This window comes from Streptomyces sp. NRRL S-87 (assembly GCF_000719335.1).
In the GTDB taxonomy this organism is placed as follows: Bacteria; Actinomycetota; Actinomycetes; order Streptomycetales; family Streptomycetaceae; genus Streptomyces.
Genome location: NZ_JOGB01000002.1, coordinates 1 through 57,671, shown reverse-complemented (window position 1 = coordinate 57,671; position 57,671 = coordinate 1). Strand labels below are relative to the sequence as shown.

General features: G+C 72.9%; 51 protein-coding genes and 1 tRNA gene (1 of these 52 running past the window's edge). 44 read left to right on the top strand and 8 right to left on the bottom strand.

Annotated elements, in window-relative coordinates; genetic code table 11:
• Positions 1 to 2,001, bottom strand: the 5' portion of a protein-coding gene (locus IF43_RS0101325) for an SCO7613 C-terminal domain-containing membrane protein (RefSeq protein ID WP_199922653.1). It extends 567 nt beyond the left edge of the window; the window shows 2,001 of its 2,568 coding nt (coding positions 1-2,001); its start codon is at positions 1,999 to 2,001; the stop codon falls past the left edge of the window.
• A 139-nt stretch (positions 2,002 to 2,140) separates the two neighbouring features.
• On the opposite strand from IF43_RS0101325, the gene IF43_RS0101320 reads away from it, so the two are divergent.
• Positions 2,141 to 2,617 (top strand): SRPBCC family protein, encoded by a 477-nt coding sequence (locus IF43_RS0101320; RefSeq protein ID WP_030192810.1) that lies wholly within the window; start codon positions 2,141 to 2,143, stop codon positions 2,615 to 2,617.
• Positions 2,618 to 2,656: 39 nt separating this feature from the next.
• A tRNA-Val gene (locus tag IF43_RS0101315) sits at positions 2,657 to 2,728 on the top strand.
• A 124-nt stretch (positions 2,729 to 2,852) separates the two neighbouring features.
• Here the strand turns inward: IF43_RS0101315 and IF43_RS0101310 are convergent.
• Positions 2,853 to 3,578, bottom strand: coding sequence for a 3'-5' exonuclease (locus IF43_RS0101310; protein WP_030192808.1), 726 nt, complete (start codon positions 3,576 to 3,578; stop codon positions 2,853 to 2,855).
• A 241-nt stretch (positions 3,579 to 3,819) separates the two neighbouring features.
• Between IF43_RS0101310 and IF43_RS0101305 the strand changes: the two genes are divergently transcribed.
• The 4 genes from IF43_RS0101305 to IF43_RS0101290 all read left to right on the top strand — a co-directional run bounded on the left by IF43_RS0101305 (position 3,820) and on the right by IF43_RS0101290 (position 8,399).
• A complete protein-coding gene (locus IF43_RS0101305) occupies positions 3,820 to 4,365 on the top strand; it encodes a DUF4365 domain-containing protein (RefSeq protein WP_030192806.1) in 546 nt (181 codons plus the stop codon).
• Entirely contained in the window at positions 4,365 to 5,627 is a 1,263-nt protein-coding gene (locus IF43_RS0101300; protein WP_030192804.1) for a hypothetical protein, read from the top strand. Before IF43_RS0101305 ends, IF43_RS0101300 begins: the two co-directional genes overlap by 1 nt.
• Before the next feature lie 146 nt (positions 5,628 to 5,773).
• The gene (gene thrS / locus IF43_RS0101295) at positions 5,774 to 7,750 is read left to right on the top strand and encodes a threonine--tRNA ligase (RefSeq protein WP_030192802.1); all 1,977 of its coding nucleotides are present in this window, start codon (positions 5,774 to 5,776) and stop codon (positions 7,748 to 7,750) included.
• Between the two features lie 88 nt (positions 7,751 to 7,838).
• On the top strand, positions 7,839 to 8,399 hold the full coding sequence (locus tag IF43_RS0101290) for an HIT domain-containing protein (protein WP_030192800.1): 561 nt from the start codon (positions 7,839 to 7,841) through the stop codon (positions 8,397 to 8,399).
• A gap of 91 nt (positions 8,400 to 8,490) precedes the next feature.
• Here the strand turns inward: IF43_RS0101290 and IF43_RS0101285 are convergent, their stop codons facing one another.
• Both IF43_RS0101285 and IF43_RS0101280 read right to left on the bottom strand, forming a co-directional pair.
• Complete coding sequence (locus tag IF43_RS0101285; RefSeq protein ID WP_030192798.1) at positions 8,491 to 10,149, bottom strand: hypothetical protein; 1,659 nt, start codon at positions 10,147 to 10,149, stop codon at positions 8,491 to 8,493.
• 207 nt (positions 10,150 to 10,356) lie between these two features.
• A complete protein-coding gene (locus IF43_RS0101280) occupies positions 10,357 to 12,555 on the bottom strand; it encodes an elongation factor G-like protein EF-G2 (protein ID WP_030192796.1) in 2,199 nt (732 codons plus the stop codon).
• A gap of 363 nt (positions 12,556 to 12,918) precedes the next feature.
• Between IF43_RS0101280 and pgsA the strand changes: the two genes are divergently transcribed.
• From pgsA to IF43_RS0101190, 18 genes are all read left to right on the top strand, one after another.
• Complete coding sequence (gene pgsA / locus IF43_RS0101275) at positions 12,919 to 13,743, top strand: phosphatidylinositol phosphate synthase (RefSeq protein ID WP_234331912.1); 825 nt, start codon at positions 12,919 to 12,921, stop codon at positions 13,741 to 13,743.
• Positions 13,740 to 14,750 (top strand): phosphatidylinositol mannoside acyltransferase, encoded by a 1,011-nt coding sequence (locus IF43_RS0101270; RefSeq protein WP_030192792.1) that lies wholly within the window; start codon positions 13,740 to 13,742, stop codon positions 14,748 to 14,750. The genes pgsA and IF43_RS0101270 overlap by 4 nt, the downstream gene beginning before the upstream one ends.
• Complete coding sequence (locus IF43_RS0101265; RefSeq protein WP_030192789.1) at positions 14,747 to 15,907, top strand: glycosyltransferase family 4 protein; 1,161 nt, start codon at positions 14,747 to 14,749, stop codon at positions 15,905 to 15,907. The genes IF43_RS0101270 and IF43_RS0101265 overlap by 4 nt, the downstream gene beginning before the upstream one ends.
• A gap of 737 nt (positions 15,908 to 16,644) precedes the next feature.
• Positions 16,645 to 17,190, top strand: a complete 546-nt coding sequence (locus tag IF43_RS0101260) for a hypothetical protein (RefSeq protein ID WP_030192788.1) — start codon at positions 16,645 to 16,647, stop codon at positions 17,188 to 17,190.
• Positions 17,191 to 17,921: 731 nt separating this feature from the next.
• On the top strand, positions 17,922 to 18,833 hold the full coding sequence (gene pdxS, locus IF43_RS0101255; RefSeq protein WP_030192787.1) for a pyridoxal 5'-phosphate synthase lyase subunit PdxS: 912 nt from the start codon (positions 17,922 to 17,924) through the stop codon (positions 18,831 to 18,833).
• A 13-nt stretch (positions 18,834 to 18,846) separates the two neighbouring features.
• Positions 18,847 to 19,440: a pyridoxal 5'-phosphate synthase glutaminase subunit PdxT gene (gene pdxT / locus IF43_RS0101250; RefSeq protein WP_030192786.1), complete on the top strand. Its 594-nt coding sequence runs from the start codon at positions 18,847 to 18,849 to the stop codon at positions 19,438 to 19,440.
• 57 nt (positions 19,441 to 19,497) lie between these two features.
• Entirely contained in the window at positions 19,498 to 20,250 is a 753-nt protein-coding gene (locus tag IF43_RS0101245) for a YebC/PmpR family DNA-binding transcriptional regulator (protein WP_030192785.1), read from the top strand.
• Between the two features lie 176 nt (positions 20,251 to 20,426).
• Entirely contained in the window at positions 20,427 to 21,044 is a 618-nt protein-coding gene (ruvC, locus tag IF43_RS0101240) for a crossover junction endodeoxyribonuclease RuvC (RefSeq protein WP_030192783.1), read from the top strand.
• Complete coding sequence (gene ruvA / locus IF43_RS0101235; protein ID WP_030192781.1) at positions 21,041 to 21,673, top strand: Holliday junction branch migration protein RuvA; 633 nt, start codon at positions 21,041 to 21,043, stop codon at positions 21,671 to 21,673. The genes ruvC and ruvA overlap by 4 nt, the downstream gene beginning before the upstream one ends.
• 48 nt (positions 21,674 to 21,721) lie before the next feature.
• A complete protein-coding gene (ruvB, locus tag IF43_RS0101230; protein WP_030192780.1) occupies positions 21,722 to 22,798 on the top strand; it encodes a Holliday junction branch migration DNA helicase RuvB in 1,077 nt (358 codons plus the stop codon).
• A 242-nt stretch (positions 22,799 to 23,040) separates the two neighbouring features.
• The gene (gene yajC, locus IF43_RS0101225) at positions 23,041 to 23,505 is read left to right on the top strand and encodes a preprotein translocase subunit YajC (protein ID WP_030192778.1); all 465 of its coding nucleotides are present in this window, start codon (positions 23,041 to 23,043) and stop codon (positions 23,503 to 23,505) included.
• 146 nt (positions 23,506 to 23,651) lie between these two features.
• A complete protein-coding gene (gene secD / locus IF43_RS0101220; RefSeq protein WP_030192776.1) occupies positions 23,652 to 25,421 on the top strand; it encodes a protein translocase subunit SecD in 1,770 nt (589 codons plus the stop codon).
• A 1-nt stretch (position 25,422) separates the two neighbouring features.
• Positions 25,423 to 26,484 carry a protein translocase subunit SecF gene (gene secF / locus IF43_RS0101215; RefSeq protein WP_030192775.1) on the top strand — a complete coding sequence of 354 codons (1,062 nt, stop codon included), beginning with the start codon at positions 25,423 to 25,425 and terminating at the stop codon, positions 26,482 to 26,484.
• A complete protein-coding gene (locus IF43_RS0101210; protein ID WP_030192773.1) occupies positions 26,481 to 27,023 on the top strand; it encodes an adenine phosphoribosyltransferase in 543 nt (180 codons plus the stop codon). Before secF ends, IF43_RS0101210 begins: the two co-directional genes overlap by 4 nt.
• A gap of 214 nt (positions 27,024 to 27,237) precedes the next feature.
• The gene (locus tag IF43_RS0101205; protein WP_030192770.1) at positions 27,238 to 29,724 is read left to right on the top strand and encodes a bifunctional (p)ppGpp synthetase/guanosine-3',5'-bis(diphosphate) 3'-pyrophosphohydrolase; all 2,487 of its coding nucleotides are present in this window, start codon (positions 27,238 to 27,240) and stop codon (positions 29,722 to 29,724) included.
• A 29-nt stretch (positions 29,725 to 29,753) separates the two neighbouring features.
• The gene (locus IF43_RS37740; protein WP_051794516.1) at positions 29,754 to 31,199 is read left to right on the top strand and encodes a serine/threonine-protein kinase; all 1,446 of its coding nucleotides are present in this window, start codon (positions 29,754 to 29,756) and stop codon (positions 31,197 to 31,199) included.
• On the top strand, positions 31,192 to 31,596 hold the full coding sequence (locus IF43_RS0101195) for a hypothetical protein (protein ID WP_030192767.1): 405 nt from the start codon (positions 31,192 to 31,194) through the stop codon (positions 31,594 to 31,596). Before IF43_RS37740 ends, IF43_RS0101195 begins: the two co-directional genes overlap by 8 nt.
• Positions 31,580 to 32,716 carry a caspase family protein gene (locus tag IF43_RS0101190; RefSeq protein WP_051794515.1) on the top strand — a complete coding sequence of 379 codons (1,137 nt, stop codon included), beginning with the start codon at positions 31,580 to 31,582 and terminating at the stop codon, positions 32,714 to 32,716. The genes IF43_RS0101195 and IF43_RS0101190 overlap by 17 nt, the downstream gene beginning before the upstream one ends.
• A gap of 98 nt (positions 32,717 to 32,814) precedes the next feature.
• Here the strand turns inward: IF43_RS0101190 and IF43_RS0101185 are convergent, their stop codons facing one another.
• Both IF43_RS0101185 and IF43_RS0101180 read right to left on the bottom strand, forming a co-directional pair.
• A complete protein-coding gene (locus IF43_RS0101185; protein WP_030192762.1) occupies positions 32,815 to 34,044 on the bottom strand; it encodes a DUF349 domain-containing protein in 1,230 nt (409 codons plus the stop codon).
• A 232-nt stretch (positions 34,045 to 34,276) separates the two neighbouring features.
• Complete coding sequence (locus tag IF43_RS0101180; protein ID WP_030192759.1) at positions 34,277 to 35,065, bottom strand: peptidylprolyl isomerase; 789 nt, start codon at positions 35,063 to 35,065, stop codon at positions 34,277 to 34,279.
• 202 nt (positions 35,066 to 35,267) lie between these two features.
• Between IF43_RS0101180 and IF43_RS0101175 the strand changes: the two genes are divergently transcribed.
• The 7 genes from IF43_RS0101175 (at position 35,268) to IF43_RS37735 (ending at position 42,231) form a co-directional block, all read left to right on the top strand.
• Entirely contained in the window at positions 35,268 to 35,990 is a 723-nt protein-coding gene (locus IF43_RS0101175) for an MBL fold metallo-hydrolase (protein ID WP_030192757.1), read from the top strand.
• A gap of 10 nt (positions 35,991 to 36,000) precedes the next feature.
• Positions 36,001 to 37,263 carry a histidine--tRNA ligase gene (gene hisS, locus IF43_RS0101170; protein ID WP_030192755.1) on the top strand — a complete coding sequence of 421 codons (1,263 nt, stop codon included), beginning with the start codon at positions 36,001 to 36,003 and terminating at the stop codon, positions 37,261 to 37,263.
• Positions 37,264 to 37,465: 202 nt separating this feature from the next.
• Positions 37,466 to 38,071 (top strand): vitamin K epoxide reductase family protein, encoded by a 606-nt coding sequence (locus IF43_RS0101165; RefSeq protein WP_037887173.1) that lies wholly within the window; start codon positions 37,466 to 37,468, stop codon positions 38,069 to 38,071.
• A gap of 83 nt (positions 38,072 to 38,154) precedes the next feature.
• Complete coding sequence (locus IF43_RS0101160) at positions 38,155 to 39,504, top strand: replication-associated recombination protein A (RefSeq protein WP_030192751.1); 1,350 nt, start codon at positions 38,155 to 38,157, stop codon at positions 39,502 to 39,504.
• Positions 39,505 to 39,680: 176 nt separating this feature from the next.
• Positions 39,681 to 40,901, top strand: coding sequence for a M12 family metallopeptidase (locus tag IF43_RS0101155; protein WP_199922652.1), 1,221 nt, complete (start codon positions 39,681 to 39,683; stop codon positions 40,899 to 40,901).
• On the top strand, positions 40,898 to 41,893 hold the full coding sequence (locus IF43_RS0101150) for an MvdC/MvdD family ATP grasp protein (protein WP_063753256.1): 996 nt from the start codon (positions 40,898 to 40,900) through the stop codon (positions 41,891 to 41,893). Before IF43_RS0101155 ends, IF43_RS0101150 begins: the two co-directional genes overlap by 4 nt.
• A complete protein-coding gene (locus IF43_RS37735) occupies positions 41,890 to 42,231 on the top strand; it encodes a YbaY family lipoprotein (protein WP_030192745.1) in 342 nt (113 codons plus the stop codon). The genes IF43_RS0101150 and IF43_RS37735 overlap by 4 nt, the downstream gene beginning before the upstream one ends.
• A gap of 20 nt (positions 42,232 to 42,251) precedes the next feature.
• Here the strand turns inward: IF43_RS37735 and IF43_RS35950 are convergent, their stop codons facing one another.
• Positions 42,252 to 43,181 carry a DUF2470 domain-containing protein gene (locus IF43_RS35950; protein ID WP_030192744.1) on the bottom strand — a complete coding sequence of 310 codons (930 nt, stop codon included), beginning with the start codon at positions 43,179 to 43,181 and terminating at the stop codon, positions 42,252 to 42,254.
• A gap of 56 nt (positions 43,182 to 43,237) precedes the next feature.
• On the opposite strand from IF43_RS35950, the gene rpsD reads away from it, so the two are divergent.
• Complete coding sequence (rpsD, locus tag IF43_RS0101135) at positions 43,238 to 43,849, top strand: 30S ribosomal protein S4 (protein WP_030192742.1); 612 nt, start codon at positions 43,238 to 43,240, stop codon at positions 43,847 to 43,849.
• Between the two features lie 30 nt (positions 43,850 to 43,879).
• On the opposite strand, the gene IF43_RS0101130 is transcribed toward rpsD, so the two are convergent.
• A complete protein-coding gene (locus IF43_RS0101130) occupies positions 43,880 to 46,093 on the bottom strand; it encodes an AAA family ATPase (RefSeq protein ID WP_051794511.1) in 2,214 nt (737 codons plus the stop codon).
• Between the two features lie 146 nt (positions 46,094 to 46,239).
• On the opposite strand from IF43_RS0101130, the gene IF43_RS0101125 reads away from it, so the two are divergent.
• From IF43_RS0101125 to IF43_RS0101070, 12 genes are all read left to right on the top strand, one after another.
• Positions 46,240 to 46,668: a DUF948 domain-containing protein gene (locus IF43_RS0101125; RefSeq protein ID WP_030192738.1), complete on the top strand. Its 429-nt coding sequence runs from the start codon at positions 46,240 to 46,242 to the stop codon at positions 46,666 to 46,668.
• 8 nt (positions 46,669 to 46,676) lie between these two features.
• Positions 46,677 to 47,024, top strand: a complete 348-nt coding sequence (locus IF43_RS0101120; RefSeq protein WP_030192736.1) for a DUF6167 family protein — start codon at positions 46,677 to 46,679, stop codon at positions 47,022 to 47,024.
• The gene (gene alaS, locus IF43_RS0101115) at positions 47,024 to 49,693 is read left to right on the top strand and encodes an alanine--tRNA ligase (protein WP_030192734.1); all 2,670 of its coding nucleotides are present in this window, start codon (positions 47,024 to 47,026) and stop codon (positions 49,691 to 49,693) included. Before IF43_RS0101120 ends, alaS begins: the two co-directional genes overlap by 1 nt.
• A gap of 2 nt (positions 49,694 to 49,695) precedes the next feature.
• Positions 49,696 to 50,166 carry a Holliday junction resolvase RuvX gene (ruvX, locus tag IF43_RS0101110; RefSeq protein WP_030192733.1) on the top strand — a complete coding sequence of 157 codons (471 nt, stop codon included), beginning with the start codon at positions 49,696 to 49,698 and terminating at the stop codon, positions 50,164 to 50,166.
• A 124-nt stretch (positions 50,167 to 50,290) separates the two neighbouring features.
• Positions 50,291 to 52,078, top strand: coding sequence for an endolytic transglycosylase MltG (gene mltG / locus IF43_RS0101105; protein ID WP_030192732.1), 1,788 nt, complete (start codon positions 50,291 to 50,293; stop codon positions 52,076 to 52,078).
• Between the two features lie 4 nt (positions 52,079 to 52,082).
• On the top strand, positions 52,083 to 52,910 hold the full coding sequence (locus tag IF43_RS0101100; RefSeq protein ID WP_030192731.1) for a shikimate dehydrogenase: 828 nt from the start codon (positions 52,083 to 52,085) through the stop codon (positions 52,908 to 52,910).
• Between the two features lie 34 nt (positions 52,911 to 52,944).
• Positions 52,945 to 53,187: a hypothetical protein gene (locus IF43_RS0101095; protein WP_030192730.1), complete on the top strand. Its 243-nt coding sequence runs from the start codon at positions 52,945 to 52,947 to the stop codon at positions 53,185 to 53,187.
• Between the two features lie 114 nt (positions 53,188 to 53,301).
• A complete protein-coding gene (aroC, locus tag IF43_RS0101090; protein ID WP_030192729.1) occupies positions 53,302 to 54,486 on the top strand; it encodes a chorismate synthase in 1,185 nt (394 codons plus the stop codon).
• Positions 54,483 to 55,001: a shikimate kinase gene (locus IF43_RS0101085; RefSeq protein ID WP_030192726.1), complete on the top strand. Its 519-nt coding sequence runs from the start codon at positions 54,483 to 54,485 to the stop codon at positions 54,999 to 55,001. Before aroC ends, IF43_RS0101085 begins: the two co-directional genes overlap by 4 nt.
• A complete protein-coding gene (aroB, locus tag IF43_RS0101080; RefSeq protein ID WP_030192723.1) occupies positions 54,998 to 56,086 on the top strand; it encodes a 3-dehydroquinate synthase in 1,089 nt (362 codons plus the stop codon). The genes IF43_RS0101085 and aroB overlap by 4 nt, the downstream gene beginning before the upstream one ends.
• Positions 56,083 to 56,523 carry a type II 3-dehydroquinate dehydratase gene (aroQ, locus tag IF43_RS0101075; protein ID WP_030192722.1) on the top strand — a complete coding sequence of 147 codons (441 nt, stop codon included), beginning with the start codon at positions 56,083 to 56,085 and terminating at the stop codon, positions 56,521 to 56,523. Before aroB ends, aroQ begins: the two co-directional genes overlap by 4 nt.
• Before the next feature lie 199 nt (positions 56,524 to 56,722).
• A complete protein-coding gene (locus IF43_RS0101070) occupies positions 56,723 to 57,439 on the top strand; it encodes an AAA family ATPase (RefSeq protein WP_051794509.1) in 717 nt (238 codons plus the stop codon).
• Positions 57,440 to 57,671 lie beyond the last annotated feature (232 nt).

Here is a 57,671-nt window from a genome sequence, read left to right as displayed (position 1 = left end):
GGCCAGCGCCGGCAGGTCGGTCAGCACCAGGCACACGGCCAGCGCCGCCGCCCCCGCGCCCGCCGCCTCGAAGGGCACCCGCGCCGGACGCGGCGCGCGCGCCACCGGCCGGGCCGCGACCAGTGCGACCACCGCGGAGACCGCCAGCACGAGCAGCGAACGGTACAGCGGCGCCGGCTCCAGCGCCCGGGCCGCGGCCAGCGCCAGCGCCACCGCCCATCCGACGGCCAGGCCCGCGGAGGTCCGCACCGCCCACTGCCGGCCCCGGGCGTCGAACGCCGCCGCGGTGAACAGCACCGCCAGGGCGCCCAGCACCGCGAACGTCCCCGGCCGCCCCACCAGCGCCAGCAGCGACACGCTCAGCGCGCCCGCCAGGGCGCACCCCGCCGCCGCCAGCGCCGCCCGGGCCTCGGGGGCCCGCAGCGCGAGCCCCGTGGCCGCCACGGTCAGGAGCACGTGCCAGGCGAGCACCGCCGGGTGGGGCAGCGCCGCCACGAGCGGGAGGAGGAACAGCCCGGCCCAGCCCAGGGCCACGGCCGCGGCGGCCGCCTCCGACCGACCCGACACCCGGAACAGGCGTGCCGCCAGCCCCGCCACCGCGAGCAGCACCACCGCGGCCGCGGTCGGCGCGGTCCAGTCCGCACCCGTCGCCGAGGGCGCCCGGCCCTCCCAGACCCCGCCCAGCACCTCGGCGGGCGACAGCAGCGCGACGAGCAGCGCGGGCAGCGCGGACACCCCGGCCAGCGCCGCCACTCCCGCACCGGCCCCGGCCAGGCCCCGGCGCACCGGGGTCGGCAGGACCGACACCGGCGCGGTCGACCGCACGAGCCCGCCGAGCCCCAGGAGCGGTACGGCGCACAGCAGGTAGGCCACCGCCGCCCAGCCCTCCGGCAGCGCGGCCCGCACCACGCCGCCCAGGGCCGCCACGGCCGCCAGCCCGGCGACCACAGCGAGCGCGGCCGCCCCCTGCACCCGCCCGGCGCCGGCACCGTTCCCCGCCGGGACGCCCAGGACGCCCGGGACGCCCAGCGCCCCCGCCGCCGCGTCGGACGTACCGGCCTTCGCCGCCGCGTCGGCCGCACCCGCTCCGGTCGGGCGCGGGGTCGCGCGGAACGCCGCGCCCAGGGCCAGCGCGGCGCCCGCCAGAAGAAGGGCGCCCGGGGCGACCGCGGAGGCCGGGGCGGCGGCCGAGGCCGAGAAGACCAGGCCGGCGAAGAGCGCCCAGCCGCCCACCGCGACACCGCAGGCCCCCGCCAGGACGCGCGCCGGCCGGCCGGGGGCCCGGAGCGTGGCGACCGCGTCCAGGACCGCCGTGCCGAGCAGCGCCCAGGCCACCCCCAGGGGCGGAGCCCCTGCGGCGACCGCCGCCAGCGGCAGCGGGAGCTGCGCCGTGAGCACCGCCGCCGGCAGCGGCAGCCGGAGCCCGCGCAGGGCCGAGCCGTAGCCGGCCCACAGGGCCGCGAGCACCCCGGCCGACCCCGCCGCGTACGCCGTGCCGTCCGTGTCGGGCAGGGCCACCGCGTAGAGCGCGTACGCGTCCAGCACCGTCAGCGCCATCCCCAGCGCGGCCACCGACTCGGCCGTCGAACGCAGCCCGCGGCGCAGCAGCACCACCGGCGCGGCCAGCGCGGCCGCCGTCACGGCGCCGAGCACGGCGGCCCGGCCACCGATCCCCATGGAGCCCCAGCTGACCACCGTGAACGCGAAGGCGGCCACCGCGAGCAGCACCGCGCCCAGCGCCAGCAGTACGTTCTGCGCACTCGGCCCGGACACCTCACGGTCCGCGCCGGGCGCGCCCACCGCAGCCGCCATCCCGGCGGGACCGGCGGCGGCCGGTCGCGGCGACCACGTCGGGAAGGGCGGCTGCGGGGCCACGGCCTGGTGCAGCACACTGACCAGCCAGGCCCGGCGGGCCAGCAACTGCGCACGGCGCGCGTCGAGTCGGACCAGCTCCTGATCGATCAGGACCAGCTCCTCGGCGGGCGGCGGAATTCTCTCCATGCCCGGAGTGTGGCGCCGGTCACGCACCGAGGACATGGGTGCGGATACTCAGATCGACCCGGATCCGCGGTGAGTAGTCCGCGGCCGCGCACCCGTCCCGCCGCGCATGGCCGGTGCCGTTCGCGCGCACACTCAACCCATGGACTGGAGCCACTACCGCTTCCGCAGCGTGTGGGACCTCCCCGCGCCCCCCGAGCGCGTCTTCGCCGTCCTCGCCGAGGCCGAGCGGTACCCTCGGTGGTGGCCCCAGATCCGCAGCGTCGCCCCCCGCGACCCGGACGACCCCGACGGGCGCGCCGGCACCGCCCGCTTCCGCTCCGTCCTCCCGTACGAGCTCGTCGTGACGGCCGCCGAGCGCCGCAGCGACCCGGCCGCCGGGGTACTGGAGATCGAGATGCGGGGCGACCTCGACGGCTGGGCCCGCTGGACGCTGAGTGCCTCGTCGCCCGGCCGCACCCGCGCCCTGTACGAGCAGGAGGTCGTGGTCCGCAAGCCCCTGATGCGGCGCCTCGCGGTCCCCGGGCGGCCGGTCTTCCTCCTGAACCACGCCCTGATGATGCGGGCCGGACGGCGCGGTCTGGTCCGGCTCCTGAGAGCCGAGTCGGGGGCGGTTTGAACCCACCCCCTCCGCACCTGTATTGTTCAGTGCGTTCCCGGGCGATTAGCTCAGCGGGAGAGCACTTCGTTCACACCGAAGGGGTCACTGGTTCGATCCCAGTATCGCCCACCGGGAGAGGCCGGTCCGTCGATGACGGACCGGCCTCAACTCGTTTCCGGAGCCGCCGCACCCGCCCCGAAGCCTCCGGCCGCTGCCGTGACCGGCCCGTCCCCGAGGGTCCTCCGCGCGTCCGTCACGCCGCCGCCGGCACCTCCGGGCGCAGCGGCCAGTGCGGATCCACCGCCTCCTCCGACCCGTTGCGCGCGAACCACGCCTGCAGCCCCCGTGCCTGCGCCGCGTGCCACACCGCCTGCAGCGCGTGCAGCTCCGCCGGGCTCAACCGCTCCAGGCGGCCCGCGAAGCGCCGGCCCACCGCCCGTACGACCTCCAGCGAGGCCACCGCGTCCGCGGCCGCGTCGTGCGCGCCCTCCAGCGCTATCCCGTAGTGCGCACACAGGTCGGTCAGCGTCCGGCGCCCCTTGCGGTAGCGGTCCAGGTGCTTGTCCAGCACCCGCGGGTCCAGCACGGTCAGCGGCCGGTTGTCCAGGTACCGCGCCAGCGACGACGCCCGGTGCCGGCGCAACTCCCGGTCCAGCAGCGTCAGGTCGAACGGCGCGTTCATCACCACCAGCGGCCGGCCCGCCGCCGACTGCTCGCCGAGCGCCCGGGCTATCTCCTCCACCACCGGCGCGGGCCACCGGCCGTTGTGCTGCAGGTGCTCGTCCGTCAGACCGTGCACCTCCGTGGCCTCCCGCGGTACCGGGATCCCCGGATTCACCAACCAGCGGGTGGCGCGCACCCGCCCGCCGGCGCACTCCTGCACGACCAGGGCGGCGGACACGATCCGGTCCTCCTCGACATCCACCCCGGTCGTCTCGGTGTCGAAAGCGGCCAGCGGCCCCTCAAACCAGCGCGTCATGTCCGAACTCCTCGTCCCCGATGGGCAGATGGCGCGCGCCGCGATCCGGCCACCCCTGCCCCCGAGACCGTGATACCCGGAGCCGTCCGCCACTACGCCGTTTGCGTCCCGGCTGACGCGGAGACAACACCACTGGGGGACCGTACAACTGAGCGGTCGTCATGGGATCCGGCAGCGGACCGGGAATCCGTCACCGGATCGATCGGCAATCGGCAGCCACACCCGGAAGGCCTGGGGAGCCATGGCGCTCGTACAGCCCGAGCGGACCGAGCCGCTGCGGGGCAATCTCGCCACCACCGCCTGCATGGAGACGCTCCAGGTGGGATACCTGCACGCCGTCGCCGCGGCCGCCGGCTGCTCGCTGTCCCAGCCGTTCCCGGACAACGGCGTGGACTGGCACGTCAGCCACGGCTCGCCGGGTCACACCGTCGACGACGAGGTGACCATCAAGGTGCAGCTCAAGGCCACGTATCAGGTGGCGCCCCGCCCGCCGGGGCCCAGCTTCGCCTTCACCCTCGACAACGACCACCTGGTCAAGCTCGCCCGCACCCCCGTGGCCGTGCACAAGATCCTCGTCGTGATGCTCGTCCCGCGCCGCCAGGAGGACTGGCTCAGAGCCGGCCACGACGCCCTGGACCTGCGCCACTGCTGCTACTGGACCAACCTGGCCGGACACGCCGTGACCGGCCGCACCCGGACCACCGTCCGCATCCCCACCTCGCGGATCTTCGACGACCGCGCGCTGTGCGAGATCATGACCCGGGTCGGGGTCGGAGGGAGACCTTGATGGAACGGTACGCGTACGGACCCCGCCTCCCGCACCGCGCCGAGCTGCCGCCCGACCCGGGGCAGCCCGTCCGGCCCGCACCCGGCGAGGTCGACCCCGCCGTCCTCGGCGCCCTGCTGCACCGGCACGGCTGGCAGCGGCGCGGCGGCGCACCCGGCCGGTACGCCCGCTGGACCCCGCCGCCCGGCGCCGGGCACGCCGCCGGCCACGCCGGCACCAGCCTGCTGGTCCCCGAGACGGCCGGCTTCCCCGACAGCGAGGACCTGCTCGGCGAGGCGCTCACCGCCCTCTCCCGCAGCCCGCTCGCCTCGGCCCGCGAGGTGCTCTACGGCCTGACCGTGCCCAGCGACGAGGTCCGCTGGTGGCGCGAGGTCCCCGAGGGGCCCGCCCCCGACGCCCTCCACGCCGACTCGTCCTGGGCCGCGCAGGAACGGCTGCGCTCCGCCGCCCACCAGCTGCTGCTCGCCGGCGCCCTGGCCGACCGGGCCCGGGCCGGCTACCACGGTGCCCGGCACCGCGCCCAGGCCGAGCGGGCGCTGGCCGGTGTCCTGGTCGGCCCCGCCCCCGGCGGGCGCCGGCTCACCGCCTTCGTCCCCGTCGACGGCGGCCGCGGCGCGGTCATCCGCCTCCACCACGCCCTGCACGCCACCCGCGAGGCCATCGACTACCGGCGGGCGACCGGAGGCATGGAGGCCTTCGACTCCGCCGTCGCCGCCGGGGTCAGCCGGGAACTGGCCGACGCGCTGATCGCCCTGGTCACGGGCGCCGAGGGGGCCCGCATCGGGCTCGCCTGGGCGCCCGCGGCGGGCACCCCGGCCGGCTGCGCCGCCCGCCCCGAGCCCGTCGAGTTCTCACCCGGCGACCTGCCCCTGCTGCGCGAGGCCGCCGAGCGCTACACCCGCGACGAGCCGGCCGTACCGGTGCGGATCGCCGGGGCGGTCGTGCGGATGCGCCGGTCCGCCGCGCGCGGCGGCGGCACCGTACGGCTGAAGGTGCTGGCCGGGGCCGAGGTGCCGTACGTGCGGACCGTCCTCGACGAGGAGGCGTACCAGGTCGCCGGGCACGCGCACCTGGTCGGCCTGCCCATCCGGCTCAGCGGGCGGCTCCAGCGGCGCGGCGGCTTCCGGCGGCTCAGCGACGCCGCGGACGTGGCACCCGTACCGCTGGACGAGGTGGAGCGGGACCGGCTCATGAAGTCGCTGCAGGAGAGCGAGACGGGCTTCGACTTCCTCGGGGAGGTCTGCGGCGGCAGCGCGGACTGACCGGCCGGGCGGAGGGAGGCGGAGGGAGAGGTTCCGCCGCGTCCGCCGGATGAGGCGTAACCGTTTCGCGGGCCACCCCATCCGCTCGGTACGATTCAGGCGCGCGCAGTGACCGCTGGCGCATTCCCCTGAGTCAGGAGAGACCGGTGTCAGACGTCCGTGTGATCATCCAACGCGATTCCGAGCGGGAAGAGCGCGTGGTGACGACGGGCACTACGGCGGCGGACCTCTTCTCCGGCGAGCGCACCGTGATCGCCGCGCGCGTGGCGGGCGAGCTGAAGGACCTCGAGTACGTGGTCCGGGACGGCGAGACCGTCGAGCCGGTGGAGATCTCCTCCGAGGACGGCCTGAACATCCTGCGCCACTCGACCGCGCACGTCATGGCGCAGGCCGTGCAGGAGATCTTCCCCGAGGCGAAGCTGGGCATCGGCCCGCCGGTGCGGGACGGCTTCTACTACGACTTCGACGTCGCCAAGCCCTTCACCCCCGATGACCTCAAGGCCATCGAGAAGAAGATGCAGGAGATCCAGAAGCGGGGCCAGAAGTTCTCCCGCCGCGTGGTCACCGACGAGGCGGCCCGCGAGGAGCTCGCCGACGAGCCGTACAAGCTCGAGCTCATCGGCATCAAGGGCTCCGCGAGCTCCGACGACGGCGCGAACGTCGAGGTGGGCGGCGGCGAGCTGACCATCTACGACAACCTCGACGCGAAGACCGGCGAGCTGTGCTGGAAGGACCTCTGCCGCGGTCCCCACCTGCCCAGCACGCGTGCCATCCCGGCCTTCAAGCTGATGCGCAACGCCGCCGCCTACTGGCGCGGCAGCGAGAAGAACCCGATGCTCCAGCGCATCTACGGCACCGCGTGGCCGTCGAAGGACGAGCTCAAGGCCCACCTCGACTTCCTCGCCGAGGCCGAGAAGCGCGACCACCGCAAGCTCGGCACCGAGCTCGACCTCTTCTCCATCCCGGACGAGATCGGCTCCGGCCTGGCCGTCTTCCACCCCCGCGGCGGCATCATCCGCCGTGCCATGGAGGACTACTCGCGCAAGAAGCACGAGGAGCACGACTACGAGTTCGTGTACTCCCCGCACGCCACCAAGGGCGCCCTCTTCGAGAAGAGCGGCCACCTGGACTGGTACGCGGAGGGCATGTACCCCCCCATGCAGCTCGACGGTGGTACGGACTACTACCTCAAGCCCATGAACTGCCCGATGCACAACCTGATCTTCGACGCGCGCGGGCGCTCCTACCGTGAGCTGCCGCTGCGCCTGTTCGAGTTCGGCACCGTGTACCGGTACGAGAAGTCCGGCGTCGTCCACGGCCTGACCCGGGCCCGGGGCTTCACGCAGGACGACGCGCACATCTACTGCACCCGTGAGCAGATGGCCGAGGAGCTCGACCGCACCCTCACGTTCGTGCTGGACCTGCTGCGCGACTACGGCCTGACCGACTTCTACCTGGAGCTGTCCACCAAGGACCCGGAGAAGTACGTCGGCTCCGACGAGGCGTGGGAGGAGGCCACCGCGGTCCTCCAGCAGGTCGCCGAGAAGCAGGGCCTCCCGCTGACCCCCGACCCGGGCGGCGCGGCCTTCTACGGCCCGAAGATCTCCGTGCAGGCGCGCGACGCCATCGGCCGTACCTGGCAGATGTCGACCGTGCAGCTCGACTTCAACCTGCCGGAGCGCTTCGACCTCGAGTACACGGCGGCGGACGGCTCGCGCCAGCGGCCGGTCATGATCCACCGTGCGCTGTTCGGCTCGATCGAGCGGTTCTTCGCGGTGCTGCTGGAGCACTACGCGGGTGCCATGCCGCCGTGGCTCGCGCCGGTCCAGGCGGTGGGCATCCCGATCGGCGACGGGCACGTCGAGTACCTGCAGGAGTTCGCCGCCGAGGCGAAGAAGAAGGGCCTGCGGGTCGAGGTGGACGCCTCCTCCGACCGCATGCAGAAGAAGATCCGCAACCACCAGAAGCTCAAGGTCCCGTTCATGATCATCGTCGGTGACGAGGACATGGCCGCCGGCACCGTCTCCTTCCGCTACCGCGACGGTTCGCAGGAGAACGGCGTCCCGAAGGCCGACGCCCTGGCCAAGCTGGTCCAGGTCGTCGAGGACCGCGTGCAGGTCTGAGCCGCCGGGGCGAAGGCCCGAGACAGCGTGTGGAGGCCTCCGGAAACGACTTTCCGGGGGCCTTCCTCGTGGCCCGGCCCCAGGTCATATGCTGCATGGCATGACGAGTGAGCCGGTGCAGCAGAACGGCGTGGGGACGCAGGACGCGTTCCAGCGCCTGTGGACCCCCCATCGGATGGCGTACATCCAGGGCGAGAACAAGCCCACCGGCCCGGCGGCCGGCGACGGCTGCCCGTTCTGCGGGATCCCGGAGATGTCCGACGAGGACGGGCTCGTCGTGGCGCGCGGCAAGCACGTGTACGCGGTGCTCAACCTCTACCCGTACAACGGCGGGCACCTGATGGTCGTCCCCTACCGGCACGTCGCCGACTACACCGAGCTCGACGGCCCGGAGACGGCCGAACTGGCCGACCTCACCAAGCGGGCCATGGTGGCACTGCGCAAGGCCTCGGGCGCGCACGGCTTCAACATCGGCATGAACCAGGGCAGCGCGGCCGGCGCCGGCATCGCGGCCCACCTGCACCAGCACGTCGTGCCGCGCTGGGGCGGGGACACGAACTTCATGCCGGTGGTCGGCCACACCAAGGTGCTGCCGCAGCTGCTGGCCGACACGCGGTCGATGCTGGCCGACGCCTGGCCCACCGACTGAGCCCCGCCGGACACCACGGCACGAGGCCCGTACGGACGACCGTACGGGCCTCGTGGCATGTGCGGACGGACCGCGGGCCGCGGGCCTGCGGCTAGGCGTCGTACAGGTCCGCCTTGCGCGGCGACACGTCCTGCACCAGGCCGCTGACGACCATCGAGCGGTTGCTGAAGCGCTCGGTGTCCACGCCGTTCTCCTCCAGCACCTTCATCGCGGCGGAGTGCACCACCCGCAGCACCGGGGTCGCGGCGCGCATCGCGTCGTCGGCCATGAAGCGGTGGCGCCAGGGCTGGTCGGCCCACACGTGCCGGATGCCGAACGGCTCCGGCAGGACGATCTTGCCGCCGAGGAAGGTGAGGATCGGCGGGTACCAGCTGATCAGTGCCCGGACGCCGAGGCGGACGACCTCGTTGGTGTCGACGAGGGGGAGCGTCACCTCGTACGTCTCCCACGGCTTGAAGGTCTTGGCCAGCTCCTTGGTCTTGGGGGCCGACTTGGAGGTGAACAGGCCGTTGACCGGACCGAGGGCATGGCCGGTGACCTCCACCCGGAGGGTCTGGTAGAGCACGGTGACCGTGCACAGCATCGTCAGGACGAGCTGGCCGTCCCAGAGGGTGAACTGGACGCCCAGGTAGTGCCGGTTGCCGCTGCCGAACTGCTGCTCGTTGCAGATCTTCGTGATCTCCTGGGAGGAGATCTGGAAGCTGTCGGGGCCGTCGCCGGAGGGGCGGGCCACCTCCTTCGCGCCCTCGCCGACCGGGCTGACGATCCAGTGCTTGACCGAGGGGGTCGGGAAGCCGCCGGTGTGGAGCGGACCCAGGTGGAGCTGGGTGAGCTGCTTCTGGATGGCGCGGATGACGTCGAAGCTGCGGAACGGGTGGATGTCCACGCCCGGGGTGGCGGAGGAGAGGTCCTCCGCCATCTGCCAGCTGCCCCAGCGGGTCCCCATGCCGAGTATGCCCTTGGGGCCGGCGTAGAAGACGGTGTTGCTGCGGTCCTCGGCGGTGAGCTTGGCGAGCTGCTTGCGCAGCTCCTCGGCGGCGCTCTCGCCCGGGTCCTGGGGGACCGCGTGCGGGATCTTGGCGCCGATGCCGTCGCCCGAGAGCAGGCCGTCCCAGCGGGCGCGCAGGTCGTGGGCGGTGGTCTCGCAGATGCGCTTGGCCAGCGTCCAGCCGACCACCGGCGCGATGATCATGCCCCGGAGGTAGTAGCCCCAGAAGCCGGTGAAGGGCAGCCGGAACATCAGGACGGCGGCGAGTATGCCGATGCCGACGAGCACGGCGGTGCCGATCCAGGTGGCCTTCCTGTCGTCCTGGCGGCCCGCGAGGGTCCTGCGCAGCTGGAACAGGGCGATCCACAGGAGCATGCCCGGCAGGAAGACCACCCCGCACAGGAACATGACCAGGCGGAGCTTCTGGTCGCGCTCCTTGCGGATGCGGGAGGCGGCCAGGCAGTGCTCGACCACGCTCTGCGGCTCGGCTCCGAAGGACTGGATGAGCGGCTTGCGCTTGCCGCCGAGCATGCGCGCCTCGACAGCCGTGCAGAAGGCCTCCCCGAGGTTGGGTTCGAAGAGCGAGAGCTTGCCCTTCTTCACCTCGGTCTTGTGCCAGTCGTTGTCCGCCTTGGTGATGTCGCCGACGGGACTGTCCCGGTACGCCGCCGAGGCCAGGGCGTTCGTCGCCGCGGTCTGGCCGCCGGCGCCCTGGAGCGGGACCTGTGCTCCGGGCCTGAAGTCGAAACTCTCGTCCGCCACCGCTGCCCCCACCCTCACGTGCCTGCGACCGCTCCCTTGCGGCCTGTTCCCCGTAGCCCCACCGTGCACACTTCGTGACGAAGCCTATCCGGCGCGCGCATCACCCCGTCGGATGACGGGGAAATGCCGCCCACCGCACGCGAGTTGGGTGGGCGGCGCGGGGCGGGTGAGCCCCTTTTCCGACGTGGTTTCGGCCAACTACCTGCGCTAATCGGCCTTTTCCTGTTCGGCCCGGAGCCGCTCCGCCACCTGCGGCGGCATCGGCTCGTGCCGGGCGTACGAGCGGCTGAACCGGCCGGTGCCGTGCGAGACGGAGCGCAGGTCCACGGCGTACCGGTCGATCTCGATCTCCGGGATCTCGGCACGCACGAGGGTGCGCCCGGGGCCGGCCTGCTCGGTGCCCACGACCCGGCCGCGCCGGCTGGACAGGTCGCTCATCACCGGGCCGACGTACTCGTCGGGGATCATCACCGAGAGTTCGGCGACGGGCTCCAGCAGGTGGATGCGGGTGTCGGCGGCCGCCTCGCGCAGGGCCAGGGCGCCGGCCGTCTGGAAGGCCGCGTCGGAGGAGTCGACCGAGTGGGCCTTGCCGTCGACGAGCGTGATGCGCACGTCGACCAGCGGGTATCCGGCGGTGACCCCCTTGGCGGCCTGGGCCCGCACCCCCTTCTCCACGGAGGGGATGAACTGGCGCGGCACGGCCCCGCCGACGACCTTGTCGACGAACTCGATGCCGCTGCCGGGCGGCAGGGGCTCGACCTCGATCTCGCAGATGGCGTACTGGCCATGTCCGCCGGACTGCTTGACGTGCCGGCCCCTGCCGGTGGCCCGGGCCCCGAAGGTCTCCCGGAGCGAGACCCGGTGGGGGATGGCGTCGACCTGGACGCCGTACCGGTTGCGCAGGCGTTCGAGGGCCACGTCCTGGTGGGCCTCGCCCAGGCACCAGAGGACCACCTGGTGGGTGTCCGGGTTCTGCTCCAGCCGCATGGTCGGGTCCTCGGCCACGAGGCGGGACAGACCCTGGGAGAGCTTGTCCTCGTCGGCCTTGCTGTGGGCGCGGATGGCGAGCGGCAGCAGGGGCTCGGGCATGTCCCACGGCCGCATCAGCAGGGGCTGGTCCTTGGCGGACAGGGTGTCGCCGGTCTCGGCGCGGCCGAGCTTGGCGACGCAGGCGAGGTCGCCCGCGATGGCCCGCGCCAGCACCCGCTGGTTCTTGCCGAAGGGGGACGACAGGGCGCCGACGCGTTCGTCGACGTCGTGGTCCTCGTGGCCCCGGTCCTCCAGGCCGTGCCCCGAGACGTGCACCGTGTCGTCGGGGCGCAGGGTGCCGGAGAAGACGCGGACGAGGGAGACGCGGCCGACGTAGGGGTCGGAAGACGTCTTGACGACCTCCGCGACCAGGGGGCCGGCCGGGTCGCAGGTGACGGCGGGGCGGTCCGCGCCGTCAGGGGTGGTCACGTCGACGGCGGGGCGCTCCTCGGGGGTGGGGAAGCCGCCCGTGACCAGTTCGAGGAGTTCGACGGTGCCCAGGCCCTGGCGGGCGCCGTCGGCGGCGGGGGCGGCCATGAGGACGGGGTGGAAGGTGCCGCGGGCGACGGCGCGCTCGAGGTCGTCGATCAGCGTCTTGATGTCGATGTCCTCGCCGCCGAGGTAGCGGTCCATGAGGCCCTCGTCCTCGCTTTCGGCGATGATCCCCTCGATGAGCCGGTTGCGGGCGTCGGCGATGAGGTCGAGCTCGGCGGGTTCGGGGTCGCGCTCGCGGCGCTCGCCGGAGGTGTAGTCGTAGACGCGCCGGGAGAGCAGCCCCAGCAGGCCGTGGACGGGGGCGTGGCCGTCGGCGCCGGGCGGGCCGTACAGCGGGAGGTAGAGCGGGATGACGGCGTCCGGGTCGTCCCCGCCGAAGGTCGCGCCGCAGAGCTCGGCCATCTGGGTGTAGTCGGCGCGGGATGCCTCCAAATGGGTGACGACGATGGCCCGGGGCATGCCGACGGCGGCGCACTCGTCCCAGACCATGCGGGTGGCGCCGTCGACGCCGTCGGAGGCCGAGACGACGAAGAGGGCCGCGTCCGCCGCCCGCAGACCGGCCCTGAGTTCTCCGACGAAGTCGGCGTATCCCGGGGTGTCCAGGATGTTGATCTTCACCCCGCCCCATTCGACGGGGACGAGCGAGAGCTGGACGGACCGCTGCTGGCGGTGCTCGATGTCGTCGTAGTCCGAGACGGTGCCGCCGTCCTCGACCCGGCCGGCCCGGTTGACGGCCCCGGCGGTGAGCGCGAGGGCCTCGACCAGGGTGGTCTTGCCCGCTCCGCTGTGGCCGACCAGCACCACGTTCCTGATGTCGGCGGGCCGGTCGGCCGTCAGTGCCCTGCCGGCGGCTCCGGGCTGTGCGTTCGCCTTGTCGCCCATGGCTGCGGTGCCTCCCTGTTCGTTCCTTGCACGGCGAGGAGGGTGAGGGTGGGATGCGGACAGGGGGGAGTCGGAGGGGGAACCGGCGGCTCCGGCGATGCCCGCGGTTATTCGAGCTTTGCACTCGCGTCACTGTGCGTCCATACGTCGTACCCGCCGCCGGGCGGGCGGGTGGCCGGGAGGCGTCTTTGTGGGTGACCCGGGGGTACGGGCGGAGGGGCCGGGACCGACGTGCGGACCCCGCGGGCCGGGGTGGTCGGGCGGGATGGGGGACCAATGGGCGGCGCGGCGGTTGCCGCTGGCTACGATGGGCCAGCCGGTGGCCGTGGTGGCCGCGCGGCGAAGCGACCCTCCGGGAAGGCCATGCTGAACAAGTACGCGCGTGCATTCTTCACGCGTGTCCTCACTCCGATCGCCGCGTTTCTGCTCCGCAAGGGGGTGAGCCCCGACGCGGTGACGCTGGTCGGGACCGCGGGTGTGGTCGCGGGCGCGCTGTGGTTCTTCCCCCGGGGAGAGCTCTTCTGGGGCGTGATCACGATCACGCTCTTCGTCTTCTCGGACCTGGTCGACGGGAACATGGCCCGGCAGGCGGGCATCTCCAGCCGCTGGGGCGCCTTCCTGGACTCGACCCTGGACCGGGTCGCGGACGCCGCCATCTTCGGCGGCCTCGCCCTCTGGTACGCCGGCAAGGGCGACGACAACGTGCTGTGCGCGGTGACGATCTTCTGCCTGGCCAGCGGCCAGGTGGTCTCGTACACGAAGGCCCGCGGCGAGTCGATAGGGCTGCCGGTGGCCGTGAACGGCCTGGTGGAGCGGGCCGAGCGGCTGGTCGTCTCGCTCACCGCGGCCGGCCTGTCCGGCCTGCAGACCTTCGGCGCCCCCAGCTGGCTCGGCGTGGTGCTCCCGGTGGCCCTGTGGGCGGTGGCCGTCGGGTCGCTGGTGACGCTGATCCAGCGGGTGGTGACCGTACGGCGGGAGGCCGCGGAGGCGGACGCGGAGGCGGGCGCGGAGACGGGCGCTGAGGCGAATGCGCATGCGGATGCCGGGCTCGACGGGACCGACGCGGAGGCCCCGGCCACCGGTGCGGCGGGCGCGGCTGGTGCGCCTGGTGCGGCAGGTGGGTCTGGCGGCGGTGTCGTTGCCCCCGGCGACGGCTCGGGTACGACCGCCGAGGGGGGCGCCGCGTGAGCGTGCGGGACCGCCTGACCGACGGGCTGTACGGCGCCGGCTGGAGCACCGTCAAGAAGCTTCCGGAGCCCGTCGCCGTGGCGCTGGGCCGCCGGATCGCCGACACCGCCTGGCGGCGGCGAGGCAAGAGCGTGCAGCGGCTGGAGTCGAACCTGGCGCGCGTCGTGCCCGGGGCCGGGCCGGAGCGGCTGCGGGAGCTGTCCCGCGCTGGCATGCGCTCGTACATGCGCTACTGGATGGAGTCCTTCCGGCTGCCCGCCTGGGACGCCGAGCGGATCCGCACGTGCGTGGAGATCGACGGCGAGCAGGAGCTGCGCGACGCCATCGCCTCCGGACGGGGCGTCGTCATCGCGCTTCCCCACCTGGCGAACTGGGACCTGGCCGGGGCGTGGGTGACCACGCACCTGGGCGTCGGCTTCACGACGGTGGCCGAGCGGCTCAAGCCCGAGACGCTCTTCGACCGGTTCGTGGCCTACCGCGAGGGCCTCGGCATGGAGGTGCTGCCGCACAGCGGCGGCGCCGCGTTCGGCACCCTCGCCCGGCGGCTGCGCGCCGGCGGCCTGATCTGCCTCGTAGCCGACCGGGACCTGTCGTCCTCGGGCGTCGAGGTCGACTTCTTCGGGGCGACGGCGCGCATGCCGGCCGGCCCGGCGCTGCTGGCCCAGCAGACCGGCGCGCTGCTGCTGCCGGTGACGCTCTGGTACGGGACCGGCTCGGCGATGCGCGGGCGGGTGCACCCGCCCGTGGCGGTGCCGGAGACGGGCACCCGGGTCGAGAAGACGGCGGCGATGACGCAGGCGGTCGCGGACGTCTTCGCCGCGGGCATCGGGGAGCACCCGCAGGACTGGCACATGCTGCAGCGGCTGTGGCTGGACGACCTGGAGCCGCGTGCGGGGGGCGGGGCCGAAGGGGGCCCGGGGTCCGGGGCCGGGTCCCGGTCCGGGGCCGGGTCCGGGGAGGGGACGGCGGCGTCGCCGGCTCCGGCGACCGGGGGGAACACGGCGTGAGGATCGGCATCGTCTGCCCCTACTCCTGGGACGTCCCCGGCGGGGTCCAGTTCCACATCCGCGACCTCGCCGAACACCTGATCCGGCTGGGCCACGAGGTCTCCGTCCTGGCGCCGGCCGACGACGAGACGCCCCTGCCGCCGTACGTCGTGTCCGCCGGCCGGGCCGTGCCGGTGCCGTACAACGGCTCGGTCGCGCGGCTGAACTTCGGCTTCCTGTCGGCGGCGCGGGTGCGGCGGTGGCTGCACGACGGCACCTTCGACGTGATCCACATCCACGAACCGACCTCGCCGTCGCTCGGCCTGCTGGCCTGCTGGGCCGCGCAGGGTCCGATCGTGGCCACCTTCCACACGTCGAACCCCCGGTCGCGCGCGATGATCGCGGCGTACCCGATCCTGCAGCCGGCGCTGGAGAAGATCAGCGCGCGCATCGCGGTGAGCGAGTACGCACGCCGCACGCTGGTGGAGCACCTCGGCGGCGACGCGGTGGTCATCCCCAACGGCGTGGACGTGGACTTCTTCGAGAAGGCCGAGCCGAACCCGGAGTGGTCCGGGCAGACGCTGGGCTTCATCGGGCGCATCGACGAACCGCGCAAGGGCCTGCCGGTGCTGATGGCGGCCTTCCCCAAGATCGTCGAGGCCTGTCCGGACGTACGGCTCCTGGTCGCCGGCCGCGGTGACGAGGAGGAGGCGGTCGCCTCCCTCCCGGCCGAGCTCCGTTCGCGGGTGACGTTCCTCGGCATGGTCACGGACGAGGACAAGGCGCGGCTGCTGCGCAGCGTGGACGTGTACGTCGCCCCCAACACCGGGGGCGAGAGCTTCGGCATCATCCTGGTCGAGGCGCTGTCGGCGGGCGCGCCGGTGCTGGCCTCGGACCTCGACGCGTTCGCGCAGGTCCTCGACCAGGGGGCGGCCGGCGACCTCTTCACGAACGAGGACCCCGACGCCCTGGCCGCGGGCGCCGTCCGGCTGCTCGGCGACCCGGCCCGGCGGGCCGCGCTGAGCGAGCGGGGCTCGGCGCACGTGCGCCGCTTCGACTGGTCGACGGTCGGCGCGGACATCCTGGCCGTCTACGAGACCGTCACGGACGGCGCGGCCTCGGTCGCCACGGACGAGCGCGTCCCGCTGCGGACGCGGTGGGGGCTCACCCGGGACTGAGCGGGCTCGGGAGCGGGCGGGTCTGCGCGGGGTGGCTGGGTTCGGGCTGTCTGGCGTGGGGTGGCTTGGGTGCGGTTCGGGCTGGTCTGGCGCGGGGTGGCTTGGGTGCGGTTCGGGCTGGTCTGGCGCTGGGGGCTCGGGTGCCGTTCGGGCTGGTCCGGCGCTGGGTGGCTCGGGTCCACGGGGGCCGGTGCGGGGTGGCTTGGGTTCGGGGCGGCCCGGGGTGGCTTGGCTGTGGGTCGGCGTGGGCTCGTTGTCGGGCTGGTTCGGGGTCGGCTCGGTTGTTTCGGCACGGGGGTGTTGGCTCGGCTGCCGCGGTGGGCGCGATATCCAGCCCCGCCGGCGTTTGAGGCGGACCCGGCGCGGAGCGCCGTGGTCGTCCAGCCCGCCCTGCGCGGCGTTGACCGGCAACGACCCAGCCCGCCCGGCGCTTGAGGGCAGAAACGGTGAAGGGGCGGGGAGGGGACCAGCCCCGCAGGGCAACGGCCGGCGGCCGGGTGACGGCGCCGGCCCCGGCAGGCCTCCCCGCCAACGGCGGGTGGCGGACCGCGCCGCGGCGGCGCTCGGCGCGGCGGCGAGGCTGGCGTCCGCAGGGCGGTGGCGAGGAGGCCGCTCGCGGGACCCCCGGCCCGCGGAACGTCGGCGAGGCCCCCGGCCCCCGGGGTCGTGCCGCGGCGTCCGTCAGGACCCGAGGCGGCCGACCGGGCTTCGGTAGGGGAACGGTAGAGTCGCGCGGCGTGATCGAAACCCTCGTCTGGATCGCCGTGGCCCTGCTCGCCATCGGCGTGTACCTCAGCTGGACCGCCGGCCGGCTCGACCGGCTGCACACGCGGATCGACGCCGCCCGGGCCGCCCTCGACGCGCAGCTCGTCCGGCGGTCGGCCGTCGCGCTGGAGGTGGCCACCTCGGGAGTGCTCGATCCGGCCGCCTCCATCGTCCTGTACGAGGCCGCGCACGCGGCCCGGCAGACCGAGGAGGACCACCGAGAGGTGGCGGAGAGCGAGCTGAGCCAGGCGCTGCGGGCGGTGTTCGAGGACCCGGACCAGGTCGAGGCCGTCAAGGAGGCGCCGGGCGGCGAGGAGGCGGCGGGCGAACTGGCCGCCGCCGTCCGCCGGGTGCCGATGGCCCGCCGCTTCCACAACGACGCCGTACGCGCGGCCCGCGCCCTGCGCCGGCACCGCAAGGTGCGCTGGTTCCGGCTCGCGGGCCACGCGCCGTTCCCGCTGGCCTTCGAGATGGACGACGAGCCGCCTGCGGCCCTGGCGGACCGGCCCGGGTCCTGAGGTTGCGCTGACCCCGGGTCTCCGGGAGTCGGCGGCCGGCCCCGGGTGGGGGTGGGGTGCGCTTCGGGTGAGTGGCCGGGGTGGAGGTGGCTTCGGGTGGGTGGCCGGGGTGGAGGTGGGTGCTCCTCGTAAGGGCAAGGGCCCGGGTGGGGCTGGGGCCCGCTTCGGGTGGGCCGGCGGAGGGGTGGGCCCGCTTCGGAAGGCCCCGTGTCGGCGTCGGCTCGCTCCCGTTAGTTGGCCGGGGGCGGGCGGCCCGCTTCGGGTGGCCGCCCCGCGGTGCTCGGGTCCCCTCGCCGCTTGAGCGGCCCTCGGGGGTGGGGTGGGGCACTGCCCGTCTGCTTCCCCGTGCACCACAGGGCGGCTTGCAGGGCTTTGGGCGGGGGCTGCCCTCGGGGGCGGGTCGGTGCGCGGGCCAGGTCGCCGCGGGGGAGCCAGGTGCCTACGCGGCTACGAGCGTCCCTCTCGTGCCCGGCCGGCCCGGGTGGCGGGCGGCTGGTCCGGACGGGTGGTCCGGGCCGGGGTGTACGGCGGGGCCTCGGCGGCGGGGCGGCGGTCGGGAGCGGCCGGTACGGTCCCGTGCCGGCGGGGGTGGCAGAGGAGTGGCGGGTCGCGCACTGGCCACTGTGGCGCCCCGTGGGAGCCACCTGCTCCACATTGGCCCTTGCAGTGGACTGGACAGGCCTTGTTTCCTTGGCCGAGCAGTACCCGTCTCCTTCGAGTGAGGTCAATCCGTGAGCACGCTGAACACCACCCCGCAGACCCCCGAGACCGGCACCGCCCGCGTCAAGCGCGGCATGGCCGAGCAGCTCAAGGGCGGCGTGATCATGGACGTGGTCAACGCCGAGCAGGCCAAGATCGCCGAGGACGCCGGCGCCGTGGCCGTCATGGCCCTGGAGCGGGTCCCCGCGGACATCCGCAAGGACGGCGGCGTGGCCCGCATGTCCGACCCGAACATGATCGAGGAGATCATCGACGCGGTGTCGATCCCGGTCATGGCCAAGTCCCGCATCGGCCACTTCGTCGAGGCCCAGGTGCTGCAGTCCCTCGGCGTCGACTACATCGACGAGTCCGAGGTCCTCACCCCGGCCGACGAGGTCAACCACTCCGACAAGTGGGCCTTCACCACCCCCTTCGTCTGCGGTGCCACCAACCTGGGCGAGGCCCTGCGCCGCATCGCCGAGGGCGCGGCCATGATCCGCTCGAAGGGCGAGGCCGGTACCGGCAACGTCGTCGAGGCCGTCCGCCACCTGCGCCAGATCAAGAACGAGATTGCCAAGCTGCGCGGCTTCGACAACAACGAGCTGTACGCCGCGGCCAAGGAGCTGCGCGCCCCGTACGAGCTCGTCAAGGAGGTCGCCGAGCTCGGCAAGCTCCCCGTCGTGCTGTTCTCCGCCGGCGGCGTGGCCACCCCGGCCGACGCCGCGCTGATGCGTCAGCTCGGCGCCGAGGGCGTCTTCGTCGGCTCCGGCATCTTCAAGTCGGGCGACCCGGCCAAGCGCGCCGCCGCCATCGTGAAGGCCACCACCTTCTACGACGACCCGAAGATCATCGCGGACGCCTCCCGCAACCTGGGCGAGGCCATGGTCGGCATCAACTGCGACACCCTGCCCGAGGCCGAGCGCTACGCCAACCGCGGCTGGTAAGGCACTACAGAAGATGAACAACCCCCCCGTCATTGGCGTCCTGGCCCTCCAGGGCGACGTACGGGAGCACCTGATCGCCCTGGCCTCGGCTGACGCCGTGGCCAGGCCGGTCCGGCGCCCCGAGGAGCTCGCCGAGGTCGACGCCCTCGTCATCCCCGGCGGCGAGTCCACGACGATGTCGAAGCTCGCCGTCCTGTTCGGCATGCTGGAGCCGCTGCGCGAGCGCGTGCGCGCCGGCATGCCCGTGTACGGCACCTGCGCCGGCATGATCATGCTCGCTGACAAGATCCTCGACGGCCGCGAGGACCAGGAGACCCTGGGCGGCGTCGACATGATCGTGCGCCGCAACGCCTTCGGCCGCCAGAACGAGTCGTTCGAGGCGAAGGTCGAGTTCGCGGGCATCGAGGGCGGCCCCGTCGAGGGCGTCTTCATCCGCGCCCCGTGGGTCGAGTCCGTGGGTGCTTCCGCGGAGGTCCTCGCCACGTACGACGGCCACACCGTCGCCGTCCGCCAGGGCAACGTGCTGGCGACCTCGTTCCATCCCGAACTGACCGGAGACGAGCGCGTGCACGCGTACTTCGTGGACATGGTGCGCGCAAGCGCCTGACCGCGTCCCGGTAGGATCGAGGCGAAACACTGTTGGTGACGCGAAGGAGACAGGCAGATGTCCGGCCACTCTAAATGGGCTACGACGAAGCACAAGAAGGCCGTGATCGACGCCAAGCGCGGCAAGCTCTTCGCGAAGCTGATCAAGAACATCGAGGTCGCGGCCCGGACCGGCGGTGCCGACCCGGACGGCAACCCGACCCTCTTCGACGCCATCCAGAAGGCGAAGAAGAGCTCGGTCCCGAACAAGAACATCGACTCCGCGGTCAAGCGCGGCGGCGGCCTCGAGGCCGGCGGCGTGGACTACGCGACGATCATGTACGAGGGCTACGGTCCGAACGGTGTCGCGGTGCTCATCGAGTGCCTCACCGACAACCGCAACCGCGCCGCCTCGGACGTGCGCGTCGCCATGACCCGCAACGGCGGCTCGATGGCCGACCCGGGCTCCGTCTCGTACCTGTTCAACCGCAAGGGCGTCGTCGTGCTGCCCAAGGGCGAGCTGTCCGAGGACGACGTCCTCGGCGCGGTCCTCGACGCGGGCGCCGAGGAGGTCAACGACCTCGGCGAGAACTTCGAGGTCATCAGCGAGGCCACCGACCTGGTCGCGGTCCGCACCGCGCTCCAGGAGGCCGGCATCGACTACGACTCGGCCGAGTCCAGCTTCGTCCCGACCATGCAGGTCGAGCTGGACGAGGAGGGCGCGCGGAAGATGTTCAAGCTGATCGACGCCCTCGAGGACAGCGACGACGTGCAGAACGTCTTCGCCAACTTCGACGTCAGCGACGAGGTCATGGCGCAGGTCGACGCGTAAGCGCGACCGACCGGTGCGTGTCGGCGGGCCGACGGGGGACACCCCCGTCGGCCCGCCGCGTTCGTTGCGGCCCGGCGGACGGCCGGGACACGACGCCCGGGCCCGCCCGGTTGTCGGGCGCTGTCAGTGGGGGCCGCTAGCCTGCTGGAACAGCTGAGCGAGGGAGGGACGGCGGCGTGCGCGTTCTCGGGGTGGACCCGGGTCTGACCCGGTGCGGCGTGGGGGTGGTCGAGGGCACCGCCGGCCGCCCGCTGACCATGCTCGGCGTGGGCGTCGTACGGACCCCCGCGGACGCCGAGGCGCCCGAGCGGCTCGTGGGCATCGAGGCCGGCATCGAGGCGTGGCTGGACGAGTTCCGGCCCGAACTCGTGGCCGTGGAGCGGGTGTTCAGTCAGCACAACGTGCGCACGGTGATGGGCACCGCGCAGGCGAGCGCCGTCGCCATGCTGTGCGCCGCCCGGCGCGGGATACCGGTCGCGCTGCACACGCCCAGCGAGGTCAAGGCCGCCGTCACCGGCAGCGGCCGCGCCGACAAGGCGCAGGTCGGGGCCATGGTCACGCGGCTCCTGCGGCTGGACGCGCCGCCGAAACCGGCCGACGCGGCCGACGCACTGGCGCTCGCCATCTGCCACATCTGGCGGGCACCCGCACAGAACCGCCTCCAGCAGGCGGTGGCCCAGAACCGCCTGCAGCAGGCGGCCGCCCGGCACGCCGCCGGGCGACAGCCGGACCAGCACGCCCCGGGCGCCCAGCGCGCGCAGGGCCCGTACGCCCCGAAAGGCCGCACCCGATGATCGCCTTCGTGAGCGGCCCGGTGGCCGCACTCGCCCCCACGACCGCCGTGATCGAGGTCGGAGGGGTGGGCATGGCCGTGCAGTGCACCCCGAACACCATCGCCGGCCTGCGGGTCGGGCAGGAGGCCAAGCTCGCCACCTCCCTGGTGGTGCGCGAGGACTCCCTCACCCTCTACGGCTTCGCGGACGACGACGAACGGCAGGTCTTCGAGCTGCTGCAGACCGCGAGCGGGGTCGGGCCCCGGCTGGCGCAGGCGATGCTGGGCGTGCACAGCCCGGACGCGCTGCGCCTCGCCTTCTCGACGGGGGACGAGAAGGCGCTGACCGCGGTGCCGGGCATCGGCAAGCGGGGGGCGCAGAAGCTCCTGCTCGAGCTCAAGGACAAGCTGGGGGCGCCGCTCGGCGCGTCCGGCCTGGTCGGCGCCCAGCGGGCGGCGGCCACCGGGCCCGCGCCGTGGACGGAGCAGCTCACCGCCGCCCTCGTCGGGCTGGGGTACGCCTCCCGCGAGGCGGAGGAGGCCGTATCGGCGGTGACGCCGCAGGCGGAGGCCGCGCTGGCCGAGACCGGATCCGCGCCGGTCCCGCAGCTCCTGCGCGCCGCGCTCCAGACCCTGAACCGGTCCCGGTAGCGGCTCCGCACCGCACCACCCACCCGCACGACACAGAAGGCAGACACCGTGAACTGGGACGAGGAAGCCGCCGAGGACGCCGCGGCGCGCCTGGTCGGCGCCGACGCCGACCGCGACGACAGTGCCGTCGAGGCGGCCCTGCGGCCGAAGGACCTCGACGAGTTCGTCGGCCAGGAGAAGGTCCGCCAGCAGCTCGACCTCGTCCTCAAGGCGGCCCGGCAGCGCGGCGCCACGGCGGACCACGTGCTGCTCTCCGGCGCGCCCGGACTCGGCAAGACCACCCTCTCGATGATCATCGCGGCCGAGATGGGCGCCCCCATCCGCATCACCTCGGGCCCGGCGATCCAGCACGCCGGCGACCTGGCGGCGATCCTGTCCTCGCTCCAGGAGGGCGAGGTGCTCTTCCTCGACGAGATCCACCGCATGTCCCGGCCCGCCGAGGAGATGCTCTACATGGCGATGGAGGACTTCCGGGTCGACGTGATCGTCGGCAAGGGGCCCGGCGCCACCGCCATCCCGCTGGAGCTCCCCCCGTTCACCCTGGTCGGCGCCACCACCCGGGCCGGCCTGCTGCCGCCGCCGCTGCGCGACCGGTTCGGCTTCACCGGCCACATGGAGTTCTACGCGCCCGAAGAGCTCCAGCGCGTCATCCACCGCTCCGCCCGCCTCCTCGACGTCGAGATCGAGGGCGAGGGCGCCGCCGAGATCGCCGGCCGGTCCCGCGGCACGCCCCGCATCGCCAATCGCCTGCTGCGCCGCGTCCGGGACTACGCGCAGGTCAGGGCCGACGGCGTCATCACCCGCGAGGTGGCCGCCGCCGCGCTCGCCGTGTACGAGGTGGACGGCCGCGGGCTGGACCGGCTGGACCGCGCCGTCCTCGAGGCCCTGCTCAAGCTGTTCGGCGGCGGACCGGTGGGCCTGTCGACGCTCGCGGTGGCCGTCGGCGAGGAGCGGGAGACCGTCGAGGAGGTGGCCGAGCCGTTCCTCGTCCGGGAGGGCCTGCTGGCCCGTACGCCCCGGGGCCGGGTCGCCACGCCCGCCGCGTGGGCCCACCTGGGCCTCGTACCGCCGCGCCAGGGCGGGGGGACCGGATCAAGCGGACAACAGGACCTGTTCGGTGCGTGACCAGGAGTGTTCGGGCGTCACGATGCGTGATCGGCCGTGATCTTGGCGTGGTCCCGCAGTCGTGTTCGAGTCGTGACGGCCAGGATGTCGCCTGGTCAGGAACCGGGGTGGGATGCTGGGCGTTGTTCGTACGGTGCGGACTCGCCTAGACTCCGCCGATGCCGACCCGTCTCGAGGGTCGGCGTGCCCACCCCCAAAAAGGCCGCTCTTCCAGCGCGGTCGTGCGAAGGAATCTCCGTCCCATGAGCAACAGTCTCGTGACCTTCCTCCCGTTCATCGTGCTCATCGGGGCCATGTTCCTGATGACCCGCTCTGCGAAGAAGAAGCAGGCGCAGGCCGTGCAGATGCGCGACCGGATGGCGCCCGGCGCGGGCGTCCGCACGATCGGCGGCATGTACGCCACCGTCAAGGAGGTCAACGACGACACCGTCCTCCTCGAGGTGGCCCCCGGCGTCCACGCGGTCTTCGCGAAGAACGCCATCGGCGCCGTCCTGGAGGACGAGGAGTACAACCGCATCGTCCACGGCACCGGCGATGATCTGACGATCGACACGCCGGTCGTCCCGGACGACGCCTCCTCGCTGACGGAGGGCGCCGACAAGGCGGAGGACTCCAAGATCGACCTCGGCAAGGCCGAGGGCGTCGACGAGGACGCGGCCCCGGGCACCAAGGACGGAAAGAACGACGGCGAGGCCGACGCGAAGTAAGTCCGTGGCAGGGGACCGCGCGGCGCCCACCGGCGCGGCGCGGTCCCCGCACATGGCTCACTGACGCGGGGGACAGGCCCCGAACCACTTCGTGGCCGCCGTGCGCACACCCGGCGCCGGCGGTTGGACAGGGAGATACGACAAAGGTGGCAGCACCGAAGAAGGGCCGACGGCCCGCGGGGGCGCAGGGCAGGCCGGGCCGTGCCCTGGCGGTGATCCTCATCGCGATGGTGGCGCTCACCGCGGGGATGTTCATCTCCAAGCAGACCACGCCGCGCCTGGGCATCGACCTCGCGGGCGGTACGACGATCACGCTCAAGGCCAAGAGCGAGCCCGGCAAGCCGGACGCGGTCAACGAGACCAACATGAACACCGCGGTCGGCATCATCGAGCGCCGCGTCAACGGTCTCGGCGTCTCCGAGGCCGAGGTCCAGACGCAGGGCCGCGATCACATCATCGTGAACATCCCCAAGGGGACCAACGAGAAGCAGGCGCGCGAGCAGGTCGGTACGACCGCGCAGCTCTACTTCCGCCCCGTGCTCGCGTACGCGCCGGGCACCCCCACCATGCCGGAGCCGACCCCGTCGGCGAGCTCCTCCGGCAAGCCGAAGGCCGAGAGCGGCACCAAGGGCGGCGCCACGCCGACGCCCAAGGCCAGCGCTTCCTCGCAGGGCCGCGCGCTTCCCGAGGCCCTGACGGCCACGGGCGCGCCGACGCCCGGCGCCAGCGGCAAGGCGGACGACAAGAAGGCCGGCGACAAGAAGGCCGACGGCAAGAAGACCGCGCCGACCCCGACGCCTTCCGGCGCCGCCTCCGGTGACCTGCAGAAGCAGTTCGCCGCGCTCGACTGCGCCAAGCCCGACCAGCGCGCCACGGCCGGCAAGGGCGCCAAGCCCACCGACACCACCATCGCGTGCGGCCAGAACGGCAAGGTCTGGGAGAAGTACCTGCTCGGCCCGGTCGAGGTCGACGGCAAGGACATCTCCGACGCCAAGGGCGTCCTCGACCCGCAGCGCGCCATGTGGCTCGTCCAGCTGAAGTTCACGGACAAGGGCGGCGACAAGTTCGCCGCCACCACCGGCAAGCTGGCCTCCCAGCAGTCGCCGCAGAACCAGTTCGCCATCGTCCTCGACGGCGACGTGGTCTCCGCGCCGTCCGTGAGCAGCGCGATCACCGGCGGCAGCGCCGAGATCACCGGCGGCTTCACCCAGCAGACCGCCCAGGACCTGGGCAACATGCTCTCCTACGGCGCGCTGCCGCTGTCCTTCCAGGAGGACAGCGTCACCACCGTCACCGCCGCCCTCGGTGGCGAGCAGCTGAAGGCCGGCCTCATCGCCGGTGCCATCGGCCTCGCGCTCGTGATCATCTACCTGGTGGCCTACTACCGCGGCCTGGCGTCCGTCGCCATCGTCAGCCTCATGGTCTCCGCGATCCTCACGTACACGATCATGGCGCTGCTCGGCAAGGCCATCGGCTTCGCGCTGAACCTGCCGGCCGTCTGCGGTGCGATCGTCGCGATCGGTATCACCGCCGACTCCTTCATCGTGTACTTCGAGCGCATCCGCGACGAGATCCGCGAGGGCCGCACCCTGCGTCCGGCCGTCGAGCGGGCCTGGCCGCGCGCCCGGCGCACGATCCTGGTCTCCGACTTCGTGTCGTTCCTGGCCGCCGCGGTGCTCTTCATCGTCACCGTCGGCAAGGTCCAGGGCTTCGCGTTCACGCTCGGCCTGACCACGCTCCTCGACATCGTCGTGGTGTTCCTCTTCACCAAGCCGATCATGACGCTGCTGGCGCGCACCAAGTTCTTCGCCGACGGCCACCCCTGGTCGGGTCTGGACCCCAAGCGGCTCGGCGCCAAGCCGCCGCTGCGGTCGTCCCGTCGTGTCTCTGCCCCTGTCGATGCGAAGGAGGTCTGAGATGTCGAAGCTCGGAACCCTCGGCGCCCGCCTCTACCGCGGCGAGGTCGGCTACGACTTCGTCGGCAAGCGCTTCATCTGGTACGGCGTCTCCGTCCTGATCACCATCACGGCGATCGTGGCGCTGGCCGTCCAGGGCCTCAACATGGGCATCGAGTTCAAGGGCGGTGCCGTCTTCACCACCCCGAAGGTCGACGTCTCCGTCGCCAAGGCCCAGGAGGAGGCCGAGAGCGCCTCCGGCCACGACGCGATCGTCCAGGAGCTCGGCACCGGCGGCCTGCGCATCCAGATCTCCGGTCTGGACACCGACCAGGCCAACAGCGTCAAGGCGAAGCTGGCCGCCGACCTGAGCGTCAAGGAAGCGGACATCAACGCCGACCTGGTCGGCCCCAGCTGGGGTGAGCAGATCGCCAACAAGGCCTGGACGGGCCTCGGGGTCTTCATGATCCTCGTGGTGATCTACCTGGCCATCGCGTTCGAGTGGCGCATGGCCGTCGCGGCCCTGATCGCGCTCATCCACGACCTCACCATCACCGTCGGCGTGTACGCGCTGGTCGGCTTCGAGGTCACCCCGGGCACGGTCATCGGTCTGCTGACGATCCTCGGTTACTCCCTCTACGACACCGTCGTCGTCTTCGACGGTCTGAAGGAAGCCTCCAAGGACATCACCAAGCAGACCCGCTACACCTACAGCGAGATCGCCAACCGCAGCCTCAACGGCACGCTGGTCCGCTCCATCAACACCACCGTCGTGGCGCTGCTCCCGGTCGCCGGCCTGCTGTTCATCGGCGGCGGCGTCCTGGGCGCGGGCATGCTCAACGACATCTCGCTGTCGCTGTTCGTCGGCCTCGCGGCCGGTGCGTACTCCTCGATCTTCATCGCGACCCCGCTGGTCGCCGAGCTCAAGGAGCGCGACCCGGCGATGAAGGCCCTGCGCAAGCGGGTCCTCGCCAAGCGTGCGAGCGCGGCCGCCAAGGGCGAGTCGGACGGCACCGACCTGTCGGGCGCCGAGGTCGTGGGCCAGTCCGGTCCGGCCGGTCGGGCGACGGGCCGCCGCCGGTGACCGGCGACGTGCGCGAGCTGCTGCTCAGCCGGATCAAGGACGTACCGGACTACCCGAAGCCGGGCGTGATGTTCAAGGACATCACCCCGCTGCTGGCGGACCCGGAGGCCTTCCACGCGCTCACCGAGGCGCTCGTGGAGCTCTGCGTCCGGCACGGCGCGACGAAGATCGTCGGCCTGGAGGCCCGCGGGTTCATCCTGGCCGCACCGGTCGCGGTGCAGTCCCGCATCGGCTTCGTGCCGGTCCGCAAGGCCGGCAAGCTGCCCGGCGCGACCCTGCGCCAGGCGTACGAGCTCGAGTACGGCACCGCGGAGATCGAGGTGCACGCCGAGGACCTCGGGCCGGGCGACCGGGTCATGGTCATCGACGACGTCCTGGCCACCGGCGGCACGGCCGAGGCCTCGCTGGAGCTCATCCGGCGGGCCGGGGCCGAGGTCGCGGGCGTGGCGGTCCTGATGGAGCTCAGCTTCCTGCCCGGGCGCGCCCGGCTGGAGCAGGCGCTGGCGGGTGCCCCGCTGGACGCCCTGATCACCGTCTGACCGGTTTCGAGCGAACGCTCTCGAACGGCGGGCACCGGGAATTCCGGTGCCCGCCGTTTCCGCTGTACGCAGCAGGTGGGCGCGACGGGCGCCGGCGAGCGGGCCGGAGTGCGGCCGTCCGCTGGGTGGGCGAGGCGAACGGCGCGGCCGAACGCTCGCTACCATGGGTTTTCCGGACCTGACCGGAGGACCCGGAACCGCACGAGGAGCGCTCTTGCCAGACGAGGTCCAGCCACTCTCCGCCGCGCAGCCCGACCAGCAGGCCGACCCGGCCACGGCGCCTCCCGCCGCGCCCGGCAAGCCCGCGGCGGGCCCGAAGCCGGCCCAGCCGGCCACGCCGCCCGTGCCGCCGCTGGCCCCGCCGGCGCCCGCGCCCCGGCCGCTGCCGGCGAAGCCGGCCGGCTCCTCCAACCGCGTCCGGGCCCGCCTCGCCCGGCTGGGCGTCCAGCGCTCCAACCCGTACAACCCGGTCCTCGAGCCGCTGCTGCGCATCGTCCGCAGCAACGACCCGAAGATCGAGACGGCCACGCTGCGCCAGATCGAGAAGGCCTACCAGGTCGCCGAGCGCTGGCACCGCGGCCAGAAGCGCAAGAGCGGCGACCCGTACATCACGCACCCGCTCGCCGTCACCACGATCCTCGCCGAGCTCGGCATGGACCCGGCCACCCTGATGGCGGGGCTGCTGCACGACACCGTCGAGGACACCGAGTACGGCCTCGACCAGCTGCGCCGCGACTTCGGCGACGCCGTCGCCCTGCTCGTCGACGGCGTCACCAAGCTGGACAAGGTCAAGTTCGGCGAGGCCGCGCAGGCCGAGACCGTCCGCAAGATGGTCGTGGCCATGGCCAAGGACCCGCGCGTCCTGGTCATCAAGCTCGCCGACCGCCTGCACAACATGCGCACGATGCGCTACCTCAAGCGGGAGAAGCAGGAGAAGAAGGCCCGCGAGACCCTCGAGATCTACGCGCCCCTGGCCCACCGCCTGGGCATGAACACGATCAAGTGGGAGCTGGAGGACCTCGCCTTCGCGATCCTCTACCCCAAGATGTACGACGAGATCGTCCGCCTCGTCGCCGAGCGCGCCCCGAAGCGGGACGAGTACCTCGCCGTCGTCACCGACGAGGTGCAGGCCGACCTGCGGGCCGCCCGAATCAAGGCCACCGTCACCGGCCGCCCCAAGCACTACTACAGCGTCTACCAGAAGATGATCGTGCGGGGCCGGGACTTCGCCGAGATCTACGACCTGGTGGGCATCCGCGTCCTCGTCGACACGGTCCGCGACTGCTACGCGGCCCTGGGCACCGTCCACGCCCGCTGGAACCCGGTTCCGGGGCGGTTCAAGGACTACATCGCGATGCCCAAGTTCAACATGTACCAGTCGCTGCACACCACGGTCATCGGCCCCAACGGCAAGCCCGTCGAGCTGCAGATCCGCACCTTCGACATGCACCGCCGGGCCGAGTACGGCATCGCCGCGCACTGGAAGTACAAGCAGCAGACCGTCGCCGGCGCCTCGAAGATCCGCACCGACGTCCCGCAGGCCGCCAAGGGCAGCGCCGGCCAGGACACCGTCAACGACATGGCCTGGCTGCGCCAGCTGCTCGACTGGCAGAAGGAGACCGAGGACCCGGGCGAGTTCCTCGACTCGCTGCGCTTCGACCTCTCGCGCAACGAGGTCTTCGTCTTCACGCCCAAGGGCGACGTCATAGCACTGCCGGCCGGGGCCACCCCGGTGGACTTCGCCTTCGCGGTCCACACCGAGGTCGGCTACCGGACCATAGGGGCCCGGGTCAACGGCCGCCTCGTACCGCTGGAGTCCACCCTCGACAACGGCGACACCGTCGAGGTCTTCACGTCCAAGGCCGAGGGCGCGGGCCCGTCCCGCGACTGGCTGACGTTCGTGAAGTCCCCGCGGGCCCGCAACAAGATCCGCGCCTGGTTCTCCAAGGAGCGCCGGGACGAGGCCATCGAGCAGGGCAAGGACGCCATCGCGCGGGCCATGCGCAAGCAGAACCTGCCGATCCAGCGGATCCTCACCGGCGACTCGCTGGTCACCCTCGCGCACGAGATGCGCTACCCCGACATCTCGTCGCTGTACGCGGCCATCGGCGAGGGGCACGTCTCCGCCCAGGCCGTGGTCTCCAAGCTCGTGCAGGCCATGGGTGGCGAGGAGGCGGCCAACGAGGACATCGAGGAGAGCGTCCCGCCGACGCGCGGCCGCAGCAAGCGGCGCGCGAACGCCGACCCCGGCGTCGTCGTCAAGGGCGTCGAGGACGTGTGGGTCAAGCTCGCCCGCTGCTGCACCCCGGTGCCGGGCGACCCGATCATCGGCTTCGTCACGCGCGGCAGTGGCGTATCGGTTCACCGCGCGGACTGCGTCAACGTGGACTCGCTCTCGCAGCAGCCCGAGCGGATCCTCGAGGTCGAGTGGGCTCCCACCCAGTCCTCCGTCTTCCTGGTCGCCATCCAGGTCGAGGCGCTGGACCGGTCCCGCCTGCTGTCCGACGTCACCCGCGTCCTGTCCGACCAGCACGTCAACATCCTGTCGGCGGCCGTGCAGACCTCCCGCGACCGGGTGGCCACCTCGCGGTTCACCTTCGAGATGGGCGACCCCAAGCACCTCGGACACGTCCTCAAGGCCGTCCGCGGCGTGGAGGGCGTGTACGACGTCTACCGGGTGACCTCCGCCCGTCGGCCGTAAGCCGTAGGCTGCTCCCCGAGGGGGGCGGAATGGCCGAAGGTGCGTTAGTCGAGGGCCGCTACCAGCTGCTGCGACTGCTGGGACGCGGCAGCGTCGGTGCGGTGTACGAGGCGGAGGACACCAAGCTCGGGCGGCGCGTGGCGGTCAAGATGCTGACCGCCGCCGCGGCCCGGGGCCCCGCCTCGGAGTGGCTGCGCCGCTTCCACCGCGAGGTCGAGGCGCTCACCCGCATCCGGCACCGCGGCGTGGTCACCCTGTACGACTCCGGGGAGTACGAGGGCACCCCGTACCTGGTCATGCAGCTCCTCGACGGGATGAACCTGGCCCAGCTCGTGAAGGCCGTCGGCCGCGTCGCGGCCCCCACCGCCGCCTGGGTCGGCCTGTGCATGGCCGAGGCCCTGCGGGCCGTGCACGAAGCGGGCGTCCTGCACCGGGACGTCAAGCCGTCCAACGTCGGACTCACCCGGGACGGGGGCGTGGTCCTGCTGGACCTCGGGCTCGCCTCCCTCGTGGGCGGGGACCGGGTGACCGCCACGGGCATCGCCGTCGGCACTCCCCAGTTCATGGCGCCGGAGGTCATCGAGGGCACGGAACCGGCGCCGGCCGGCGACCTGTACGCGCTCGGCGTGTGCATGTACCTGATGGCCACCGGCGAACTCCCCTTCGACGCCGCGCCGGACGTCCTCGGCGTGCTCGTCGAGGCCATGGGCAGCGGAATCCCCCCGCTCGCCGGCCGGAACACCGGCTACCCGGAGCGCCTCAACCTGGCGATCGACGCCCTCTGCGCCCGCCGGCCCGAGCAGCGGCCCACCACGGCGGGCGCGGCCGTCTCCCAGCTCGGGCTGCTCGCCGACGGCGGTCGCGAGGACCTGGCCGGGCTGGTCGCCGACCGGCTCAGGGAGGCGGCGATCCGCGGACTCGCCACCCCGACCGCGGACGGGGACTACGAGCTGGACCCGCCCGGCGAACCCGCCTTCGTGCCGCCCCCGCCGCCCCCGGCCGTCCCGCGGCCCGCCGCGGGCCCCGAGGACGTGACCCAGTTCCGGCCCTTCGCCCCCGGCCCGCCGCCGGTCCCCGGCCCCCCGCCCGCCGAGGAGCTGCCGGAGTACGGGTGGTACGTGGGCGGGGCCGGACCCGACGCGGCACCCGCGGCGAGCCCGCTGCACCGCGTCAACCTCAGCGTCGGCTTCCGCCGCACCGTCATGAGCGGGATGGACACGCGGAAGGCGGCCTCCCGGCTGCGCGAAGCGGTCAACCTCGTGCTCACCAACCAGCTGACCGAGGCCTCGCAGATGCTGGCGGTGCTCGTCTACTCCTGCACCTCCGCCCTGGGGCCCACCCACACCACCACCCTCACCGCGATGTACTGGCAGGGCATCTGCCTGGCCCGGCTGGGCGCCGCCGGCGAGGCCGTCGAGCTGCTCGCCCGGGTGAACTCGGCGGTGGACCAGCGAAAGGACCCGAGCGGTGCCTGACATCAGCGTGGGCGTTGCGGAGACCGGCGACGACGAGGCGGCCCTGCGGGCGCTGTCGTCCTGGCTCCGCGAGGACGAAGCCCTCGGCGGCGCGGTCCGCGGCCGGACGGCCGCCCGTGCTCGCAGGGAACCGGGGGCCATGGGCGGCGGCACCCTCGACGTGCTCGAGTTCGCCGTCTCCAGTGGGCTCGGCCTGGGAGGTCTCGTCCTCTCCGTGCTCCAATGGCGCGCGGCGCTCCGCCGCCCCGCCGCCACCGTGCTGCGCCGCGGAGCGGTGGAGGTGCGGCTGGAGGGCCGGCTGGCCGCCGACCAGGAGACGGTACGGAACATCCTCGAGCAGCTGCGGGACGGGCAGGGGAACGCCGACGCGGGCGAGGGCGATGCCGGCCCTCGCTGACCCCGGCAGCTCCCGCGCCGTACTCCTCGGCACCGCCGCCTACCACCACCTCGACCAGCTGCCCGCCGTCGAGGCGAACCTCCTCGACCTCGCCGGCGAACTCCGCGACGCGACCGTGTGGGGGCTCCCCGGCGAACACTGCACCGTCGTCCTCGACCCGCAGAGCGCCGTCGACCTGCTCGACCCGGTGCACCAGGCCGCCGACGAGGCCACCGACACCCTGGTGGTCTACTACGCGGGCCACGGCATGCGCGATCCCGACTCGGCGGACCTCTACCTCGCCCTCGGCACCTCCCGTGACGGCGTCGGGTACTCGGCCGTCGCCTACAGCCACCTGCGCACCGCCCTGCGGGCCTCCCGGGCCCGCCGCAAGGTGGTCGTCCTCGACTGCTGCTTCAGCGGCCGGGCCGCCCGCACCCTCGCCGGGGACACCCGCTCCATCGCCGGCGAGGCCGCCGTCGACGGGGTCTACGTGATCACGTCCGCACCCCGCGACCGGGTCGCCCTGGCGCCCGACGGCGAGCGGTACACCGCCTTCACCGCCGAGCTCCTGTACATCCTCCGCCACGGCATCCCGGAGGCCGCCGAACTCCTCGACCTCGACGCGCTCTACCGCGAGCTCACGGCCCGGCTGGGCGCGAAGAACCGGCCGCTGCCGCAGCGGTCCCAGGAGAACGCGATGGGAGCGCTGCACCTGGTCCGCAACAAGGCCAGGGCGGGGCACCGGGCCCCCGCGGGTCCCGTCCTCGACGCCGACGTGCGCACGGCCGCCGTGGCCACCGGGCTGAACATCGCGCGCATGCTGCGCCGCCAGGGCAACACGCGGGACGCGCTGCCCGTCCTCCGGCTCGCCCTCCAGGAGCAGCCGGAGGGGCACACGGTGCGCTTCGCCGTCCAGCTGGAGCTCTCGGAGCTGCTCACCGAGACCGGCCACCTCGCCGAGGCCATCGCCGTACTGGAGTCGGCCTACCAGCAGCTCCACAAGCCCTACGGGCCGGAGGCGGTGCTCCTGTGCCGGCGGCTGGCCGACCTGCTCCAGGAGTCCGGCAACCACATCCAGGCCTGCGAAGTGCTGTGGCGGGCCATCGACATCGGCGCGGGGGACCACCGGGTCCGGTGACCGCCCGGAAACACCGGGGGCCCGACGGTGCCGTACGCACCGTCGGGCCCCCGTACCACCGCCGCTGCCGGTCGGGACGACCGGACGGGGACGGATGATCAGCCGCCGAACTCCTCCAGGCCCTTCAGGGCCTGGTCGAGGAGGGCCTGGCGGCCCTCCAGCTCACGCTCGAGCTTGTCGGCCTTGGCCGTGTTGCCCGCGGCACGCGCCGCCTCGGCCTGCTCGCGCAGCTTGTCCACGGCGGCCTGCAGCTGGCCGGTCAGACCCGCGGCGCGGGCCCGCGCCTCCGGGTTCGTCCGGCGCCACTCGGCCTCCTCGGACTCCTGCAGGGCCCGCTCGACGGCGTGCATCCGGCCCTCGACCTTGGGACGCGCGTCCCGCGGCACGTGGCCGATGGCCTCCCAGCGCTCGTTGATGCCCCGGAACGCGGCGCGGGCCGCCTTCAGGTCCGTCACCGGGACGAGCTTCTCGGCCTCGGCCGCCAGCTCCTCCTTCAGCTTGAGGTTCTCGGCCTGCTCGGCGTCGCGCTCGGCGAACACCTCGGAGCGGGCCGCGAAGAAGACGTCCTGGGCGCCGCGGAAGCGGTTCCACAGGTCGTCCTCCGACTCGCGCTGGGCGCGGCCGGCCGCCTTCCAGTCCGCCATCAGCTCGCGGTAGCGCGCCGCCGTCGGACCCCAGTCGGTCGAACCGGACAGCGACTCGGCCTCGGCGACCAGCCGCTCCTTGATCTGGCGGGCGTCCTCGCGCTGCGCGTCGAGGGACGCGAAGTGCGCCTTGCGCCGCTTGGAGAACGCCGAGCGGGCGTGCGAGAAGCGGTGCCACAGTTCGTCGTCCGACTTGCGGTCGAGACGCGGCAGGCCCTTCCAGGTGTCCACCAGCGCGCGCAGCCGCTCGCCGGCCGCCCGCCACTGGTCGCTCTGCGCCAGCTGCTCGGCCTCGGCGACCAGCTCCTCCTTGGCGTGGCGGGCCTCGTCCGTCTGCTTGGCCTTCTGCGCCTTGCGCTCCTCGCGGCGCGACTCCACCGACGCGGCCAGCTTGTCGAGCCGGCTGCGCAGCGCGTCGAGGTCGCCCACCGCGTGGTGCTCCTCGACCTGCTGGCGCAGGTGCTCGATGGCCGTCGTCGCGTCCTTGGCGGACAGATCGGTGGTCCGCACCCGTCGCTCGAGGAGGCCGATCTCGACCACCAGGCCCTCGTACTTGCGCTCGAAGTAGGCCAGGGCCTCCTCAGGGGTGCCCGCCTGCCACGAGCCGACGACCTGCTCGCCATCGGCAGTACGCACGTACACGGTGCCCGTCTCGTCGACGCGGCCCCACGGGTCGCTGCTCACAGCGCCTCCTCCACCTGATGCCCGCGGGGGGTCACCCGCCCGGCATCGTCCACAGTTTCCTGGGGCGGGCACCGCCCGCCCTGCACAACGCCAACATAGGCGACCGCCGGGTCGCCTGTCCGCATCCAGCGCGACGGAATATCGGCCGCCGGTCCGGACCGGGCGCCGCGGGGCCCGGCGGGCCCCGGGCGATCCCGGTCCGGCCCCCGTCCGGCCGGTTCTCCGCCGCCCGTCAGTTCTGGGTGACGGCGGCCTTCTGGACGGTCACGGCCTTCTTCGGGGCGCCGTCGGTGGCGCCGCCGGCCACACCCTCCGCGGCCACGTCCTGGACGGCCTTCAGGCCGGCCGCGTCGAGGGTGCCGAAGGGCGTGTAGGTCGGGGGCAGCTTGGAGTCCTTGTAGACCAGGAAGAACTGGCTGCCGCCCGAGTGCGGCTGGCCGGTGTTGGCCATCGCCACGGTGCCGGCCGGGTACGTGACGGTGCCGTCGGCGCCCGCCTTGCCCAGACCGTTCAGGTTCTCGTCCGGGATGGTCCAGCCCGGGCCGCCGCTGCCGGTGCCCTGGGGGTCGCCGCACTGGAGGACGTAGATGCCGCTGGTGGTCAGGCGGTGGCACTTCGTCTTGTCGAAGTAGCCCTTGTCCGCCAGCGCCTTGAACGAGTTCACCGTGTGCGGGGTCTTCGCCGCATCCATGGTGATCTTCATCTCGCCCTGGTCGGTCTTCAGGTCGAAGGTGTACTTCGCCTTCTGGTCGATCGCCATCGCGGGCTCGCTCTTGGCGGACGGTTCCGCCGACGGCGTGGGAGCGGTGCTCGCCTGCGCCTCGGGGGTCGTGTCGTCCTTCTTCGAGGCGAAGGCGCCGCTCGCCACCGTGGCCGCCACGGCCGCGATCACCACGGCCACCGCGGTGCCGATGACCGCGGCCCTGCGGCGCGCCTTGCGCTGGTCCGCGAGCCTGCGCTGCTGCTGGCGCTCGAACTTCTCCCTGGCGAGCTGGCGTCGCCGCTGATCGCTGGTGACCACCGGTCGTCTCCTTCTGAACGTCTTGAGGCACCGCTGTGAACGGCTGTGTGCACGTCTGAGGTACCGCTGTCCGGGCTGGGTAAGGCCGTACCGTATATGGGTTCGCTGTGGGATGAGCAGCGCCGGTAGGCTCTGTCTGCCGCATTCACCTGCTGGATCGCCCGCAGCGGCCGCCAGCGACGATGACGACCGAAGGACGAACGTGCTCATTGCCGGGTTCCCCGCCGGGGCCTGGGGGACCAACTGTTACGTGGTCGCCCCCGCCGCCGGCGAGGAGTGCGTGATCATCGACCCGGGCCACCAGGCCGCCCAGGGAGTCGAGGAGACGCTCAGGAAGCATCGGCTCAAGCCCGTCGCGGTCGTCCTCACCCACGGCCACATCGACCATGTGGCGTCGGTGGTCCCGGTCTGCGGAGCCCACGACGTACCCGCGTGGATCCACCCCGAGGACCGGTACATGATGAGCGACCCCGAGAAGGCGCTCGGCCGCTCCATCGGCATGCCGCTGATGGGCGAGATCACGGTGGGGGAGCCCGACGACGTCCGGGAGCTGACCGACGGCAGTGGGCTCACCCTGGCCGGCATGCAGTTCTCCGTCGCGCACGCGCCCGGCCATACCAAGGGGTCGGTGACCTTCCAGATGCCCGAGGCGGCCGACATCCCCCCGGTCTTCTTCTCGGGCGATCTGCTCTTCGCCGGCTCCATCGGACGCACCGACCTGCCCGGCGGCTCCCACGCCGAGATGCTCGAGTCGCTGGCCCGCGTGTGCCTGCCGCTCGACGACTCGACCGTGGTGCTGTCCGGCCACGGTCCCCAGACCACCATCGGGCGCGAGCGCGCGACCAACCCGTACCTGCGGGAGGTCGCGGCGCTGCGCCAAGGACGCGCCGCGGACCCGACGGCCGCTCCGCGACGAGGAATGTGACGAGACTTTCGTGAGCACCTTCAAGGCCCCCAAGGGCACCTACGACCTCATCCCGCCGTACTCCGCCAAGTACCTGGCCGTGCGCGAGGCCATCTCCGGCCCGCTGCGCAAGGCCGGCTACGGGTACGTCGAGACGCCCGGCTTCGAGGACGTCGAGCTCTTCGCGCGCGGTGTCGGCGAGTCGACCGACATCGTCACCAAGGAGATGTACACCCTCACCACCAAGGGCGGCGCCAACCTCGCGCTGCGCCCCGAGGGCACCGCCTCCGTGCTGCGCGCCGCGCTCGAGGCCAACATGCACAAGGCCGGCGGCCTCCCGGTCAAGCTCTGGTACTCCGGCTCGTACTACCGCTACGAGCGCCCGCAGAAGGGCCGCTACCGCCACTTCTCGCAGGTCGGCGCCGAGGCGATCGGTGCCGAGGACCCGGCGCTGGACGCCGAGCTGATCATCCTCGCCGACCAGGCCTACCGCTCCCTGGGCCTGTCGAACTTCCGCATCCTGCTGAACTCGCTGGGCGACAAGGAGTGCCGGCCCGTCTACCGCGAGGCGCTCCAGGCCTTCCTGCGCGGCCTGGACCTCGACGAGGAGACCGTCCGCCGCGCCGAGATCAACCCGCTGCGCGTCCTGGACGACAAGCGTGCCGAGGTGCAGAAGCAGCTCGGCGGCGCGCCGCTGCTGCGCGACTACCTGTGCGACGCCTGCAAGGCGTACCACGAGGAGGTCCGCGCGCTGGTCACGGCTGCCGGGGTGGCGTTCGAGGACGACGCGAAGCTGGTGCGCGGCCTGGACTACTACACCCGCACGACCTTCGAGTTCGTGCACGACGGCCTGGGGTCGCAGTCCGCGGTGGGCGGCGGCGGCCGCTACGACGGCCTGTCCGAGATGATCGGCGGCCCCGCGCTGCCGTCGGTGGGCTGGGCGCTGGGCGTGGACCGCACGGTCCTCGCGCTGGAGGCCGAAGGCGTCGCCCTCGACATCCCGGCGACCACCGAGGTGTTCGCGGTCGCCCTGGGCGACGAGGCCCGCCGGCTGCTGTTCGGCGCGGTCACCGCGCTGCGCAAGGCGGGCGTCGCGGCGGACTTCTCGTACGGCGGCAAGGGCCTCAAGGGCGCCATGAAGGACGCCAACCGGTCCGGGGCGCGCCTGACGCTCGTCGCCGGCGAGCGCGACCTCGCCGAGGGCGTCGTGCAGCTCAAGGACATGGAGTCCGGCGAGCAGACCGCCGTCCCGGTCGACGCAATCGTCGCCGCGGTGCGGGCGAAGCTGGCCTGATCCGGCTCCCACGTGACGAACGCCGACGCGGCCGACCGCGTCGGCGTTCGTCGTCCGCAGGCGGCCGGAGGCCCCACCGTGCGCAACCCCCGCCGTCCGCACGCCGCGGTGTCCACCGAACGGTGTACACGGGCGCGTACGGCACAATGACCGTGCCCAGACGGGCGGGACGACCGATACGAACGGGATGACGGGCTACGCCATGACGACTTCAGGGGTGGACTCCAGGCGGACCGTGGGCGGCAGCCGCGCGCTCGCCTGGCTGCTGGTGATCACCGGCGCGGCGGGCCTGCTCGCCTCCTGGGTGATCACGATCGACAAGTTCAAGCTCCTCGAGGACCCGAACTTCACCCCGGGCTGCAGCCTGAACCCGGTCGTCGCCTGCGGCAGCATCATGAAGAGCGACCAGGCGTCGGCCTTCGGCTTCCCGAACCCGATGCTCGGCCTCGTCTCGTACGGCATCGTGATCTGCGTCGGCATGAGCCTGCTGGCCGGGGCCCGCTTCGCCCCCTGGTACTGGCTCACCTTCAACGCCGGCACGCTGTTCGGCGTCGGGTTCTGCACCTGGCTGCAGTACCAGTCGCTGTACAGCATCAACGCGCTGTGCCTGTGGTGCTGCCTGGCCTGGGTGGCCACCATCTTCATGTTCTGGTACGTCACCGCGCACAACGTCCGCCAGGGACTGCTGCCCGCGCCCGGCTGGCTGAAGGGCTTCCTCGAGGAGTTCACGTGGGTCCTGCCGGTGCTGCACGTCGGCGTGATCGGCATGCTGGTCCTCACGCGCTGGTGGGACTTCTGGACCTCCTGAGCGACGGATCCGCACGACGGCCCGGCCCGGGCGGCAGCTGCCGCCCGGGCCGTTCTGTCGTACCCCTGGCTTAGGCTTTCGGCGTGGAACCCGATCTGTTCACCGCAGCCGCGGAGGAGCGCCAGGCCAAGGACCCGGCGAGCGCCCCGCTGGCCGTCCGCATGCGCCCGCGCACCCTCGACGAGGTCGTGGGCCAGCAGCACCTGCTCAAGCCCGGCTCGCCGCTGCGACGCCTGGTCGGCGACGGCAACGGCGGCCCGGCCGGCGCGTCCTCGGTGATCCTGTGGGGCCCGCCCGGGACCGGGAAGACCACGCTGGCGTACGTGGTGAGCCAGGCGACCCAGAAGCGGTTCGTGGAGCTGTCCGCGATCACCGCCGGGGTCAAGGAGGTCCGCGCCGTCATCGAGGGCGCGCGCCGCGCCGCGGGCGGGTACGGCAAGGAGACCGTGCTCTTCCTCGACGAGATCCACCGCTTCAGCAAGGCCCAGCAGGACTCCCTGCTGCCCGCGGTCGAGAACCGCTGGGTCACCCTGATCGCCGCGACCACGGAGAACCCGTACTTCTCGGTGATCTCCCCGCTGCTGTCCCGCTCGCTGCTGCTGACGCTGGAGCCCCTGACCGACGACGACCTCAGCGGCCTGCTGCGCCGGGCCCTGGCGGAGGAGCGCGGCCTGGGCGGGGCGGTCACGCTGCCGGCCGACGCGGAGGCGCACCTGCTGCGCATCGCCGGCGGCGACGCCCGGCGCGCGCTGACCGCGCTGGAGGCGGGGGCCGGCTCGGCCATCGCCCAGGGCGAGGACGAGATCACCCTCCGGACGCTGGAGGAGGCCGTCGACCGGGCCGCGGTGAAGTACGACAAGGACGGCGACCAGCACTACGACGTGGCCAGCGCGCTGATCAAGTCCATCCGGGGCTCGGACGTGGACGCGGCCCTGCACTACCTGGCGCGGATGATCGAGGCGGGGGAGGACCCCCGGTTCATCGCCCGCCGCCTGATGATCTCGGCGAGCGAGGACATCGGACTGGCCGACCCGACCGCGCTGCCGACCGCGGTCGCCGCCGCCCAGGCGGTCGCCATGATCGGCTTCCCCGAGGCCGCGCTGACCCTGTCGCACGCCACCATCGCCCTCGCGCTGGCCCCGAAGTCGAACGCGGCCACCACCGCGATCGGTGCCGCCCTCGCCGACGTCCGGGCCGGTCTCGCGGGCCCGGTGCCGCCGCACCTGCGCGACGGGCACTACAAGGGCGCCGCCAAGCTGGGGCACGCCCAGGGGTACGTGTACCCGCACGACGTGCCGGGCGCGATCGCGGCCCAGCAGTACGCCCCGGACGCCATCGCCGGTCGCCGCTACTACGAGCCCACCCGCTACGGCGCCGAGGCGCGGTACGCCGACGTCGTCGAGCGCGTCCGCGACCGCCTGCGGGGTGAATAGCCCGGCCCTGGGGGCCGGGCGGCGAATGCCCGGGTGGGGCGGCTGCGGTACCTCCATGCGGTGAAAGGCGGTTCGGGCCGAATGGTCCTACCGGAGAGGTAGGGGAGAGGTAGAGCGGGGCCGCGACGTGGAACAGATGGCAGCGGCCCACCCCCTCCCCCTCCTCGAGGTGAACCATGAGCCCGACCCCTGCCGACTCCAACCGCCGCATGAAGAAGGCCGCCGCAGGCCAGAGCGGGAAGGCGACGGAGAAGACCGCCGCCCGCACGCGCCCCGCTGCCGGGAAGAACGGGGTGACCGGCTCAGGCGAACACCGGTCCGGCCCCATCGCCGGCGTCGCGCTGGTGTCCGGCGAGACCTTCACGGCCAAGGGCCTCCCGTACGCCGACGTGGGCGGGATGGCCGTGTTCGAAGGCGACATCGTGCTCGGCCGTGTGAAGGACCTGCAGGACGCGGCCTCGTCGGACGCCGGCCCCGTGGTCCAATCGGTCGGGATCCCCGGCCAGCAGTTCCGCTGGCCGAACGCCACCGTCCCCTTCGAGATCGACCCCGCCCTCCCCGACCCGTCGCGCGTCACGGACGCGATCGCGCACTGGGAGGCACACACCCGGATCCGGTTCGTCCCGCGCTCCTCCTCCCACCTGGACTTCGTGGCCTTCGTCCCGGGTGACGGCTGCTCGTCGAACGTCGGGCGCCGCGGCGGCCGCCAGCTCATCACCCTGGGCCCCAACTGCTCGGCCGGCAACGCCATCCACGAGATCGGCCACACGGTGGGGCTCTGGCACGAGCAGAGCCGTGAGGACCGGGACCAGTTCGTCAAGATCGTGTTCTCGAACGTCGACCCGTCCATGCAGCACAACTTCCTGCAGCACATCGCCGACGGCGACGACCTGGGGTCGTACGACTACGGCTCGATCATGCACTACCCGCCCAGGGCGTTCGCCGTCGACGGCACCAAGCCGACCATCGTCGCGCTGCATCCCCTGCCCCCCGGCGTGGTCATGGGCCAGCGCACCGCTCTGTCCCAGGGCGACATCGACGGCGTCCACGCGATGTACCCGGCCCCGGCCACCTTCAAGGAACCCCTCAAGGACCCGATCTTCGACATGAAGGGCGCGGGCAAGGACCCGATCAAGGACCCGATCACCGACAAGAACCCCCTCCTGGACGGGTTGACGCCCGCGGTCGGCACGAACGGCACACCGTTCGTCCTGGCCACCCCGCACCAGGCGCCCACCGTGCCCGCTGCCCAGGGCGACGGGCTGGCGGAGCAGGTGCGCCGGCTCACCGAGCTCGTCGGGGTGCTCCAGCAGGGCCTCACGACCGCCGTGACCAACCACAACAGTCTCGTGTCCCAACTGGGATCGCTGCTCGCCGCCGGCAGCGGGCCGCGATGATCCTCGTCGTCTCCTACGACGAGGACCACGCCCTCGCGGTCATCCGCCGGCTGGAGTCGGCCGGCCGCGAGGTGGTCCGCGTCGACCTGGCCGACTTCCCCGCCCGCGGCGCGATCACCCTCGACTACGCCGCGGGCGGGGAGCCCGCCCACACCCTGACACCGCCCACCGGGCGCATCCGGCTCGACCGCTGCCGGGTCGCCTGGTGGCGGCGGGTGCGTCCGTTCACCGTCGACCGCGCGCTGGGCACGGCACGGGACCAGAACTTCGCCGCCGTCGAGACGGGCCAGGCCCTGCACGGCCTGTTCCACGCGCTCGACTGCACGTGGGTCAACCCCCCGGCACTGGACGGGGCCGCCCACCACAAGCCGTACCAGTGGGAGGTCGCCCGCCGCGTCGGGCTGACGCTGCCGCGCACCCTCGTCACGAACGAGCCGGAGCGGGCGCGCCGGTTCATCGACGAGGTGGGCGTCGGACGGACCGTCTTCAAGGCCTTCGCCGCAGCGGCCGACGACGCCTGGCGGGAGACCCGGCTCGTCCGCAGGGAGTACCTCGGGCAGCTGGACTCCGTCCGCTACGCCCCGGTGATCTTCCAGGAGTTCGTGCCGGGCGCGGACCTGCGGGTGACCGTGGTCGGCGACCGCGTCTTCGCCGCCGAGATCGACGCCTCCGCCACGCGCTACCCGGTCGACATGCGGATGGTCGTCGGCGAGGCGGTCGTACGGCCGGTGACCCTTCCCCAAGACCTCACCCGTAGGCTGCTGCACCTCGTCCGCAGCCTCGGTCTGGTGTACGGGGCCGTCGACCTGCGCAGGCGCCCCGACGGGGAGTACGTGTTCTTCGAGGTGAATCCCGCCGGACAGTGGCTGTTCGTGGAAGAGCGGACGGGACTGCAGATCACTGCCGAGGTGGCCGCGCTGCTGTCCCGGATCGATGACCGGGACCCGGCCGGACGGTCGCGGCGGCCGGTGGCGGGCAGGGCGGCGGCGTGAGCGACACCGTGCAGGGCTTCGTGGCCCTCCCCCCGGACGCGCCGGCACAGGTGGCGGCCCGCCTCCTGGTCGAGGTCCGGGACGTCTCCCTGGCCGACGCGGCCTCCATCGTGGTGGGCGCCCAGGTCCAGACCGACGTCCCGCTGTCGCCGGGCGGCCGCATCCCCTTCCGGGTGCTGCTGCCCGACCTCGATCCCGCCGCCTCCTACGGACTGCGCGTCCACGTCGACATGGCGGGCGCAGGCACCGTGGAGGCCGACGACATGATCAACACCCGGTCCGTCCCCGTCGTCCCGGGGGCCGGGCAGGAACTGCTCGCGCCGGTGACCAGGGTGTGAGCGGTCGCCCGGGGCCCGGCTCAGTGCCCGGCGGCCTCGAACAGCGACCGCATCGCGCGCCGCAGCCCGCACACGTCCCGCACCGGCTCGACGAAGTCGAACCGCGCGTCGAACGGCCGCTCCCCGGCGAACCGGACCCGCAGCCCGAAGCGGTCCAGCGCCAGCGGTACGACCCGCTGCCCCGCGGCCGCCGCCTCCCGCGCGCCGAGCAGCGCGCACAGCTCCCGCACCTGCTCGCCGTGGCACGCGGCAAGGTGCTGGAGCAGCTCCGCCTCGTGCGCGGCCAGCGGATCCGGCTCCGCCGCGGCGAGCTCGTCGGGGTGCACCGACTCGGCCCCCCACAGGTCGTCGACCCCGATCTCGCCGACCTCCAGGCGCAGCATCTGCCAGGCCGGACGCCCGTACCGGCCCGGCAGCGGCTCCTCCGTCAGCGCCTCCCCGAGGCCCAGCAGCTCGCCGACGGGATGCCGCTCGGCGAGCAGCAGGGCGGCCGGCACGCGGTCGTCCCCGCGCACCGGGGTGAGCCACCCGGCGAGCCACGCGCGGCCCCGGATACGATGGGGCACGGACACCGGCGCCACATCCGTGATCTCGATCACGGCGGTGAGGTCGTCGTCCTGGGCGTGAGCGGCTGCCCTGGCTGCCGCGGATTCCCCCGACACAAGGAGAATCACGTCCCCGTCCGGGGTGACGGTCCGCGCGACCGGCACCCCTGTCCCGAGTTCTTCCAGCTCGTGGCCGCCCTGCGCGTCACGAGCACCGGGCAGAGTGAGGGATACTGAGGCGTTGGACTCAACGAGGGTTCGTACGCGCTCGGCTCCGGTGAGCTGTCGAGCGCCTTCCCTGGGACGCGGCTGACTCTGTCTACCGTCGTCGCAAGCGGACGTGGATGTGTTCTCGTCCGAACTGCGATGCGCACTGGGCAGGGGGATCCCATGTGGTCGAGACATTACGTCCTCCTCGAATAAGGTAAGGCTCACCTAACTTACATGGAGGTAGGTTCCCCGTGAACCAGTCGCGACCCAAGGTCAAGAAGTCTCGCGCCCTCGGCATCGCCCTGACGCCGAAGGCCGTCAAGTACTTCGAGGCTCGCCCCTACCCGCCGGGCGAGCACGGCCGCGGCCGCAAGCAGAACTCGGACTACAAGGTCCGTCTGCTCGAGAAGCAGCGTCTGCGCGCCCAGTACGACATCAGCGAGAAGCAGCTCGCCCGTGCGTACGACCGCGCCAAGAAGGCCGAGATCAAGACCGGTGAGGCCCTGGTCATCGAGCTCGAGCGTCGTCTGGACGCCCTGGTCCTGCGTGCCGGCATCGCCCGCACCATCTACCAGGCCCGCCAGATGGTCGTTCACGGCCACATCGAGGTCAACGGCGGCAAGGTCGACAAGCCGTCGTTCCGCGTCCGTCCCGACGACATCGTGACGGTCCGCGAGCGCAGCCGCGAGAAGCACCCGTTCCAGGTCGCCCGTGAGGGTGGCTACGCGGGCGAGGGCGAGACGCCGCGCTACCTGCAGGTCAACCTGAAGGCCCTGGCCTTCCGCCTGGACCGCGAGCCGAACCGCAAGGAGATCCCGGTCATCTGCGACGAGCAGCTCGTCGTCGAGTACTACGCCCGCTGATCCGTCGGCGCGCGTAGCCTCACAGGCTGGTCAAGCCCGCCGGTTCCCGTCCTGGGAGCCGGCGGGCTTGCTGCTTTCCGGGGACCTGCCCTCCGCCGTGCGTCCGTCCGAAGACCTGCCGTCCGCCGACCGTCCGTCCCCGGGCACCCGCTCCGCCGCACCCTCGATCCGGGGCTTGGGCAGCGGCATCCGCACCGGTCGCGGCGGCGGCGCCAGCGCCCGGGCCGCCAGCGCGTCCAGGTCCAGGTCCCGCCCCTGTCGTACGCCCGCCGCGTACCGCTCCGCACCGAGCGCCTCCCGCGCCTGCTCCTCGCAGGCCAGCCGCGGTGCGTTGAAGTAGGCCGAACCGAACAGCTGCAGCCCCACCGAGTCCCACACCGGTTCCGCCCCGCCCTGCAGGACCGCCGCCTCCGCCGGATCCCCCTCCGCCACGGTGACCAGGGCCAGCAGCTCCACCGCCAGGACCAGGCCCAGCAGGTCGTGGAACGCGTGGTTGATCGTCACGCACTCGGACAGCAGCGCCCGCGCCTCGCGCAGCTCCCCGCCGCCCAGGGCCGCGTACCCCAGGACGTACAGCGCGTACGCCCGCGTCCACCGCTCCCCGTGGTCCTCGCAGATCTCCCGCACCTCGTCGCACAGCCGCAGCGCGCCCGGCAGGTCCCCCCGGAACGCCGTCGCCATCGCCAGCTCCACCTGGCACATCAGCACGTTGCTGTTGAGCTCGCCCACCTCGCGGTAGTGCTCCAGCGCCGCGCCCAGCAGCTCCGCCGCCCGCTCCATGTCGTCCGATACCAGCGCCAGGCAGCCCATCCGGTGCACCGCGTACGCCAGCGCCACCCGGCTGCCCGCCAGCACCGCCCCGTCCCGGCACTCCTGCAGCGCGGTCAGCGCCGCCACCGCGTCCCCCTGCAGCGCGGCCACGTACCCCAGCACCCACAGCGCCTTCAGCCGCGAGCCCTCGTGGTCCGCACCCGCCTCCAGCGCCCGGTCCAGCCAGTGCCGCCCCTCCGCCAGGCGGCCGCAGCCCGCCCAGGAGAACCACAGGGTGCCCGCCAGGTACTGGGCCAGGTGCGCGTCCTGCGGATCCTCCAGGCAGCACTCCAGCGCCAGCCGCAGGTTCGCCAGCTCCGCGTCCACCAGCGCCGCCACCTCGTGCTGGCGCGGCGAGAACCACTCCAGCTCGCACCACGTGGCCAGGCCCGTGTACCAGTCCCGGTGCCGCCGCCGCAGCCGCTCCGTCTCGCCCTGCGCGGCCAGCCACACCGCGCCGTACTCCCGTACGGTGTCCAGCATCCGGTAGCGGACCCCGGCCGCCGTGTCCTCCCGCACCAGCAGCGACTGGGCCAGCAGCTCGGCCAGGACGTCCAGCACCTCCTCCGGAGGGAGGTCCGGGCCCCCGCACACGTACTCCGCCGCGTCCAGGTCGAACCGGCCCGCGAACACCGACAGCCGCGCCCACAGCAGCCGCTCCTGCGCCGTGCACAGCTCATGGCTCCAGCCGATCGCCGTCCGCAGCGCCCGGTGCCGCGGCAGCCCGCCGCGCGCCCCACCGGTCAGCAGCCGGAACCGGTCGTCCAGCCGCTCCAGCAGCTGCCCCACCGACAGCGACCGTAGCCGCACCGCCGCGAGCTCCAACGCCAGCGGCAGCCCCTCCAGCCGGTCGCACAGCTCCGCCACGGCCGACTCCCGCTCCCCGACCGCGAAGCCCGGAGCCGCGGCCGCCGCCCGCGCCACCAGCAGCGCCACCGCGTCCGCACGCTCCAGGGGCGCCAGCGGGAAGGCGTGCTCGCCGTCGAGGCACAGCGGCCGCCGGCCGACCGCCAGCACCCGCAGCCCCGGCGCCCGGCGCAGCAGCTCCCGCACCAGCTCCGCGCACGGGTCCACCAGCTGCTCGAACCCGTCCAGGACCAGCAGCAGGCGCCGCTCGGCCAGGTGGTCGGCCAGTACGGCCCGGGGCTTCCGTGAGGTGTGGTCGGTCAGCCCGAGCGCCTCGGTGACGGCGTGGTCCAACAGGCCCGGGGCCCGCACGGCGGACAGCTCGGCCAGCCACACGCCGTCGCAAAAGCGTTCCTGCAGCCCCTGGGCCGCCTCCCGGGCGAACCGGGACTTGCCCACCCCGCCCACCCCCGTCACCGTCACCAGCCGCGAGCGCTCCAGCAGGCGCCCCACCTCGGTGAGTTCGGGACCCCGCCCGACGAAGCCCGCCGGCTCCGAGGGAAGATTGCCGCACGTCCTTGGTCGCATGGGACACGGAGCGTACTGGCCCGTAAGCGGTGCGTACAAACGGCTCTGCCGACCTCGGAATTCCGGTACGGCGGCACACCCCCGGCGCGATAGGGTCGGAGGAAAGATTTTCTCGCGTTTTCTCTTGGATCAGGGAGCGGTGCAACGTGTCCGGTGGAGAGGTGGCCGGGATCCTCGTGGCCGTCTTCTGGGCGATCCTGGTCTCGTTCCTCGCCGTGGTGCTGGTGAGGCTGGCCCAGACGCTCAAGGCGGCGACCAGGCTCGTCGCGGACGTGACCGACCAGGCCGTCCCGCTGCTGGCCGACGCCTCCACCACCGTGCGCTCCGCCCGCACCCAGCTCGACAAGGTCGACGCCATCACCAGCGACGTCCAGGAGGTCACCTCCAACGCCTCCGCGCTCTCCTCGACCGTGGCCTCCGCCTTCGGCGGACCGCTGGTCAAGGTGGCCGCGTTCGGCTACGGGGTGCGCCGCGCGCTGGGCCGTACGGAGGAGGTGCCCCCGAAGGCATCCCGGCGTACGGTGATCGTCGGACGCACCGTGCCGCCGGCCCGGCGCAGGAAGCAGAAGGACTGAAAGCCGCGATGTTCCGCCGTACCTTCTGGTTCACCGCAGGCGCCGCAGCGGGCGTGTGGGCCACGACCAAGGTCAACCGCAAGCTCAAGCAGCTGACCCCCGAGAGCCTCGCCGCGCAGGCCGCGGACAAGGCCGTCGAGGCGGGTCACCGCCTCAAGGAGTTCGCCCTCGACATCAAGGCCGGCATGGCCCAGCGCGAGGACGAACTCAACGACGCGCTGGGGCTGCGCCAGGACCCCGACCAGGCCCGGGCGCTCCCCGGACCCCGCAGGCGCGCCGCACTCGACGCGCCCGAGCGGGCCGAACACGTGCAGTACCCCCGACTGAATTCGTACAACCGGAATGAGGACCACTGATGGAGTCGGCTGAAATCCGCCGCCGCTGGCTGAGCTTCTTCGAGGAGCGCGGTCACACCGTCGTCCCTTCGGCGTCGCTCATCGCGGACGACCCGACTCTGCTGCTCGTCCCGGCCGGCATGGTGCCGTTCAAGCCCTACTTCCTGGGTGAGGTCAAGCCGCCCTTCCCGCGCGCCGCGAGCGTCCAGAAGTGCGTCCGCACGCCGGACATCGAGGAGGTCGGCAAGACCACCCGGCACGGCACCTTCTTCCAGATGTGCGGCAACTTCTCCTTCGGCGACTACTTCAAGGAAGGCGCCATCAAGCTCGCCTGGGAGCTGCTGACCGGCTCCGTCGAGCACGGCGGCTACGGGCTGGACCCGGAGAAGCTCTGGATCACCGTCTACCAGGACGACGACGAGGCCGAGCAGATCTGGCGCGACGTCGTCGGCGTACCGGCCGAGCGCATCCAGCGCCTGGGCAAGAAGGACAACTTCTGGTCCATGGGCGTCCCCGGCCCCTGCGGCCCCTGCTCCGAGATCAACTACGACCGCGGCCCCGACTTCGGCGTCGAGGGCGGCCCGGCCGTCAACGACGAGCGGTACGTGGAGATCTGGAACCTGGTCTTCATGCAGTACGAGCGCGGCGCCGGCGACGGCAAGGAGGACTTCCCGATCCTCGGCGACCTCCCCGCCAAGAACATCGACACGGGCCTCGGCATGGAGCGCCTGGCGATGATCCTCCAGGGCGTACAGAACATGTACGAGACCGACACCCTGAAGGTCGTCATCGACAAGGCCACCGAGCTCACCGGTGTCGCCTACGGCAAGACCCACGACAGCGACGTCTCCCTGCGCGTGGTCGCCGACCACATGCGCACCTCCGTCATGCTCATCGGCGACGGCGTCACCCCCGGCAACGAGGGCCGCGGCTACGTGCTGCGCCGCATCATGCGCCGCGCCGTCCGCAACATGCGCCTGCTCGGCGCCACCGGCCCGGTCGTCGGCGAGCTCGTCGACACCGTGATCAGGACGATGGGCGAGCAGTACCCGGAGCTGGAGACCGACCGCAAGCGCATCGAGACCGTCGCGCTCGCCGAGGAGGCCGCGTTCCTCAAGGCCCTCAAGGGCGGCACGAACATCCTCGACACCGCCGTCACCGAGACCAAGGCCGCCGGCGGCACCGTCCTCGCCGGCGACAAGGCGTTCCTGCTCCACGACACCTGGGGCTTCCCGATCGACCTCACCCTCGAGATGGCCGCCGAGCAGGGCCTCTCCGTGGACGAGGACGGCTTCCGCCGCCTGATGAAGGAGCAGCGCGACCGCGCCAAGGCGGACGCCAAGGCCAAGAAGACCGGCCACGCCGACGTCTCCGCCTACCGCGAGATCGCCGACGGATCCGGCGCCACCGCCTTCACCGGCTACACCAACACCGAGGGCGAGACCACCGTCGTCGGCCTGCTGGTCAACGGCGTCTCCGCGCCCGCCGCCTCCGAGGGCGACGAGGTCGAGGTCGTCCTCGACCGCACCCCGTTCTACGCCGAGGGCGGCGGCCAGCTCGCCGACCAGGGCCGCATCAAGCTGCACACCGGCGCCGTCATCCAGGTCCGCGACGTGCAGCAGCCGGTCCCCGGCGTCTCCGTCCACAAGGGTTCGGTCCAGGTCGGCGAGGTGACCGTCGGCGCCACCGCGTACGCCAGCATCGACGTGCGCCGCCGCCGGGCCATCGCCCGCGCCCACTCGGCCACCCACCTCACCCACCAGGCCCTGCGTGACGCGCTCGGCCCGACGGCCGCCCAGGCCGGTTCCGAGAACAGCCCGGGCCGCTTCCGCTTCGACTTCGGCTCCCCGGCCGCCGTCCCCGGCACCGTGCTGACCGACGTCGAGCAGAAGATCAACGAGGTCCTGGCCCGCGAGCTCGACGTGCACGCCGAGGTCATGCCGATCGACGAGGCCAAGCGCCAGGGCGCCATCGCCGAGTTCGGCGAGAAGTACGGCGAGCAGGTCCGCGTCGTCACCATCGGCGACTTCTCGAAGGAGCTGTGCGGCGGCACGCACGTGCACAACACCGCCCAGCTCGGCCTGGTGAAGCTGCTCGGCGAGTCCTCCATCGGCTCCGGCGTGCGCCGCATCGAGGCCCTCGTCGGCGTCGACGCGTACAACTTCCTGGCCCGCGAGCACACGGTCGTCGCCCAGCTCCAGGAGCTGGTCAAGGGCCGCCCGGAGGAGCTCCCGGAGAAGATCTCCTCGATGCTGTCCAAGCTGAAGGACGCCGAGAAGGAGATCGAGAAGTTCCGCGCCGAGAAGGTCCTGCAGGCCGCCGCCGGCCTGGCGGAGAACGCCCAGGACATCCGCGGCGTGGCCCTGGTCGTCGGCCAGGTCCCGGACGGCACCGGCGCCGACGACCTGCGCAAGCTGGTCCTCGACGTGCGCGGCCGCATCCCCGGCGACCGGCCGGCCGTCGTGGCCCTGTTCACCACGGCCAACGAGCGTCCGCTCACGGTCATCGCCACCAACGAGGCGGCCCGCGAGCGCGGCCTCAAGGCCGGTGACCTGGTCCGCACCGCCGCCAAGACCCTCGGTGGCGGCGGTGGCGGCAAGCCGGACGTGGCCCAGGGCGGTGGCCAGAACCCGGCCGCCATCCCGGAGGCCATCGCCGCGGTCGAGCGCCTCGTGGTCGAGACGGCCTGACGATGACGCTTCGCCGCGGACGTCGACTCGCGATCGACGTCGGGGACGCCCGCATCGGGGTCGCCTCGTGCGACCCCGACGGGGTGCTCGCCACGCCGGTGGAGACCGTGCCGGGACGTGACGTCCCGGCCGCCCACCGGCGGCTGCGCCAGCTCGTCGAGGAGTACGAGCCCCTCGAAGTCGTGGTCGGACTGCCCCGCTCGCTCAGCGGGCGGGAGGGTCCGGCCGCGGCCAAGGTGCGCGCCTTCGCCGGTGAACTGGCCAAGGGCATCAAGCCCGTGACGGTCCGTCTGGTGGACGAGCGGATGACCACGGTCACCGCCGCCCAGGGCCTGCGGGCCTCCGGCAAGAACGCGAAGAAGGGCCGCTCTGTGATCGACCAGGCCGCCGCTGTGATCATCCTTCAGAACGCTCTTGAGACCGAACGGGTATCAGGTAATCCGCCTGGCGAGTGCGTCGAAGTGGTCATCTGATCGCGGTACGGTAACGTTCCGCGCCATGTGGCGGCTTTTCGAACAGCCGTCGCCCATGGATGAGGCGGACCGGAAGCCGGGGTAACCATGCCCCGGCCTACCGTCTCGCGGCTCCGGGAGACCGATGACTGAGTATGGGCGGGGCACCGGCCCCGAACCGTGGCACCCTGACGACCCCTTGTACGGGGACCCGGGGTGGACCGGGCAGCATGCCCAGACCGGCCACCACCAGGCCACCGGCGGCGCTCCGCAGCACTACCCGCAGCAGCAGCCGTTCCAGCCGCAGGACCAGTACGCCCAGCAGGACCAGTACCAGCAGCAGGGCCAGTACGACCAGCAGCACCAGCAGTACGCCCAGCACCCGGGGTACGCGCAGCAGCCGCATCCGCAGCAGCCCCAGCAGCCGTACCCCGGCCAGCACCAGGGCCACCAGACGTACGCCGGCCAGCCCCGGCAGCAGCCGATGGGCGGCGAGCAGTACCAGGGCGGCGGCACGGGCAGCTGGGACACCGGTTCCTGGACCGGTGGCGCCCCGGATCCCTACGGCGCCCAGCAGCCCGGCGGCTACCCCGGCGAGGCCCCCGACCTGTACCCCACGGCCGAGGCCTACCCGCCGCCGCAGCCGCCCAACCGGCGCCACGTGGTGCCCGAGCCGGCCGGCGAGTGGCAGGAGTCGCCGGAGGAGCCGGCCGCCGAGGACGACGCGGCCGTACGCACCGAAGAGCCCGAGCACGCGTTCTTCGCCGGCGGCGGGGAGGACGAGGACGAGGACGGCGACGACGGCGGCCGCGGCGGCCGGGGCCGCCGCAACGGCCGGGGCGGCGGGCGCAAGCCCAGGAAGGGCCGCAACGGCATGGCCTGCCTCATCGTGGCCGTCGTCCTGGTCGGCGGCGTCGGTGGCATCGGCTACTACGGCTACGACTTCCTGAAGGCGAAGTTCGGCGCCCCGGAGGACTACACCGGCGAGGGCAGCGGCTCGGTCGAGGTCGAGATCAAGCCGGGCTCCGGCCTGCTCGCCATCGGCCAGGTGCTCAAGGACGCCGGCGTGGTCAAGAGCGCCGAGGCGTTCGCGTCGGCGGCGCAGGACAGCAAGAAGGCCGTGCAGCCCGGCCAGTACACGCTGCACAAGGAGATGTCGGCGGCGTCCGCCGTCACGATGATGGTCAGCGGCGACGCCCAGAAGCTCGTCATGGTGAACCCGGGCATGCGCAACAAGGAGGTCTACGCCAAGATCGACCAGCGCCTGAAGCTCTCCCCGGGCACGACCGCCGCGGTCGCGAAGAAGGAGGCCAAGAACCTCGGCCTGCCCGCCTGGGCCCTGAACGCGAAGGACATCAAGGACCCGCTCGAGGGCTTCCTGTACCCGCAGCGCTACGACGTCGCCAAGTCGGACACCCCTGACAAGCTGCTCAAGAAGATGGTGACCAACGCCGTCGCGAACTACGAGGGCCTCGGCTTCGACGAGGCCAAGGCGAAGTCCCTGGGCCTGAAGTCGCCGCTCGACCTGATCACCGTGGCCAGCCTCGTGCAGGCGGAGGGCAACAACAAGCCCGACTATGACAAGATCGCCAGGGTCGTCTACAACCGCCTGAAGCCGAACAACACCGAGACCTACGGGCTGCTCGACTTCGACTCCACGGTGAACTACATCCGGAACTCCAGCACCCTGAACGTGGGTTCCGTCGACGAACTGCGCAAGGTCCACGACCCGTACAACACCTACTGGGTCCACGGTCTGCCGGCCGGTCCGATCGGCAACCCCGGCGAAGAGGCCCTGCACTCCGCCGTCAACCCGGCGGCGGGCCCGTGGTACTACTTCGTCTCATTGAAGGACAAGACCCTGTTCGCGGCGACGAACGAAGAGCAGAACCGCAACCGGGCGAAGTATCAGCAGCAGAACAGCGGAGGGTAGACACGTGCGGCAGGCAGCCAGGCGAGCGGCGGTTCTCGGATCACCCATCGAGCACTCCCTCTCGCCGGTGCTGCACCGCGCCGCCTACCGGGAGCTCGGCCTCGACGACTGGTCGTACGACCGCTTCGAGGTCGACGAGGCCGCGCTCCCCGCGTTCGTCGAGGGCCTGGACGCCACCTGGGCGGGCCTGTCCCTCACGATGCCGCTCAAGCGTGCGGTCATCCCGCTGCTCGACGAGGTCAGCGAGACCGCCCGCTCCGTCGAAGCGGTCAACACCGTCGTCCTCACCGACGACGGCCGGCGCCTCGGCGACAACACCGACATCCCCGGGATCGTGGCCGCCCTGCACGAGCGCGGGGTGGAGGAGGTCGCGTCCGCGGCGGTCCTGGGCGCCGGCGCCACCGCCTCCTCCGCGCTGGCCGCCCTCTCCCGCGTCTGCACGGGAGAGGTGACGGCGTACGTGCGCAGCGAGGCCCGCGCCGACGAGATGCGCCGGTGGGGCGAGCGGCTCGGCGTGGCCGTCCGCACCGCCGCCTGGTCGGACGCGGCCGAGGCGCTGACGGCGCCGCTGGTGATCGCGACCACCCCGGCCGGCACCACCGACGCCCTGGCGGCGCACGTGCCGGAGGCCCCCGGCACGCTCTTCGACGTGCTGTACGAGCCCTGGCCCACCGCTCTCGCGGCCGCCTGGGACGGGCGTGGCGGGAAGCTCCTCGGCGGTCTGGACCTGCTGGTCCACCAGGCCGTCCTGCAGGTCGAGCAGATGACCGGCCGGCCCGGCCCGCTGGCCGCGATGAGGGCCGCCGGAGAGCAGGCCCTGACCGCTCGGTAGGCTTCCCACCTGCGACGACGCACGGGGGAGTGGTATGGGTACGGAGGCGGGCCAGGTACTGGCCTCGAAGGCCGATCTGCTGTTCGACGGGGGGCGGGTCGTCGTCGGGCTCGGCCGCCTGGTGTTCGGCGACGGGCCGGCCTGGGTGGCGTACACGGTGCTCGGCCTCGTGGCCGGGATCATCGCCTACACGGCGATCCGCGCGGCGCTGCGCCGTCGGTCGGCGGCCCCGGCAGGGGTGCAGGACGACCCCGGGGGCGAGACGGGCGTCCAATAGCTGGACCGGAGATCGAGACAGCCTCCCCGGCATGGGAGGATCGGGGGCAGGCGGGCCAGGGCCGCGCACCCGGCCGCGCCGCAGCACGTCGAGGCGCGAGCATGAGGAGCATCGTTGAGCAGGTTGCGTTGGCTGACCGCTGGGGAGTCGCACGGACCCGCGCTGGTGGCGACGCTGGAGGGCCTTCCCGCCGGCGTCCCGGTCACCACCGAGCTGGTGGCCGACCACCTCGCACGGCGACGCCTCGGCTATGGCCGCGGTGCCCGCATGAAGTTCGAGCAGGACGAGGTCACCTTCCTGGGCGGGGTCCGCCACGGACTCAGCCTCGGCTCGCCGGTGGCCGTCATGGTCGGCAACACCGAGTGGCCCAAGTGGGAGAAGGTCATGTCCGCCGACCCGGTGGACCCGGCGGAGCTCAAGGAGACCGGCCGCAACGCGCCGCTGACCCGCCCGCGCCCCGGCCACGCCGATCTCGCGGGCATGCAGAAGTACGGCTTCGACGAGGCCCGCCCGATCCTGGAGCGCGCCAGCGCCCGCGAGACCGCCGCCCGGGTGGCCCTCGGCGCGGTCGCCCGGTCCTTCCTCAAGGAGGCCGCCGGCATCGAGATCGTCTCCCACGTGGTGGAGCTGGCCGCGGCCAGGGCCCCGTACGGCCTCTACCCGACCCCCGCCGACGTCGAGAAGCTCGACGCGGACCCGGTGCGCTGCCTGGACGCGGACGCGAGCAAGGCGATGGTCGCCGAGATCGACCAGGCCCACAAGGACGGCGACACCCTCGGCGGCGTCGTCGAGGTCCTCGCCTACGGCGTGCCCGTCGGCCTCGGCTCCCACGTGCACTGGGACCGGCGTCTCGACGCCCGCCTCGCGGCCGCCCTCATGGGCATCCAGGCCATCAAGGGCGTGGAGGTCGGCGACGGCTTCGAGCTGGCGCGCGTGCCCGGCTCCAAGGCGCACGACGAGATCGTCACCACCCCCGAGGGCATCAAGCGCACCTCCGGCCGCGCCGGCGGCACCGAGGGCGGCCTGAGCACCGGCGAGCTGCTGCGCGTCCGCGCCGCGATGAAGCCGATCGCCACCGTGCCGCGCGCCCTGGCCACCGTGGACGTGGCGACGGGCGAGGCGGCCGCCGCCCACCACCAGCGCTCCGACGTGTGCGCCGTCCCGGCGGCGGGCATCGTCGCCGAGGCCATGGTCGCCCTGGTCCTGGCGGACGCCGTGGTGGAGAAGTTCGGCGGCGACTCGGTCGCCGAGACCCGCCGCAACGTCACGTCCTACCTCGACAACCTGCGCATCCGGTGACCGGCGGACCCCTGGTCGTCCTCGTCGGCCCGATGGGCTCCGGCAAGTCCACGGTGGGCGCGCTGCTGGCCGAACGGCTCGGCGCGCCCTACCGGGACACCGACGCGGACATCGTCGCCGCGCAGGGCCGGGAGATCTCCGAGATCTTCGTCGACGAGGGCGAACCGTACTTCCGGCAGCTGGAGAAGGCCGCCGTCGCGACCGCCGTCGCCGAGCACCGGGGCATCCTGGCGCTCGGCGGGGGCGCCGTCCTCGACGAGGACACCCGCGCGCTGCTGGCCGGGCAGCCGGTGGTCTACCTGTCCATGGACGTCGAGGAGGCGGTGCGCCGGGTCGGCCTGGGCGCCGCCCGCCCGCTGCTCGCCGTCAACCCGCGCCGGCAGTGGCGCGAGCTGATGGAGGCCCGCCGCCACCTGTACACCGACGTCGCGCGCGTCGAGGTGGCCACCGACAACCGCACCCCCGAAGAGGTCGCCGAGGCGATCCTCGACGCACTGGAGTTGAAGGACGTATGACGGACGTGACGCGGATCCAGGTCGGCGCGAGCGCCGGCCACGATGCGTACGAGGTCCTGGTCGGCGAGCAGCTGCTCGGCGAGCTCGCCGGCATCATCGGTACCAAGGCCAAGCGGGTGGCGGTCATCCACCCCGAGGCGCTCGCGTCCACCGGCGAGGCGCTCCGCGCCGATCTGGCGGACCAGGGGTACCAGGCCGTCGCCATCCAGGTGCCGAACGCCGAGGAGGCCAAGACGGCCGAGGTGGCGGCGTACTGCTGGAAGGCGCTGGGCCAGTCCGGCTTCACCCGCACCGACGTCGTCGTGGGCGTCGGCGGCGGTGCCACCACGGACCTGGCGGGCTTCGTCGCGGCCACCTGGCTGCGCGGGGTGCGCTGGATCGCCGTACCGACCACCGTCCTGGCGATGGTGGACGCGGCGGTGGGCGGCAAGACGGGCATCAACACCGCCGAGGGCAAGAACCTCGTCGGCGCCTTCCACCCGCCCGCCGGCGTGCTGTGCGACCTGGCGGCGCTGGAGTCGCTGCCGGTCAACGACTACGTCAGCGGCCTCGCGGAGATCATCAAGGCCGGCTTCATCGCCGACCCGGCGATCCTCGACCTGATCGAGGCGGACCCGGAGGCGGCCCGTACGCCCGCCGGCCCGCACACCGCCGAGCTGATCGTCCGCTCCATCCGGGTCAAGGCCGACGTGGTCTCCAGCGACCTGAAGGAGTCGGGTCTGCGGGAGATCCTGAACTACGGCCACACCCTCGCCCACGCGATCGAGAAGAACGAGCGCTACAAGTGGCGGCACGGCGCGGCCGTCTCGGTGGGCATGGTCTTCGCCGCCGAGCTGGGCCGGCTGGCCGGCCGGCTCGACGACGCCACCGCCGACCGGCACAAGGCCGTCCTCGCCTCGGTCGGGCTGCCGCTGACCTACCGGGGCGACCAGTGGCCCAAGCTGCTGGAGACCATGAAGGTCGACAAGAAGTCCCGCGGCGACCTGCTCCGCTTCATCGTCCTGGACGGCCTGGCCAAGCCCACGGTCATCGAGGGCCCGGACCCGGCCATGCTGATCGCCGCGTACGGAGAGGTGTCGGCGTGAGCCGCCGCGTGTTCGTCCTCAACGGGCCGAACCTGGGGCGGCTGGGGTCGCGCGAGCCCGACGTGTACGGGTCCACCTCGTACACCGGGCTCGTGGCCGCCTGCGAGAAGCTGGGGGAGGAGCTGGGCTTCGCCGTCGAGGTCAAGGAGACCAACGACGAGGGCCAGATGATCCGCTGGCTGCACGAGGCGGCCGACGGCCGGATCCCGGTCGTCATCAACCCCGGCGCCTTCACCCACTACTCGTACGGGATGCGGGACGCGGCCGCCCAGCGCACCGCGCCCCTGATCGAGGTGCACATCTCCAACCCGTACGCGCGGGAGGAGTTCCGTCACACCTCGGTCATCGCCGCCGTGGCGACGGGTACCGTGGCCGGCTTCGGCATCGGCTCGTACCGGCTGGCGCTGCGCGCGCTGGCGGACGAGCTGGACGCCTGAGCCGGCCGGACGCTCCCGGAGCGACCGGTTCGCCCCGGGAGCACGGGTGGGCCCCGGGCCCACCGGTACGGCCGCGGCCGACGGTGCCGGACCCCGGGTCGCCGGACGAATCCCAGGTCGGGCGGACGAACCGGACGCCCGAGACCGTCCGGTAACGTTTCCGTATCAGCGTCTCGCGGTACGGACGGAGTGGCAGCGGATGCAGCACGCGACGGGGGGCTGGGGCCCGGTGCCCCAGACCCCTTCGGGCCCGCACGGGTGGACCGAGCCCACGGGACACGTGGCGCTCCCGCCCGTGGCCCCGCCGGTGCACTCGATGCCCGTCCCCCACGCGCCGGGCGGGCCCGTCGGCACGGGCCACACGACGCTCGCGGTGCTCCTCATAGGTCCCGCGGGCGCGGGCAAGACCACGGTGGCCCGGCACTGGGCGAACAGCCGCCCGGTGCCCACGGCCCACATCAGCCTGGACGACGTGCGCGAATGGGTCTGTTCCGGCTTCGCGGACCCGCAGGCCGGCTGGAACGACCACTCCGAGGCCCAGTACCGGCTGGCCCGCCGCACCTGCGGCTTCGCCGCCCGCAACTTCCTGGCCAACGGCATCTCCTGCATCGTCGACGACGCCGTCTTCCCCGACCGGCCGGTGGTCGGTCTCGGCGGCTGGAAGCGGCACGTGGGCCCGGCACTGCTGCCCGTCGTGCTGCTGCCCGGCCTGGAGGTCGTCCTGGAGCGCAACGCGGAGCGCTCCGGCAACCGCCGCCTCTCCGACGAGGAGGTGGCCCGCATCCACGGCCGCATGGCGGGCTGGTACGGGTCCGGGCTGCCGATCATCGACAACTCGCACTACGACGTGGAGACCACGGCCCGCGCACTGGACGACGTCCTCGCCCGGGCCGTCGCCTCGCCGCCGCGCTGGTAGCCCCTCCGTACGCGACGCCCTCCGCACCACCCACCTCCGCCGAGCGCCGTTCGCCGCGCCGTTCGCCGCTCCGCCGGTGACCGGCCCGACCTCGCGCGCCCAGGCCATCTCGACCCCGCGTGGTGTGTGGGGGAGCCTCTTGAGGCGTCATGGCAGGCTGGTCCGGAGGCAGGCCCGGGCCTGGGGTGGCCGAAGGCCAGGGGCGGAGCCCCCTTGCCCCAGGGGTGGGCCT

Excerpts from the sequence above, each read along its gene's own strand:
- IF43_RS0101280 (WP_030192796.1), bottom strand. The coding sequence starts at position 12,555 with ATGGGCGACAAGGCGAACGCACAGCCCGGAGCCGCCGGCAGGGCACTG.
- yajC (WP_030192778.1), top strand. The coding sequence starts at position 23,041 with ATGAGCAACAGTCTCGTGACCTTCCTCCCGTTCATCGTGCTCATCGGG.
- IF43_RS0101120 (WP_030192736.1), top strand. The coding sequence starts at position 46,677 with ATGTTCCGCCGTACCTTCTGGTTCACCGCAGGCGCCGCAGCGGGCGTG.
- ruvX (WP_030192733.1), top strand. The coding sequence starts at position 49,696 with ATGACGCTTCGCCGCGGACGTCGACTCGCGATCGACGTCGGGGACGCC.
- IF43_RS0101165 (WP_037887173.1), top strand. The coding sequence starts at position 37,466 with ATGACGACTTCAGGGGTGGACTCCAGGCGGACCGTGGGCGGCAGCCGC.
- IF43_RS0101290 (WP_030192800.1), top strand. The coding sequence starts at position 7,839 with ATGCTGCATGGCATGACGAGTGAGCCGGTGCAGCAGAACGGCGTGGGG.
- alaS (WP_030192734.1), top strand. The coding sequence starts at position 47,024 with ATGGAGTCGGCTGAAATCCGCCGCCGCTGGCTGAGCTTCTTCGAGGAG.
- IF43_RS0101300 (WP_030192804.1), top strand. The coding sequence starts at position 4,365 with ATGGAACGGTACGCGTACGGACCCCGCCTCCCGCACCGCGCCGAGCTG.
- IF43_RS0101095 (WP_030192730.1), top strand. The coding sequence starts at position 52,945 with ATGGGTACGGAGGCGGGCCAGGTACTGGCCTCGAAGGCCGATCTGCTG.
- IF43_RS0101190 (WP_051794515.1), top strand. The coding sequence starts at position 31,580 with ATGCCGGCCCTCGCTGACCCCGGCAGCTCCCGCGCCGTACTCCTCGGC.
- IF43_RS0101070 (WP_051794509.1), top strand. The coding sequence starts at position 56,723 with ATGCAGCACGCGACGGGGGGCTGGGGCCCGGTGCCCCAGACCCCTTCG.
- IF43_RS35950 (WP_030192744.1), bottom strand. The coding sequence starts at position 43,181 with ATGTCTCGACCACATGGGATCCCCCTGCCCAGTGCGCATCGCAGTTCG.
- secF (WP_030192775.1), top strand. The coding sequence starts at position 25,423 with ATGTCGAAGCTCGGAACCCTCGGCGCCCGCCTCTACCGCGGCGAGGTC.
- IF43_RS37740 (WP_051794516.1), top strand. The coding sequence starts at position 29,754 with ATGGCCGAAGGTGCGTTAGTCGAGGGCCGCTACCAGCTGCTGCGACTG.
- IF43_RS0101305 (WP_030192806.1), top strand. The coding sequence starts at position 3,820 with ATGGCGCTCGTACAGCCCGAGCGGACCGAGCCGCTGCGGGGCAATCTC.
- mltG (WP_030192732.1), top strand. The coding sequence starts at position 50,291 with ATGACTGAGTATGGGCGGGGCACCGGCCCCGAACCGTGGCACCCTGAC.
- pgsA (WP_234331912.1), top strand. The coding sequence starts at position 12,919 with ATGCTGAACAAGTACGCGCGTGCATTCTTCACGCGTGTCCTCACTCCG.
- IF43_RS0101150 (WP_063753256.1), top strand. The coding sequence starts at position 40,898 with ATGATCCTCGTCGTCTCCTACGACGAGGACCACGCCCTCGCGGTCATC.
- ruvA (WP_030192781.1), top strand. The coding sequence starts at position 21,041 with ATGATCGCCTTCGTGAGCGGCCCGGTGGCCGCACTCGCCCCCACGACC.
- IF43_RS0101130 (WP_051794511.1), bottom strand. The coding sequence starts at position 46,093 with ATGCGACCAAGGACGTGCGGCAATCTTCCCTCGGAGCCGGCGGGCTTC.
- aroB (WP_030192723.1), top strand. The coding sequence starts at position 54,998 with ATGACGGACGTGACGCGGATCCAGGTCGGCGCGAGCGCCGGCCACGAT.
- IF43_RS0101310 (WP_030192808.1), bottom strand. The coding sequence starts at position 3,578 with ATGACGCGCTGGTTTGAGGGGCCGCTGGCCGCTTTCGACACCGAGACG.
- IF43_RS0101320 (WP_030192810.1), top strand. The coding sequence starts at position 2,141 with ATGGACTGGAGCCACTACCGCTTCCGCAGCGTGTGGGACCTCCCCGCG.
- pdxT (WP_030192786.1), top strand. The coding sequence starts at position 18,847 with ATGAACAACCCCCCCGTCATTGGCGTCCTGGCCCTCCAGGGCGACGTA.
- IF43_RS0101245 (WP_030192785.1), top strand. The coding sequence starts at position 19,498 with ATGTCCGGCCACTCTAAATGGGCTACGACGAAGCACAAGAAGGCCGTG.
- IF43_RS0101155 (WP_199922652.1), top strand. The coding sequence starts at position 39,681 with ATGAGCCCGACCCCTGCCGACTCCAACCGCCGCATGAAGAAGGCCGCC.